Source organism: Pseudomonas flexibilis (assembly GCF_000802425.1).
GTDB lineage: Bacteria > Pseudomonadota > Gammaproteobacteria > Pseudomonadales > Pseudomonadaceae > Serpens > Serpens flexibilis.
The window spans coordinates 113,522-169,484 of record NZ_JRUD01000010.1; the positions used below are offsets into that span (position 1 = coordinate 113,522).

55 protein-coding genes and 1 pseudogene (2 of these 56 cut by a window edge) are annotated in these 55,963 nt (G+C 66.5%); 28 read left to right on the plus strand and 28 right to left on the minus strand.

The window, feature by feature from the left end:
* On the plus strand, positions 1-285 hold the end of the coding sequence (locus SF06_RS08355; protein WP_039560762.1) for a hypothetical protein. 666 nt of this gene lie to the left of the window's left edge; only the last 285 of its 951 coding nucleotides appear in the window; its start codon lies beyond the left edge, outside the window; the stop codon is at positions 283-285.
* 62 nt (positions 286-347) lie between these two features.
* Here the strand turns inward: SF06_RS08355 and cysN are convergent, their stop codons facing one another.
* The 3 genes from cysN to SF06_RS08370 all read right to left on the minus strand — a co-directional run bounded on the left by cysN (position 348) and on the right by SF06_RS08370 (position 4,050).
* A complete protein-coding gene (gene cysN, locus SF06_RS08360) occupies positions 348-2,243 on the minus strand; it encodes a sulfate adenylyltransferase subunit CysN (protein WP_027591439.1) in 1,896 nt (631 codons plus the stop codon).
* A 12-nt stretch (positions 2,244-2,255) separates the two neighbouring features.
* A complete protein-coding gene (gene cysD / locus SF06_RS08365) occupies positions 2,256-3,173 on the minus strand; it encodes a sulfate adenylyltransferase subunit CysD (protein WP_027591440.1) in 918 nt (305 codons plus the stop codon).
* Positions 3,174-3,291: 118 nt separating this feature from the next.
* A complete protein-coding gene (locus tag SF06_RS08370; RefSeq protein ID WP_039560764.1) occupies positions 3,292-4,050 on the minus strand; it encodes a Nif3-like dinuclear metal center hexameric protein in 759 nt (252 codons plus the stop codon).
* Positions 4,051-4,238: 188 nt separating this feature from the next.
* Between SF06_RS08370 and algW the strand changes: the two genes are divergently transcribed.
* Positions 4,239-5,426 (plus strand): Do family serine endopeptidase AlgW, encoded by a 1,188-nt coding sequence (gene algW, locus SF06_RS08375; RefSeq protein WP_407681084.1) that lies wholly within the window; start codon positions 4,239-4,241, stop codon positions 5,424-5,426.
* 139 nt (positions 5,427-5,565) lie between these two features.
* Here the strand turns inward: algW and hisC are convergent, their stop codons facing one another.
* The 12 genes from hisC to SF06_RS08435 all read right to left on the minus strand — a co-directional run bounded on the left by hisC (position 5,566) and on the right by SF06_RS08435 (position 15,796).
* Positions 5,566-6,624 (minus strand): histidinol-phosphate transaminase, encoded by a 1,059-nt coding sequence (gene hisC, locus SF06_RS08380; RefSeq protein WP_039560765.1) that lies wholly within the window; start codon positions 6,622-6,624, stop codon positions 5,566-5,568.
* Positions 6,625-6,736: 112 nt separating this feature from the next.
* Positions 6,737-8,044, minus strand: coding sequence for a histidinol dehydrogenase (gene hisD, locus SF06_RS08385; RefSeq protein WP_039560768.1), 1,308 nt, complete (start codon positions 8,042-8,044; stop codon positions 6,737-6,739).
* A gap of 95 nt (positions 8,045-8,139) precedes the next feature.
* The gene (gene hisG / locus SF06_RS08390; protein ID WP_039560769.1) at positions 8,140-8,772 is read right to left on the minus strand and encodes an ATP phosphoribosyltransferase; all 633 of its coding nucleotides are present in this window, start codon (positions 8,770-8,772) and stop codon (positions 8,140-8,142) included.
* 52 nt (positions 8,773-8,824) lie between these two features.
* A complete protein-coding gene (murA, locus tag SF06_RS08395; protein WP_027591446.1) occupies positions 8,825-10,090 on the minus strand; it encodes a UDP-N-acetylglucosamine 1-carboxyvinyltransferase in 1,266 nt (421 codons plus the stop codon).
* A 21-nt stretch (positions 10,091-10,111) separates the two neighbouring features.
* On the minus strand, positions 10,112-10,351 hold the full coding sequence (locus SF06_RS08400) for a BolA family protein (protein ID WP_027591447.1): 240 nt from the start codon (positions 10,349-10,351) through the stop codon (positions 10,112-10,114).
* An 86-nt stretch (positions 10,352-10,437) separates the two neighbouring features.
* Positions 10,438-10,749: an STAS domain-containing protein gene (locus SF06_RS08405; RefSeq protein ID WP_039560772.1), complete on the minus strand. Its 312-nt coding sequence runs from the start codon at positions 10,747-10,749 to the stop codon at positions 10,438-10,440.
* Positions 10,746-11,390, minus strand: coding sequence for an MlaC/ttg2D family ABC transporter substrate-binding protein (locus SF06_RS08410; protein ID WP_027591449.1), 645 nt, complete (start codon positions 11,388-11,390; stop codon positions 10,746-10,748). Before SF06_RS08410 ends, SF06_RS08405 begins: the two co-directional genes overlap by 4 nt.
* 8 nt (positions 11,391-11,398) lie before the next feature.
* Positions 11,399-11,866 (minus strand): outer membrane lipid asymmetry maintenance protein MlaD, encoded by a 468-nt coding sequence (gene mlaD / locus SF06_RS08415; RefSeq protein ID WP_027591450.1) that lies wholly within the window; start codon positions 11,864-11,866, stop codon positions 11,399-11,401.
* Positions 11,866-12,663: a lipid asymmetry maintenance ABC transporter permease subunit MlaE gene (mlaE, locus tag SF06_RS08420; RefSeq protein WP_027591451.1), complete on the minus strand. Its 798-nt coding sequence runs from the start codon at positions 12,661-12,663 to the stop codon at positions 11,866-11,868. The genes mlaD and mlaE overlap by 1 nt, the downstream gene beginning before the upstream one ends.
* The gene (locus tag SF06_RS08425) at positions 12,663-13,469 is read right to left on the minus strand and encodes an ATP-binding cassette domain-containing protein (protein ID WP_027591452.1); all 807 of its coding nucleotides are present in this window, start codon (positions 13,467-13,469) and stop codon (positions 12,663-12,665) included. Before SF06_RS08425 ends, mlaE begins: the two co-directional genes overlap by 1 nt.
* Before the next feature lie 173 nt (positions 13,470-13,642).
* Positions 13,643-14,944 (minus strand): SLC13 family permease, encoded by a 1,302-nt coding sequence (locus tag SF06_RS08430; RefSeq protein ID WP_039560775.1) that lies wholly within the window; start codon positions 14,942-14,944, stop codon positions 13,643-13,645.
* A 21-nt stretch (positions 14,945-14,965) separates the two neighbouring features.
* On the minus strand, positions 14,966-15,796 hold the full coding sequence (locus SF06_RS08435; protein ID WP_039560776.1) for an amidohydrolase family protein: 831 nt from the start codon (positions 15,794-15,796) through the stop codon (positions 14,966-14,968).
* A gap of 168 nt (positions 15,797-15,964) precedes the next feature.
* On the opposite strand from SF06_RS08435, the gene SF06_RS08440 reads away from it, so the two are divergent.
* Positions 15,965-16,687, plus strand: coding sequence for a GntR family transcriptional regulator (locus tag SF06_RS08440; protein WP_027591455.1), 723 nt, complete (start codon positions 15,965-15,967; stop codon positions 16,685-16,687).
* A 13-nt stretch (positions 16,688-16,700) separates the two neighbouring features.
* Here the strand turns inward: SF06_RS08440 and SF06_RS19020 are convergent, their stop codons facing one another.
* Both SF06_RS19020 and SF06_RS19025 read right to left on the minus strand, forming a co-directional pair.
* On the minus strand, positions 16,701-17,564 hold the full coding sequence (locus SF06_RS19020) for a methyl-accepting chemotaxis protein (RefSeq protein ID WP_407681085.1): 864 nt from the start codon (positions 17,562-17,564) through the stop codon (positions 16,701-16,703).
* Positions 17,556-18,632 (minus strand): annotated as a pseudogene (locus SF06_RS19025) (methyl-accepting chemotaxis protein); the annotation flags it as partial. The pseudogene SF06_RS19025 and the gene SF06_RS19020, both read right to left, overlap by 9 nt.
* A 176-nt stretch (positions 18,633-18,808) precedes the next feature.
* On the opposite strand from SF06_RS19025, the gene SF06_RS08450 reads away from it, so the two are divergent.
* From SF06_RS08450 to SF06_RS08495, 10 genes are all read left to right on the plus strand, one after another.
* The gene (locus tag SF06_RS08450; protein WP_027591457.1) at positions 18,809-19,783 is read left to right on the plus strand and encodes a KpsF/GutQ family sugar-phosphate isomerase; all 975 of its coding nucleotides are present in this window, start codon (positions 18,809-18,811) and stop codon (positions 19,781-19,783) included.
* Positions 19,783-20,304, plus strand: coding sequence for a KdsC family phosphatase (locus SF06_RS08455; RefSeq protein WP_027591458.1), 522 nt, complete (start codon positions 19,783-19,785; stop codon positions 20,302-20,304). The genes SF06_RS08450 and SF06_RS08455 overlap by 1 nt, the downstream gene beginning before the upstream one ends.
* A gap of 16 nt (positions 20,305-20,320) precedes the next feature.
* Positions 20,321-20,890, plus strand: a complete 570-nt coding sequence (lptC, locus tag SF06_RS08460) for an LPS export ABC transporter periplasmic protein LptC (RefSeq protein ID WP_039560780.1) — start codon at positions 20,321-20,323, stop codon at positions 20,888-20,890.
* Positions 20,877-21,407 carry a lipopolysaccharide transport periplasmic protein LptA gene (lptA, locus tag SF06_RS08465; RefSeq protein ID WP_027591460.1) on the plus strand — a complete coding sequence of 177 codons (531 nt, stop codon included), beginning with the start codon at positions 20,877-20,879 and terminating at the stop codon, positions 21,405-21,407. Before lptC ends, lptA begins: the two co-directional genes overlap by 14 nt.
* A complete protein-coding gene (gene lptB / locus SF06_RS08470; protein WP_027591461.1) occupies positions 21,407-22,132 on the plus strand; it encodes an LPS export ABC transporter ATP-binding protein in 726 nt (241 codons plus the stop codon). Before lptA ends, lptB begins: the two co-directional genes overlap by 1 nt.
* A 121-nt stretch (positions 22,133-22,253) precedes the next feature.
* Complete coding sequence (locus tag SF06_RS08475) at positions 22,254-23,747, plus strand: RNA polymerase factor sigma-54 (RefSeq protein WP_039560782.1); 1,494 nt, start codon at positions 22,254-22,256, stop codon at positions 23,745-23,747.
* A gap of 131 nt (positions 23,748-23,878) precedes the next feature.
* On the plus strand, positions 23,879-24,187 hold the full coding sequence (hpf, locus tag SF06_RS08480; protein WP_027591463.1) for a ribosome hibernation-promoting factor, HPF/YfiA family: 309 nt from the start codon (positions 23,879-23,881) through the stop codon (positions 24,185-24,187).
* 10 nt (positions 24,188-24,197) lie between these two features.
* The gene (gene ptsN, locus SF06_RS08485; protein WP_027591464.1) at positions 24,198-24,662 is read left to right on the plus strand and encodes a PTS IIA-like nitrogen regulatory protein PtsN; all 465 of its coding nucleotides are present in this window, start codon (positions 24,198-24,200) and stop codon (positions 24,660-24,662) included.
* 1 nt (position 24,663) lies between these two features.
* Positions 24,664-25,521: an RNase adapter RapZ gene (gene rapZ, locus SF06_RS08490; RefSeq protein WP_027591465.1), complete on the plus strand. Its 858-nt coding sequence runs from the start codon at positions 24,664-24,666 to the stop codon at positions 25,519-25,521.
* 24 nt (positions 25,522-25,545) lie between these two features.
* On the plus strand, positions 25,546-25,818 hold the full coding sequence (locus SF06_RS08495) for an HPr family phosphocarrier protein (protein WP_027591466.1): 273 nt from the start codon (positions 25,546-25,548) through the stop codon (positions 25,816-25,818).
* A 34-nt stretch (positions 25,819-25,852) separates the two neighbouring features.
* Here the strand turns inward: SF06_RS08495 and pmbA are convergent, their stop codons facing one another.
* The gene (gene pmbA / locus SF06_RS08500; protein WP_039560783.1) at positions 25,853-27,199 is read right to left on the minus strand and encodes a metalloprotease PmbA; all 1,347 of its coding nucleotides are present in this window, start codon (positions 27,197-27,199) and stop codon (positions 25,853-25,855) included.
* Positions 27,200-27,315: 116 nt separating this feature from the next.
* Between pmbA and yjgA the strand changes: the two genes are divergently transcribed.
* Positions 27,316-27,834 carry a ribosome biogenesis factor YjgA gene (yjgA, locus tag SF06_RS08505; RefSeq protein ID WP_027590578.1) on the plus strand — a complete coding sequence of 173 codons (519 nt, stop codon included), beginning with the start codon at positions 27,316-27,318 and terminating at the stop codon, positions 27,832-27,834.
* A 98-nt stretch (positions 27,835-27,932) separates the two neighbouring features.
* Here the strand turns inward: yjgA and tldD are convergent, their stop codons facing one another.
* From tldD to mreB, 8 genes are all read right to left on the minus strand, one after another.
* Positions 27,933-29,390, minus strand: a complete 1,458-nt coding sequence (tldD, locus tag SF06_RS08510; protein ID WP_027590577.1) for a metalloprotease TldD — start codon at positions 29,388-29,390, stop codon at positions 27,933-27,935.
* Between the two features lie 2 nt (positions 29,391-29,392).
* Positions 29,393-30,244, minus strand: a complete 852-nt coding sequence (locus SF06_RS08515) for a carbon-nitrogen hydrolase family protein (protein WP_039560785.1) — start codon at positions 30,242-30,244, stop codon at positions 29,393-29,395.
* Between the two features lie 4 nt (positions 30,245-30,248).
* Positions 30,249-34,064, minus strand: a complete 3,816-nt coding sequence (locus tag SF06_RS08520; RefSeq protein ID WP_039560787.1) for a YhdP family protein — start codon at positions 34,062-34,064, stop codon at positions 30,249-30,251.
* Position 34,065: 1 nt separating this feature from the next.
* The gene (gene rng / locus SF06_RS08525; protein ID WP_027590574.1) at positions 34,066-35,523 is read right to left on the minus strand and encodes a ribonuclease G; all 1,458 of its coding nucleotides are present in this window, start codon (positions 35,521-35,523) and stop codon (positions 34,066-34,068) included.
* Between the two features lie 63 nt (positions 35,524-35,586).
* On the minus strand, positions 35,587-36,177 hold the full coding sequence (locus tag SF06_RS08530; RefSeq protein WP_027590573.1) for a Maf family protein: 591 nt from the start codon (positions 36,175-36,177) through the stop codon (positions 35,587-35,589).
* A 76-nt stretch (positions 36,178-36,253) separates the two neighbouring features.
* Entirely contained in the window at positions 36,254-36,742 is a 489-nt protein-coding gene (gene mreD, locus SF06_RS08535) for a rod shape-determining protein MreD (RefSeq protein WP_027590572.1), read from the minus strand.
* Positions 36,739-37,638, minus strand: a complete 900-nt coding sequence (mreC, locus tag SF06_RS08540) for a rod shape-determining protein MreC (RefSeq protein ID WP_051587441.1) — start codon at positions 37,636-37,638, stop codon at positions 36,739-36,741. The genes mreD and mreC overlap by 4 nt, the downstream gene beginning before the upstream one ends.
* Before the next feature lie 117 nt (positions 37,639-37,755).
* Positions 37,756-38,793 (minus strand): rod shape-determining protein MreB, encoded by a 1,038-nt coding sequence (gene mreB, locus SF06_RS08545; protein WP_027590571.1) that lies wholly within the window; start codon positions 38,791-38,793, stop codon positions 37,756-37,758.
* A gap of 191 nt (positions 38,794-38,984) precedes the next feature.
* Here mreB and gatC point away from each other — a divergent pair, with 191 nt between their 5' ends.
* The 5 genes from gatC to SF06_RS08570 all read left to right on the plus strand — a co-directional run bounded on the left by gatC (position 38,985) and on the right by SF06_RS08570 (position 43,957).
* The gene (gatC, locus tag SF06_RS08550; protein ID WP_027590570.1) at positions 38,985-39,272 is read left to right on the plus strand and encodes an Asp-tRNA(Asn)/Glu-tRNA(Gln) amidotransferase subunit GatC; all 288 of its coding nucleotides are present in this window, start codon (positions 38,985-38,987) and stop codon (positions 39,270-39,272) included.
* 15 nt (positions 39,273-39,287) lie between these two features.
* Positions 39,288-40,739, plus strand: coding sequence for an Asp-tRNA(Asn)/Glu-tRNA(Gln) amidotransferase subunit GatA (gatA, locus tag SF06_RS08555; RefSeq protein WP_039560789.1), 1,452 nt, complete (start codon positions 39,288-39,290; stop codon positions 40,737-40,739).
* A 73-nt stretch (positions 40,740-40,812) separates the two neighbouring features.
* Positions 40,813-42,261 carry an Asp-tRNA(Asn)/Glu-tRNA(Gln) amidotransferase subunit GatB gene (gene gatB, locus SF06_RS08560; protein WP_039560791.1) on the plus strand — a complete coding sequence of 483 codons (1,449 nt, stop codon included), beginning with the start codon at positions 40,813-40,815 and terminating at the stop codon, positions 42,259-42,261.
* Between the two features lie 108 nt (positions 42,262-42,369).
* On the plus strand, positions 42,370-42,777 hold the full coding sequence (locus SF06_RS08565) for a septal ring lytic transglycosylase RlpA family protein (RefSeq protein WP_039560793.1): 408 nt from the start codon (positions 42,370-42,372) through the stop codon (positions 42,775-42,777).
* Positions 42,778-42,874: 97 nt separating this feature from the next.
* On the plus strand, positions 42,875-43,957 hold the full coding sequence (locus tag SF06_RS08570) for a calcium/sodium antiporter (RefSeq protein WP_039560794.1): 1,083 nt from the start codon (positions 42,875-42,877) through the stop codon (positions 43,955-43,957).
* 10 nt (positions 43,958-43,967) lie between these two features.
* Here SF06_RS08570 and lptG read toward each other — a convergent pair whose 3' ends face one another.
* Entirely contained in the window at positions 43,968-45,026 is a 1,059-nt protein-coding gene (gene lptG / locus SF06_RS08575; RefSeq protein WP_027590566.1) for an LPS export ABC transporter permease LptG, read from the minus strand.
* The gene (gene lptF, locus SF06_RS08580) at positions 45,023-46,129 is read right to left on the minus strand and encodes an LPS export ABC transporter permease LptF (protein ID WP_039560797.1); all 1,107 of its coding nucleotides are present in this window, start codon (positions 46,127-46,129) and stop codon (positions 45,023-45,025) included. Before lptF ends, lptG begins: the two co-directional genes overlap by 4 nt.
* A 143-nt stretch (positions 46,130-46,272) precedes the next feature.
* On the opposite strand from lptF, the gene SF06_RS08585 reads away from it, so the two are divergent.
* The 9 genes from SF06_RS08585 to SF06_RS08620 form a co-directional block, all read left to right on the plus strand.
* Positions 46,273-47,760 (plus strand): leucyl aminopeptidase, encoded by a 1,488-nt coding sequence (locus SF06_RS08585; protein ID WP_027590564.1) that lies wholly within the window; start codon positions 46,273-46,275, stop codon positions 47,758-47,760.
* Positions 47,761-47,815: 55 nt separating this feature from the next.
* Positions 47,816-48,235 carry a DNA polymerase III subunit chi gene (locus SF06_RS08590; protein WP_039560798.1) on the plus strand — a complete coding sequence of 140 codons (420 nt, stop codon included), beginning with the start codon at positions 47,816-47,818 and terminating at the stop codon, positions 48,233-48,235.
* A gap of 16 nt (positions 48,236-48,251) precedes the next feature.
* A complete protein-coding gene (locus SF06_RS08595) occupies positions 48,252-48,581 on the plus strand; it encodes a DNA polymerase III subunit chi (RefSeq protein ID WP_234703314.1) in 330 nt (109 codons plus the stop codon).
* Between the two features lie 110 nt (positions 48,582-48,691).
* The gene (locus SF06_RS08600) at positions 48,692-51,526 is read left to right on the plus strand and encodes a valine--tRNA ligase (RefSeq protein WP_039560799.1); all 2,835 of its coding nucleotides are present in this window, start codon (positions 48,692-48,694) and stop codon (positions 51,524-51,526) included.
* 199 nt (positions 51,527-51,725) lie between these two features.
* A complete protein-coding gene (gene nhaD, locus SF06_RS08605; protein ID WP_039560801.1) occupies positions 51,726-53,105 on the plus strand; it encodes a sodium:proton antiporter NhaD in 1,380 nt (459 codons plus the stop codon).
* Positions 53,106-53,157: 52 nt separating this feature from the next.
* Positions 53,158-53,454 (plus strand): winged helix-turn-helix domain-containing protein, encoded by a 297-nt coding sequence (locus tag SF06_RS08610; protein WP_039560802.1) that lies wholly within the window; start codon positions 53,158-53,160, stop codon positions 53,452-53,454.
* A gap of 77 nt (positions 53,455-53,531) precedes the next feature.
* Positions 53,532-54,788 (plus strand): TonB-dependent receptor plug domain-containing protein, encoded by a 1,257-nt coding sequence (locus SF06_RS18715; protein ID WP_234703315.1) that lies wholly within the window; start codon positions 53,532-53,534, stop codon positions 54,786-54,788.
* The gene (locus tag SF06_RS18720) at positions 54,757-55,569 is read left to right on the plus strand and encodes a TonB-dependent receptor plug domain-containing protein (protein WP_234703316.1); all 813 of its coding nucleotides are present in this window, start codon (positions 54,757-54,759) and stop codon (positions 55,567-55,569) included. Before SF06_RS18715 ends, SF06_RS18720 begins: the two co-directional genes overlap by 32 nt.
* Positions 55,569-55,963 carry the 5' portion of an ABC transporter substrate-binding protein gene (locus SF06_RS08620; RefSeq protein ID WP_039560803.1) on the plus strand. The gene runs 598 nt beyond the window's last position, so only the first 395 of its 993 coding nucleotides appear in the window; its start codon is at positions 55,569-55,571; its stop codon lies off the right edge, out of view. The genes SF06_RS18720 and SF06_RS08620 overlap by 1 nt, the downstream gene beginning before the upstream one ends.

Here is a 55,963-nt window from a genome sequence, read left to right on the forward strand (position 1 = left end):
GTGATCCGCAAGGTGGGCAAGCTGGTCGGCCGCATGACCTACGGCGTCAGCCCCGACAAGATGGAGCACTACTTCCAGCGCTCCTTCCAGCAGGCCGACAGCCTGCCCATCGGCCACTACGAGTACGCCAACGCGCTGAACTACGTGTACGGGAAGAAGGAACGGGCCAAGGCGTTGGAGCACCTGCAACGGGCCGTCAGCCTGCCGCCGGCGAGCGCCATGGAGGCCCTGGAAGTCGCCCATGCCCGCAAGCTGCTGAACGCCGAGCAGATCGCCGGCCAATAGCACCTGCGGCCAGAACGAACAGGCCCGCCAGATGGCGGGCCTGTTCGTTCATGCAGCCTGGACTAGATCAGCGCCCGGGCACGCAACAGCGCCAGCACTTCGCGCACGCACTCCTCGACGGAGTGCGACTGGGTATTGACCACCAGGTCGGCGTCCAGCGGCACATCGTAGGGGAAGGACTCGCCGGGAATGTTGTCCTCGCCGGCAGCGTACAGACCCTGCGGATCCCGCTCGCGGCAGACCATCGGCGACGCCTGCACGTACACGGTGATCAGGCGCTCGGCGCCGATGATCGCCCGCGCCTGCTCACGCCCTTCCGCGCTCGGCGCCACAAAAGCCGCCAGGGTCAGCAGGCCGGCTTCGTTGAACTGACGTGCCACCAGGGCGGCACGACGCCAGTTCTCGGCACGGCCGGCGCGATCCTGCGGCAGACCCTTGTTGATGTCATGACGCAGGTTCTGGCCGTCCAGCACGAACACCGCGCGCCCCATGTTGAACAGTGTGCGTTCCAGGGCATAGGCCAAGGTGCTCTTGCCAGCGCCGGACAGGCCGCTGAACAGCACGGTGGCCGGCTGCTGGCCGAAGCGTACGGCCCGCTCCTCACGGCTGACATGCCCGCCTACGGCCTGATGTCCATGGCCGGCTGCCGGTGCGATGATCATGCCGGCGCCCACGGTGACGTTGCTCAGCCGATCGATGACGATGAACGCGCCGGTGGTGCGGTTATCCGCATAGCCATCCAGGGCGATCGGCGCGTCCAGGCTGACATTGACCCGCGCGATGCCGTTCAACGGCAGGCTGCTGGCCGCGCATTCCTCGAGGCTGTTGACGTCCACCTGATGGATGATCGACGGGATCGTCCCCGGCACGTAGCTGGTAGCACGCTTGAAGTCGTACTTGCGCCCCGGCTGCATGGGCTCCTCGCCCAGCCAGACCAGCATGGCTTCGAAGCTGTCGCTGACCTGCGGACGGTTGTCGGCGTGCACCAGCATGTCGCCGCGCGACACATCGATCTCGTCCTCCAGGGTCAGGGTGATGGCCTGGCCGGGGCCGGCCTGCTCCAGCTCGCCCTCGAAGGTGACGATCGACTTGATGCGGCTCGCCTTGCCCGAGGGCAGCGCCACCACTGCATCACCCTTGCGAACCACGCCCGACGCGAGCGTACCGGCAAAGCCCCGGAAGTTCAGGTTCGGACGATTCACGTACTGCACCGGGAAACGCATGTCGTCGAGGTTTCGATCGGCAGCGATCTCCACCGTCTCGAGGATTTCCATCAGCGGCTGGCCCGTGTACCAGGGCGCACGCTCGGAGCGGTTGACCACGTTGTCGCCCTTGAGGGCGGACATGGGCACGAAGTGCAGCGAGCTGGCCTGGCGATCCAGGCCGATGCGCTCGGCGAAGTCCAGGTAGTCGGCGCGGATGCGCTCGAAAACGCCCTGGTCGAAATCCATCAGGTCCATCTTGTTGATGGCCACCACGATGTGGCGGATGCCCAGCAGCGAGGCGATATAGCTGTGCCGGCGGGTCTGGGTCTGCACGCCGTAGCGGGCGTCCACCAGGATGATGGCCAGGTCGCAGGTCGAGGCGCCGGTGGCCATGTTGCGGGTGTACTGCTCGTGGCCGGGGGTGTCGGCGATGATGAACTTGCGCTTGGCGGTGCTGAAGTAGCGATAGGCCACGTCGATGGTGATGCCCTGCTCGCGTTCGGCCTGCAGGCCATCCACCAGCAGCGCCAGGTCGACGTCATCGCCGGTGGTGCCGACTTTCTTCGAGTCGCGGGTAATGGCTTCCAGATGGTCCTCGTAGATCATCTTGGAGTCGTGCAGCAGACGGCCGATCAGCGTGCTCTTGCCGTCGTCCACGTTGCCGCAGGTAAGGAAGCGCAGCAGTTCCTTGCGTTCGTGCTGGGCCAGGTAGGCGAGGATGTCCTCGCTGATCAGTTCGGATTGATGCGACATGATGCGTGGTCCTCAGAAGTAGCCCTGGCGTTTCTTTTCTTCCATCGAGCCCGCCTGATCGTGGTCGATCACTCGGCCCTGGCGCTCGGAGGTACGCGTCAACAGCATTTCCTGGATGATTTCCGGCAGCGTGGTGGCGGTCGATTCCACCGCGCCGGTCAGCGGGTAGCAGCCCAGGGTGCGGAAACGCACCATCCTCTTCTGGATGCTCGCCTTCTGCTCGGCGGTCAGGTACTGGAGGATGCGCTCGTCGTCGATCATGATCAGCGCGCCATTCATCTCGATCACTTCGCGCTCCGCCGCGTAATACAGCGGCACGATCGGAATGCCTTCCAGGTAGATGTATTGCCAGATGTCCAGCTCGGTCCAGTTGGACAGCGGGAAGACGCGGATCGACTCGCCCTTCTTCACCTTGCCGTTGTAGATGTTCCACAGCTCGGGGCGCTGGTTCTTCGGGTCCCAGCGGTGCTTGCTGTCGCGGAAGGAATACACGCGCTCCTTGGCGCGGGACTTCTCCTCGTCGCGGCGCGCGCCACCGAAGGCGGCGTCGAAGCCGTACTTGTCGAGCGCCTGTTTCAGGCCCTCGGTCTTCATCACGTCGGTGTGCTTGGCGCTGCCGTGGGTGAAGGGGTTGATGCCCTGGGCGATGCCGTCCGGGTTGGTGTGGGTGATCAGCTCCAGCCCCATCTCCTCGACCATGCGGTCGCGGAAACGGTACATCTCCTGGAACTTCCACTGGGTATCCACATGCATGACCGGGAACGGCAGCTTGCCGGGATAGAAGGCCTTGCGGGCCAGGTGGAGCATGACGGCCGAGTCCTTGCCGATGGAATACAGCATCACGGGGTTGTCGAACTCGGCGGCCACTTCACGAATGATGTGGATGCTTTCCGCTTCCAGCTGCTTCAGGTGCGTCAGTTTCTCGACCATGACTACTCACACGTGCGGGGTTTCGGCCTACGGGCCGTGGGCGAGCGCGCACCATAGCACCCGGGGTTTCTTCTAAGAATCCCGACATCTAGAACAAAGTTTCATATTCATATAGCGATCAAATCGGGTTGTCGCAGTCGATGAAGCGGTGCTCGATGCCGAAGCGCTGCGCCAGATAGTCGCCCAGCGCCTGCACCCCGTAGCGCTCGGTGGCATGGTGACCGGCCGCGATGAAACCGATGCCGTTCTCCCGAGCGCTGTGGAAGGTCTGCTCGGACGCCTCGCCGGTCAGGTACAGGTCGACCCCGGCGGCGATCGCCTGGTCGATGTAACCCTGGCCACCCCCGGTGCACCAGCCCACCCGCTGGATGGGGCGCGCGCAATCCACCAGCAGCGGCTCCCGGTCGAGGGCCACGGCCACCTGCCGGGCGAAATCCGCGGCGCTCATCGGCTCGGGCAGATGGCCCACCAAGGCAACGGAGCGCGGATTGTCGGGCTCCAGCGGACCGTCCACCTGCAGGCCGAGGCGCCGCGCCAGCTGCACGTTGTTGCCAACCTCATGGTGCACGTCCAACGGCAGGTGATAGGCCAGCAGGCTGATGTCGTGGGTCAGCAGGGTCTTCAGCCGTCGCTGCTTCATGCCGACGACACAGGGGTTCTCGTTCTTCCAGAAATAGCCATGGTGTACCAGCACCAGATCGGCACCCTCCGCCACCGCGGCATCCAGCAGGACCTGGCTGGCGGTCACCCCGCTGACGATCCGACGCACCCGGGAGCGGCCTTCGACCTGCAGCCCGTTGGGGCAGTAATCGGCGATCTTCGCCGCAGCAAGATAACGATCGGCTTCGAAAACCAGAGTAGACAGGTCGATACCCATGGGCAGTTCCTTTTAACAGCCGGACGGCTGCTTCTTTGCGATGCGCGTCCGTATAATGTCGCGACTTCATCGAGGGGTCGCTCGTGTCGAGAAAGCGAATCTTACCGTTGCTGCGGGCCTTGAACACTCACCCGCTACTGCGGGCCCGTGCCGAGGGCAAAACCTTCCGCAGCCGCATGAGCCGCGCCATGCCGCGCTGGCTCGGCGAACGCACCCTCGATCCTCAACAGCTGCGCAGGACACTGCGCTATTTTGGCTGGCCGCTGCTGACCGGCCTGCTGCTGGCGCTGCTGCTGATCGAGCGGCATCCCGAATGGGTTGGCCTGTCCGGTGCCCCGACCCCGGCGGTGTTTCCCCTGCCCGCCCTGGAAGGTCCGGTCTCCTACTCCCGCGCCGTGGATCGCGCCGCGCCGGCGGTGGCCAACCTGTACACCACCAAGGTGGTCAGCAAGCCGGACCATCCGCTCTACCAGGACCCGCTGTTTCGCCACTTCTTCGGCGAGAGCCTGCCGCGGCAGCGCCGCCTGGAGTCGAGCCTCGGCTCGGCGGTGATCATGACCCATGACGGCTACCTGCTGACCAACAACCACGTGACCAGCGGCGCCGACCAGATCGTGGTGGCACTCAAGGACGGCCGCGAGACCCTGGCCCGGGTGATCGGCAGCGACCCGGAGACCGACCTGGCGGTGCTCAAGATCGACCTGCCCAACCTGCCGTCGATCCCGCTCGGGCGCTCCGACGGCATCCGCATCGGCGACGTGACCCTGGCCATCGGCAACCCGTTCGGCGTCGGTCAGACGGTGACCATGGGCATCATCAGTGCCACCGGCCGCAACCAGCTGGGCCTGAACACCTACGAGGACTTCATCCAGACCGACGCGGCCATCAACCCGGGCAATTCCGGCGGTGCGCTGGTGGATGCCCACGGCAACCTGATCGGCATCAACACGGCAATCTTCTCCAAGTCCGGCGGCTCGCAGGGCATCGGCTTCGCCATCCCGGTCAAGCTGGCCCTGGAGGTGATGCAGTCGATCACCGAGCACGGCCAGGTGATTCGCGGCTGGCTGGGCATCGAAGTGCAGGCGCTGACGCCCGAACTGGCGGAATCCTTCGGCCTGGGCGCGCGCAGCGGCGTAATCGTCGCCGGCGTGTATCGGGACGGGCCGGCACAGCGCGCCGGTTTGCAGCCGGGCGACCTGATCCTGCGCATGGACGACCAGGCGATCGTCGACGGTCGCGGCGCCATGAACCAGGTGGCCCGCGCCCGGCCGGGACAGCAGATCAGCATCGAGATCCTGCGTAACGGCAAGCCGCTGACGCTCGACGCGGAAGTCGGCCTGCGCCCGCCGGTCCCTTCCAGCACCGAACGCCCCTGACGCCCGCGCCCACGAACCGCAGCGGGCGGTGAGTGCGACTTCAGTCGCGAGCTTTTGAGCGGGATTGCACTAAAAGCATCGCAACAGAAGGCGCACCCACAAAAAGCGGCCGCCTCGCGGCTTCAGCCGAATCTCTACCTCAACCGCACATTCCGCGCAGCGCCTCGACCAGCGCCTGGTTCTGCTCTGGCGTGCCCACGGTGATGCGCAGGAACTGGGCGATGCGTGGCTGCTTGAAGTGGCGCACGATCACGCCCTGCTCGCGCAGGCCGGCGGCCAGGGTGGCGGCGTCCTGTCCCGGGTGGCGGGCGAAGATGAAGTTGGCGGCCGACGGCAGCACCTCGAAGCCCAGCCCGGCCAGTTCGCCGACCAGTCGCTCGCGGCTGTCGATCACCTTGCGGCAGCAGTCCTCGAAATAGTGGCGGTCCTCGAACGCCGCCGCCGCACCGGCAATCGCCAGGCGATCCAGCGGGTAGGAGTTGAAGCTGTTCTTGATGCGCTCCAGCGCCTCGATCAGCTCGGGATGACCGACCGCCAGGCCGACACGCAGGCCGGCCAGCGAGCGCGACTTGGACAGCGTCTGGGTGACCAGCAGGTTCGGGTAGCGGTCGACCAGCGCGATGGCGCTCTCGCCGCCGAAATCCACATAAGCCTCGTCGATCACCACCACGCTGTCCGGGCTGGCCTGCAGCAGTCGCTCGATCTCGGCCAGGCCCAGCAGGCGGCCGGTCGGCGCGTTCGGGTTGGGGAAGATGATGCCGCCGTTGGGCCGCGCGTAATCGTCGACGCGGATCTGGAATGCCTCGTCCAGCGCCACGGTTTCGAAATCGATGCCGTACAGGCCGCAATACACCGGGTAGAAGCTGTAAGTGACGTCCGGGAACAGCACTGGGCGATCATGCTGAAACAGCCCGTGGAAGATGTGCGCCAGCACTTCGTCGGAACCGTTGCCGACAAACACCTGCTCGGGGCGCACCCGGTAATGGGTGGCCACGGCCTGCTTGAGGCGCTCGCCGTTGGGGTCCGGGTACAGGCGCAGGCTGTCGTTCAGCTCCGCCTGCATGGCGGCGATGGCCTTCGGCGACGGCCCGTAGGGGTTCTCGTTGGTGTTGAGCTTGACCAGCCGGGCCAGTTTGGGTTGCTCACCCGGCACGTACGGCACCAGGTCCTTGACGAAAGGGCTCCAGAATCGGCTCATCGCCCTTCTCTCCTCGAATGGATGCGGTTTGGCGTAGGGTGGAAAGCGCCGCAGCGTTTTCCACCGGCTGACATCGGGCGGAAAAGGCCGGCGGCCTTTTCCGCCCGGCGGCTTACTTGATGCGGTACTCGGCGCTGCGTGCGTGGGCGGTCAGCGACTCGCCGCGCGCCAGCACCGAGGCCACCTTGCCCAGCGCCGAGGCGCCCTCGGCCGAGCAGTGGATGATCGACGAGCGCTTCTGGAAGTCGTAGACGCCCAGCGGCGAGGAGAAGCGCGCGGTGCCGGAAGTGGGCAGCACGTGGTTGGGGCCGGCGCAGTAGTCGCCCAGCGCCTCGGCGGTGTAGCGGCCCATGAAGATCGCGCCGGCGTGGCGGATCTGCGGCAGATACTGCTCGGGATTTTCCACCGACAGCTCCAGGTGCTCGGGGGCGATGCGGTTGGCCACTTCGATGGCCTGGGCCATGTCGGCCACCTGGATCAGCGCGCCGCGACCCTGCAGCGAGGTGCGGGCGATGGCTTCGCGCTCCAGGGTCGGCAGCAGCTTGTCGATGCTGGCGGCCACGCGGTCGAGGAAGGCGGCGTCCGGGCTGACCAGGATGGCCTGGGCGTCCTCGTCGTGCTCGGCCTGGGAGAACAGGTCCATGGCGATCCAGTCCGGATCGGTCTGGCCGTCGCAGACCACGAGGATTTCCGACGGGCCGGCGATCATGTCGATGCCGACCTTGCCGAACACGTGACGCTTGGCGGTGGCCACGTAGATGTTGCCGGGGCCGACGATCTTGTCCACCGGCGGCACGCTCTCGGTGCCATAGGCCAGCGCGGCCACGGCCTGGGCGCCGCCGATGCAGAACACCCGGTCGACGCCGGCGATGGCGGCGGCGGCCAGCACGATCTCGTTGAGCTCGCCGCGCGGCGTCGGCACCACCATGACCACCTCGGGCACACCGGCGACCTTGGCGGGAATGGCATTCATCAGCACCGACGACGGATAGGCGGCCTTGCCGCCCGGCACGTACAGGCCGGCGCGGTCCAGCGGGGTGACCTTCTGGCCCAGCACGGTGCCGTCGGCCTCGGTGTAGCTCCAGGAATCCTGGCGCTGCTTCTCGTGGTAGCTGCGCACCCGCGCCGCAGCGGTTTCCAGCGCCTGGCGCTGCTCGGGGGTGATGCGCTGCAGCGCCAGCTCCAGGCGCTCGCGCGGCAAGATCAGATCGGCCATCGAGGTCGCTTCGACCTGGTCGAAACGCTGGCTGTATTCCACCAGCGCGGCATCGCCGCGACTGCGCACGTTGGCGATGATCTCCAGCACGCGCTGGTTGACCGCATCGTCGGACACGCTTTCCCAGCTCAGCAGATGATCCAGGTGTCGGGCGAACTCCGGATCAGCGGCATTGAGTCGACGCAGGGAAAGATCAGCAGTCATGGCAGGCCTCGTAATGGCAGTGGCTCGGGCGTCGCTAGACTATCAAGCCCGCCGCGTGGACGCCCGAGAAAAAGGCTATGACGCGGATAGGCCGATCAACCGTGGTGTCGCTCGACCGCCTCGCGCAGAGTCTCGATCAGCGCCTGGATGCGGGCGTGCTTCATCTTCATGGACGCCTTGTTGACGATCAGCCGCGAGCTGATGGTGGCGATCAGCTCCTGGGGCTCCAGGCCGTTGGCGCGCAGGGTATTGCCGGTGTCGACCACGTCGATGATCTTGTCGGCCAGGCCGACCAGCGGCGCCAGCTCCATGGAGCCGTACAGCTTGATGATGTCCACCTGGCGGCCCTGTTCGGCGTAGTAGCGCTTGGCGACATTGACGAACTTGGTGGCCACCTTGAGGCGCCCCTTGGGCTCGGGCGCGCCGACCTTGCCGGCGGTCATCAGCTTGCAGTTGGCAATCTTCAGGTCCAGCGGCTCGTAAAGACCCTGGCCACCGAACTCCATCAGCACGTCCTTGCCGGCCACGCCGAGATCGGCGGCGCCCTGCTCCACATAGGTGGGCACGTCGGTGGCACGCACGATCAGCAGGCGCACATCCTCCAGGCTGGTGGGGATGATCAGCTTGCGGCTCTTGTCCGGATTCTCGGTGGGAACGATGCCGGCTTCGGCCAGCAGCGGCAGGGTGTCATCGAGAATGCGGCCCTTGGACAGCGCAATGGTGAGCATGGTGAATCCTTGAGAAACGGACGACGGGAGCGCCAGGCTCCCGTCAAAGGCCTTAGTTGGGCACGCGACGAATCTTGGCGCCCAGCAGCTGGAGCTTTTCCTCGATGCACTCGTAGCCACGGTCGATGTGGTAGATGCGGTCGATCAGCGTCTCGCCCTCGGCCACCAGCGCGGCGATCACCAGGCTGGCGGAGGCGCGCAGGTCGGTGGCCATCACGGGGGCGGCCTTCAACTGCGGCACGCCGGTGACGATGGCGGTGTTGCCCTCGACCAGGATCTGCGCACCCATGCGGTTCATTTCGTAGACGTGCATGAAGCGGTTCTCGAACACCGTTTCCACCACGGTGCCGACGCCTTCGGCCACGGCGTTCATGGCGATGAACTGCGCCTGCATGTCGGTGGGGAACGCCGGATAGGGCGCGGTACGCACGTTAACCGCGCGCGGACGATTGCCCTTCATGTCCAGTTCGATCCAGTCACTGCCGGTGGAAATGTGCGCGCCAGCTTCCTCAAGCTTGGCCAGCACGGCCTCCAGGATGGTCGGATCGGTGTCCTTGAGCTTCACGCGGCCCCGGGTCGCGGCGGCCGCCACCAGGTAGGTGCCGGTCTCGATGCGGTCGGGCATCACGCTGTAGCGACCGCCACCCAGGCGCTTCACGCCCTCGATGGTGATGGTGTCGGTACCGGCGCCGCTGACCTGCGCGCCCATGGCGTTGAGGAAGTTGGCCAGGTCAACCACTTCCGGCTCGCGCGCGGCGTTTTCCAGCACGGTGCGACCGTTGGCCAGCGCCGCGGCCATCATGATGTTCTCGGTGCCGGTCACGCTGACCACGTCGAAGAAGAAGCGTCCGCCACGCAAGCCACCAGCCGGCGCCTTGGCCTTGATGTAGCCGCCCTCCACCTCGATCTCGGCGCCCAGGGCTTCCAGGCCGCGGATGTGCAGGTCCACCGGGCGCGAGCCGATGGCGCAGCCGCCAGGCAGGGCCACCTCGGCCTGACCGAAGCGGGCAACCATCGGGCCGAGCACCAGGATCGACGCGCGCATGGTCTTGACCAGCTCGTAGGGCGCCACCAGGGTCTGGATGCTGCTGGCATCCACCTCGACGCTGAGCTTCTCGTCGATGATCGGCTGCACGCCCATGCGACCGAACAGCTCGATCATGGTGGTGATGTCATGCAGGTGCGGCAGGTTGCACACGGTGACCGGCGTATCAGCCAGCAGGGTGGCAGCCAGGATCGGCAGGGCGGAGTTCTTCGCCCCGGAAATGCGGATTTCGCCGTCGAGGCGATTGCCACCGGTGATGATCAGTTTGTCCATAGGTCTCTCGGCGTCGACGCCTCAGGAGCGCTCGGCCCACTGGGCGCGGCTGTAGAATTTCATAGTGACGGCATGGATGCTGCCGTCGGCGATCCAGGGATTGAGGTGCGCGTAGATCTGCTGCTGGCGCTTGACCGGGCTGAGCGCGGCCAGCGCGTCGTCGATCAGGTTCAGCTGGAAGCTGCAGCCCGCGCCTTCCACTTCGACCTGCACGCCCGGCAGTTGCTCTTCAAGAAAGTTCTTAACGTCCAGTGCCTGCATCTCAACCTCGCTCGGCGCGTTCGGATAGTACGGAGCCCTGGGCTCGCGAGCCGGGCATCATACAAAAAAAGCCCGAACGTCGCGACTCACGCACTGGCGTCCGCGGGCAGGATTTCCAGCAGCTGGCAGACCTCGGCGATCTGCCGCATGTCGGCGGGCAGCGCCTGTACCCGCAGTGTCTTCCCGGCCGCCTCGGCGTCACGCAGGAAAGCCAGCAGCAGCGCCAGACCGACGCTGCTGGATTTCTCCACCGCCGACAGATCCAGGCACAGCGCACCACTCTGGTTGTTGCGGATCAGCGCGCGACCCTGCTCGCGCAGGCCGGGGCCGGTGCGAAAATCCAGCACACCGGCCAGTTGTAGCCGTCCGTCGGACTCGGCACGGATACTTGCGCTCATCGGCCGCTCGCCTGCTGGGCCTCGGCGCTATCCTTGGCCTGCTCGACCACCTGCACCCAGCCGTCGATGGTCTTGTCCAGGTCGTTGCCATTGCGCTGCATAGCCTCGGCGAACTGGTCGCGGAACAGCTTGCCGACGTTGATGCCGTTGATGATCACGTTGCGCAGCAGCCAGGTATCACCCTGCTTGACCATGGTGTAGGAGAGCGGATAGACCACGCCGTTCTGGCCGATCACCTCCATGCCGACGCTGGCGCGATCCGGCTCGGTCTGGCGACCAGGCAGGATGCGAATACCCTGGTTGTCGTACTCGAGCAGCGCGTTGCCGTAGAACTGCATCAGGCTGCGCTTGAAGTTGTCCTCGAAACGCAGCATCTGCGCCTCGCTGGCCTGGCGCGAGTACTTGACGGTCATGATGCTGCGCGAAATCCCGCGCACATCCACCACCGGACCGAGGATCTCGTTCAGGGCCTGGTAGAACGCCTCGCGGTCGGTGCGATAGCGCTCCTTGTTGGCCTTCAGGTCGCCGAGCATGCGCTCGACGCTCTGTTCCACCACCTGCTGGGCGGTGGGCGCGGCACTGGCCAGCAGCGGCAAGCCGAGCAGCAGGGTCAGGAGGGTGTGCCGAACGGCATTGATCAGAACAGTCATCATTGGCCCTCTTTGTTCACGGTATTGAGCAGGAACTTGCCAATCAGGTCCTCGAGTACCAGTGCCGACTGGGTGTCGCGGATCTCGCCACCCTCGCGCAGCACCTCTTCCTCGCCACCGACGCTGATACCGATGTACTTCTCGCCCAGCAGGCCGGCGGTGAGGATCGAGGCGGTGGAGTCGGTCGGCAGGTTGTCCACCGCACGGTCGACCTCGAGGGTGACCCGACCGGTGTAGCGTTCCTTGTCCAGGTCGACGGCGACCACCTTGCCGATGGTCACACCGGCCATGGTCACCTTGGCGCGCGGCGTCAGCCCGGCGACGTTGTCGAAATAGGCGTAGAGCCGGTAGGTATCACCGGAGCCGACCGCCGACAGGCCGCTGACGCGCAGGGCGAGCAGCAGCAGGGCAAGCAGGCCGGCGAGCAGGAACAGGCCCACGCCGATTTCCAGAGTGCGGCTTTGCATCAGAAGTCTCCAAACATCAGGGCAGTCAGAATGAAGTCGAGGCCGAGCACGGCCAGCGAGGCGTAGACGACGGTACGGGTGGTGGCGCGGCTGATGCCTTCGGAGGTCGGCTCGCAGTCATAGCCCTGGAACACGGCGATCCAGGTAACCACGAAGGCGAACACCACGCTCTTGATGACGCCATTCACGACGTCTTCCATGAAGCGCACGCTGTTCTGCATGTTGCCCCAGTAGGAACCCTCGTAGACGCCCAGCCAGTCCACCGCGACCATGGCGCCGCCCCAGATGCCGACCACGCTGAAGATGGCGGCCAGCAGGGGCATGGAAATGAAACCGGCCCACAGGCGCGGCAGGACCACGTACTTGAGCGGATCGACGCCGATCATCTCGAAGCTGGACAACTGCTCGGTGGACTTCATGTTGCCGATCTCGGCGGTCAGCGCCGAGCCGGCGCGGCCAGCGAACAGCAGTGCGGTGACCACCGGGCCCAGCTCGCGCAGCAGGGTCAGCGCGACCATCTGGCCGACGGCCTGCTCGGAGCCGAAATCACTGAGGATGTTGAAGCCCTGCAGCGCCAGCACCATGCCGATGAAGATGCCGGACACCACGATGATCGGCAGCGACAGCACGCCGACGAAATACAGCTGCTTGATCAGCAACTGCAGGCCGTTGCCCAGTCCGCTGCGGCCCGCCAGCACATGGAACAGGAATAGGGTCGAGCGACCCAGGGCCTGGCAGACATCCAGGCCGGCCTTGCCGAGCAGGCGGATACGTTCAAGGGGAGACTTCGTGCGCATCAGCGGCTTCCCAGCAGGTCGGCGCGGTAATCCACAGCCGGATAATGGAAGGGCACCGGACCGTCCGGGGTGCCCTGCATGAACTGGCGTACCCGTGGATCATCGGAATTCATCAGCTCGTCGGGCGTGCCCTGGCCCAGCACCTTGCCATCGCCGACCACATACAGGTAATCGGCGATGCTGGCGGTTTCCGCCAGGTCGTGGGAGACGACGATGCTGGTGATGCCCAGCGCGTCGTTGAGCAGGCGGATCAGGCGCACCAGCACGCCCATGGCGATCGGATCCTGGCCGACGAAGGGCTCGTCATACAGAAGGATCTGCGGATCGAGGGCTATGGCTCGCGCCAGCGCCACGCGGCGCTTCATGCCGCCGGACAGCTCGTCGGGCATCAACTCGATGGCGCCGCGCAGGCCGACGGCCTGCAGCTTCATCAGCACGATGTCGCGAATCATCTCTTCGGGCAACTCGGTGTGCACGCGCAGCGGGAAGGCGACGTTCTCGAACACGTTCAGATCGGTGAACAGCGCACCGCTCTGGAACAGCACGCCGAACTGCTTGCGCATGTCGAACAGCGCGCCGCGACCGAGGGTCGGCAGATTGACGCCGTTGACCCAGACCTCGCCCTTCTCGGGGCGCAGCTGGGCGGCGATCAGCCGCAACAAGGTGGTCTTGCCGCAACCGGAGGGCCCCATGATTCCGGTGACTTTCCCGCGCGGAAACACCAGGTCCACGTTGTCGAAGATGGCCCGCTCGCCGCGCCGGAAGGTCAACCCCTTCAGCTCGACCGCATGCTCGTGGTCAGTCACATCAACCTCCTGTAGCGCCTCTCGGCAGCCACCTGGGTGGCGGCGAAAACGGCGCGCACTATACCACCTTCATCAAACATTCATCACTGAACGTATGATCCGAAAGCGGCGACAGCACAGGAGCGAAGGATGCCGCCCGCCCGACAACAGTCAGGCGGGCGGAAGACGCCTCATCAGAAGGCGAAGGTCAACACCACGTTGAACAGCATGGCGGCGACAAAGCCGATCGGCGCCGCGCGCAACAGCAGCTGCGGGAACAGCTCCGCACGCCCCTGCTCGGTGCGACAGGAGCCCAGGATCAGGCTGCCACCGGAAGAGAACGGCGAGATGGCGGTGGCCTGGGAACCCACCACGATGCTGACAAACAGCACCATCGGGTCCAGCCCCATCTGCACGGCGATCGGCAGCACCATGGGGAACAGCGCCGGCGTGACCACCCCCAGCGTGCTGGCGAACAGCGACATGAACGCCGCCACCACACCGAACACCACCGGCACCAGCAGCGGCGGGATGGTGGCCCCGATCCAGGAGGCCAGCGCATCAATGGTGCCGGCCTTGATCGCCACGGCGATCAGCATGCCAACCCCGCAGATCATCACCAGCGTCCCCCAGGGCACTGCGGCCATGGCCTTGCGCTCGTCACCGACCTTGAGCAGCAACGCCAGCACCGAGAACAGGCTGGCAATCAGGCCGATATCCATCTTGGCGTTGATCAGCTTAAAGGTCGGACTGTCCGGGAAAGCCATGTGCAACACCGGCGCGGCCAACACAATAGCCATCATGGCCAGGGTCAGCCACAGGGTGGTCTTCTGCTCACGGTTCAGCGGGCTCGGCACGCTGGCTGCGAAGCTGGCGTCCTTGAGCGCTCGGCCGCTGCGCGAGAAGAACACGAAGGCGGAAATCACCACCAGGGGCACGACCATGGTGCTGACGAAGATCGCGAAGCTGTTGATGAAGGCCTCGCTTTCCGGCACGCCAGCGGTAGTCATCAGGCCGCGGAAGATGATGCCGCTCTGGCTGGATACAAAGTTGGCCCCACCCAGCGCGCCATAGTTAACCGCCAGCGCGCCAAGGATCATGCTCATGCCGGTGCGCTCGCACAGCAGCAGCGTGATCGGCGCCATGAACGCCAGCACCGTATAGAAACCGGCGCCCATGCCGGCGATCAGGCTGGAGGCGACGAAAACCGCATAGGGCAGCAGGTGCGGCAAGCGGCGACAGCCATAGATGAGGTGTTCGGCAAGCTTTTCCAGCGTACCGTTGACAATGGCGAAGCTGTAGAACAGGCACACCGAAAAGATCACGAAGAAGATCTTCAGTGGCCACATGCCGATCACCTCGGCGGGCTTGAGGCCCATGCCGAAGCAGCCGATCAGGTAAGCGAAGGCGATGGCGAACAGGCCGATATTGATCTTGGTGCGGTACCCGAGCACCACCGCGATGACGATCGCGGCAACCACTAACATGCTGATCATGAAATTCTCTCTGTGCGGCGGTTATCGGGCCAGGAAGCCGAAAAGCTCGGCGGGATTTTCCACCAGCACGCGGGCACGCTCGGCGGGATCGGGCAACAGCCGCTCAAGGAAAGCGAACTGCGCCGCATGGTCGGTACGCTCCTCGAACTGGGTATGCGGCCAGTCGCTACCCCACAGGAAACGCCCCACTCCGCCGCAGGCCTGGCGCAACTGCGCCAGCACGACAGCCGCTTGCGCAAGATCGCTCTCGCTGCGGTAGGCCGCCGACAACTTGACCCACACCGGCGCCTGTCCCAGCAGAGCCAGGGCTGCCCGGTGAGCGGCGTTGTTCATGTCGATTCCACCGCGCGGCAGGCCAAAATGGTCCACCACCACGTTCACACCGGCATCGATCATCGGCCGGATGACGTACGTCAGATCATCGAACCCCCGCTGCACTTCGACATGCCAGCTTCGCTGTGCCAGACGCTTGAAGAATTCCTGCCAGCGCGGCACCTGGTAATCCTCCAGCGGCTGGCCGATCAGGTTCAGGCGAACCCCCACCACACCGGCCGCGCCCAGCTCATCCAGTTCGGCGTCGTCGATATCCGGCGAGACCACGGCCACTCCGCGCAGCCGTTCGGGGTAGCGACGCAGCGCCTCGAGCATGAAGCGGTTGTCGGTGCCCAGGAAGCTGGGCTGGATCAGCACCCCATGGGAAAGCCCGCAGCGATCCAGCTGGGCGAGAAACTGCTCAACGCTGGCATCGTAGTCGGGACTGTAGCGACGGCCGCTCACCAGTGGCAGGTCGCGGCGGAAGATGTGCGCATGGGTATCGATTCCGGAAATCCCGGAACAAGCGGATGAAGGCATCACGGCTTACCTTTGATGATCATTGTTCAAGCCGAAGCCCCACTACGGAGGGCGCTTAATTCATCTATATGATTAGATGATCGGTTGACCATATCTCTAGCGGTAAAACCTTGTCAACCGCGCGCCGGGTGGTAGAGTTGCGCGATTTTCCTGCCGGGGAGGACGGCCATGGCCCACGCGAGCCTGGGGCATGACGAGCGGCTGCCGCTCTATCAGCGCCTGAAAGACGAAATGCTGGACAAGATCGCCGACGGCACCTGGCTGCCCGACCAGGCCATTCCCACCGAGGCGGAGCTGACGCGCCACTACGGAGTGGCGGTCGGCACGGTGCGCAAGGCGGTGGACATGCTGGTGGCGGAAGGCCTGTTGCAACGCATTCAGGGTCGCGGCACCTTCCTGCGCCGACCGAATTTCGACGGCTCGCTGCTGCGCTTCTTCCGAGGCGGCGAACAGGTACCGGAAGGGCGCATCCTCTCGCGCAGCCTGGAAACCCCGCCGGCCTCGGTGGCACAGGCCCTCGGGCTGGCCAGCGGCGAGCAAACCCTCCGCTTGCTGCGGCTGCGCCTGATTGATGGCCTGCCGCTGTTCCATGAGGTGATCTGGCTACCGGCGACCCGCTTTGCCGCCCTGCTTGATATCCAGCCGGAAGCCTTCGGCAATCTGCTGTACCCCTTCTACGAGCAAACCTGCGGCCAGCGTGTGGCTTCGGCCAAGGAAACCCTCACCGTCGAGCCGGCCGGCGCGGATATCGCCGCCACCCTGGGCCTGGAAGCCGGCAATCCGGTGGTGGTGATCGAACGCCTGGCCCTGGGCTACGATCGCCAGCCCATCGAGTACCGCGTCTCCCGCGCCGCCGCCGACACCTTCCGCTACCAGATCGAGATTTCCTGACGGGGCCGGCGGCTCACAACCGAAAGCGACTGACCAGCCCCTGCAGCTGATTACCGAGTCGCGCCAGCTCGACGCTCGACACGGCCGTCTGGCCGCTGGCCGTTGCGCTCTGCTCGGTGACGTCGCGCACACTGACGATGCGCCGACTGACCTCCTCGGCCACCGCGCTCTGCTGTTCGGCCGCCGCGGCGATCTGCTGGTTCATCGTCTCGATGCTCGACACCGCCCGGGTGATGCCCTGAAGCGCGTCACCGGCTTCGCCGCTCAAACCCACGCTGCTGGACGCCAGCGCCTGGCTGTTCTCCAACTGACCGGCAACCCTGTGGGCGCTGGCCTGCAGGGCGACGATCAGTTGTTCGATCTCCGCCGTGGACTCGGCGGTGCGCTGCGCCAGCGTGCGGACCTCGTCGGCTACCACCGCGAAGCCGCGCCCCGCCTCTCCGGCCCGGGCCGCCTCGATGGCCGCGTTCAGCGCCAGCAGGTTGGTCTGCTCGGCCACCGCGCGGATCACATCCAGCACCCGACCGATCTTGTCGCTCTCCTGCTCCAGGTCGGCCATCGCGCCGCTGGAGCGGTGCACCTCGGCGGCCAACCGCTCGATCTGCTGCAGCACCTCAACCACCACCTGGCTACCCTGGCGCGCCTCGGCATCGGCGCGGGTAGCGGCCTGGGAAGCCTGCCCGGCGTTGCGCGCCACGTCCTGCGCGGTGGCGGACATTTCCTGCATGGCGGTAGCCACCTGGTCCGTTTCGTCCTTTTGCCGGCCGATACCGGCCCGGGCCTGCTCGGTGACCGCCGACAGCTCCTCCGCCGCGCTGGCCACCTGACCGGCGCCATCGCGGATGCCGCCGATCAGCTCGCGCAGGGTCCGGCCCATGCGCTGCACGCCCTGCTGCAACACGCCGATCTCGTCGCGACGCACTGACAGCGACAGCTCGCTGAGATCGCCGGACGCTATGCGCTCGACGACCTTCAGCGTCTCGCCCAGGCGCCCGGTGATCTGTCGCGTGATCAGCCAGGCGGACAGCACGCCCAGCAGCAGCGCCAGCAGCGCGCCGACCATCAGCACCTGGCGTGCCGAGGCGGTTTCCTGGTCGCGACGCTGAAACTGATCGGCACTCAGCGCCTTGCTGAGACGGGCGATTTCGTTGCCGTGCCCGAGCTGCTGCTCCTGGGCAGCCAGGATCTCGGCGTGTGCCACCCGAAACGCCTCCACCGCGCCTTGATAGGCCTCCAGGCGCGCCCGCACGCTGGTCATGGCCTGGCGATGGTCGGCGCCCAACGTCGTCGCCGCCGCCCCGATGGCATCGAACGCCCGGACGAACTGGGCGCGCGCCGCCTGCTCGGTTCTGGTAGTCGGGTTGGCGGTGTAGCCGCGCACCTCGTAGCGCACCAATTGCAGCTGCTCATTGACGTCACGGATGGCCTGATAGCGCGCAAAGCGTGATGCGGCCCCGCTGGGCAACGACAGCACATCGGCCAGCACCTGCTGGATGTCGACGAAGGAGGCCCGCGCCAGCTCGCCCATGCGATTGCGCGCCGACCAGGCCGCGCGATAGGCCTCGCGCATACGCGCCAGGGACTCCTGATAGAGAGCGAGCTGCCCTGCCTGCTCGCGCAGCAGCTCGCCACCCTCACCGGCAGGGAAACGCCGCAGCACTTCCTGATGTCGCCGGCTGTAGTCTTCAAGCGCCTGCTGTACCCGCTCGGCCTGCTGCTCGTCGCCCACGCTGAGCTGATAGCCCAGCCGCTCGGCGCGCAACCGCCCCAGCAGCTCGCCCAGCTCGTTGATCTGGGCTACCCAGCCGCCGCGCTCGATCACCCGGTCCAGGCCGTTCCAGCTGACCACCGCCAGCGTCGCGGTGAATACCAGGACCAGACCGAAGCCCAGGGCCAGCTTCAAGGTCACACTGAGATTCGCCAACCATTCGCTCATCAGACTCATCCACTCGGAGCGCAAGCCTTGCCCGCCAGCGCCATTAATTTGATATCAGAATAATGACACATCTCGACATCTATTCATATATATGACTAGACATCAAAGCATTCCGCGCGGCCTGATGAGCGCCACCGCCTTTGTCGTTATAATCCCGCCTTTTCCTTCCAGCGGTTCCCTGTGCCATGAACCAGACCAGCACGCCGATCCAATCCGCCCAGCGCACCATTCGCCTGGAGCTCGAAGCCATCGAAGCCCTGTTGCAGCGCATCAATGGCGACTTCACCCGCGCCTGTGAACTGATCCTTCAGTGCAAGGGTCGTGTGGTCGTGGTCGGCATGGGCAAGTCCGGGCACGTCGGTCGCAAGATCGCCGCCACCTTGGCCAGCACCGGCACCGCCGCCTTCTTTGTGCATCCCGGCGAGGCCAGCCATGGCGACATGGGCATGATCACCCGCGACGACGTGGTGCTGGCCCTGTCCAACTCCGGCTCCACCAGCGAGATCGTCACCCTGCTGCCGCTGATCAAGCGCCTGGGGATCACCCTGATCAGCATGACCGGCAATCCCGCCTCGCCGCTGGCCCAGGCCGCCGCGGTGAACCTGGACGCCGGCGTTAGCCAGGAGGCCTGCCCGCTCAACCTGGCGCCCACCTCCTCCACCACCGTGTCGCTGGTGCTGGGCGATGCCTTGGCCATCGCCCTGCTGGAGGCGCGCGGCTTCACTGCCGAAGACTTCGCCTTCTCCCACCCGGGCGGCGCGCTGGGCCGACGCCTGCTGCTGAAGGTCGAGAACGTCATGCACCAGGGCGCCGAGCTGCCGCTGGTCCGACGGGGGACCCCTCTGCGCGAGGCGTTGCTGGAAATGACCCGCAAGGGCCTGGGCATGACCCTGGTGGCCGAAGCCGATGGCCGTCTGGCCGGCGTGTTCACCGACGGCGACCTGCGCCGCGCGCTGGATCGCGGCGTGGACGTGCGCGACGCCGGCATCGACGCGCTGATGACCATCCCCGGCAAGACCATCCGCGCCGACGCGCTGGCCGCCGAGGCCCTGAAACTGATGGAAGACCACAAGATCAGCGCGCTGGTGGTGGTCGACGACAACCATATGCCGGTCGGCGCACTCAACATGCATGACCTGCTGCGCGCCGGAGTGATGTGATGAACAGCCTGTTGCAACGTGCTCGCCAGATCCGCCTGGCCATCTTCGACGTCGATGGCGTGCTGACCGATGGCCGTCTGTACTTCCTTGCCGACGGCAGCGAGTTCAAGACCTTCAACACCCTCGACGGCCAGGGCATCAAGATGCTGATGCGTTCCGGCGTGCGCACGGGGATCATCTCCGGCCGCAAGACCCCGGTGGTGGAGAAGCGCGCCCGCGACCTGGGTATCCAGCACCTCTACCAGGGGCGCGAGGACAAGCTGGTGGTGCTCGATGAACTGCTCGCCGAGCTGGGACTCCATTATGAGCAGGTCGCCTATCTGGGTGACGACCTGCCCGACCTACCGGTGATTCGCCGCGTCGGCCTGGGCATGGCCGTCGCCAGCGCCGATCCGTTCGTGCGCCAGCACGCCCATGGCGTGACCCAGGCGTGCGGTGGCGCGGGCGCGGCGCGGGAATTCTGCGAACTGATCCTGCGCGCCCAGGGCAACCTCGAAGAAGCCCAGTCCGCCTATCTCTGAAGAGACGATCACCGCCATGCTCGGCAAATTGCGTACGTTTCTGCCGCTGATCATCATCGCCCTGGTGTTCGCCGCCATCGGCTACTGGAACATCTCGCCGGAGCGTTTTCTTGATCAACCGCAGGCCGAGCAGCCACCGCCCTCGGTGGACTTCTTCGTGCAGAACGCCTATTCGCGGCAGTACCAGGCCGATGGCAGCCTGCGTTACGAGCTGACCTCCGAGCGCCTGGAGCACCTCAGGGACAGCGACACGAACCTGTTGTACCAGCCCGACCTGCTGATCCATCGCGCCGGCGAACAGCCCTGGCGCGTGCGCAGCCTGCGCGGCGAGGTCGCCACCCAGGGCACCCAGGTGGAACTGATCGATGACGTGCGCATCGAGCAGACCATTCCCCCGAACCGCTTCACCCGGCTGACCACCAGCCGCCTGACCGTATTCCCCGAGCGAGAATATGCCGAGACAGCCCAGCCGGTGCGCATCGAGAACCCCGATGGCGTGACCACCGCCACCGGCATGCAAGCCTACGTCAAGGAAGGCAGGGTGCTGTTGCTGTCCAACGTAAGAGGCCAACATGACGTTCGCTAAACCGCTTCTGCTGCTCGGCTGCCTGGCCGCCGCCTGCAGCGCCTGGGCGCTGCCCACCGACCGTGACCAGCCGATCCACGTGCAGGCCGACAGCGCCGAGCTGGACGACCGCCAGGGCAAGGCCATCTACCGTGGCGACGTGGTGATCACCCAGGGCACTCTGAAGATCACCGGCAACACCGTGACCGTCACCCGCAACGCCCGCGGCGAGATCGACACCTTCACCGCCCAGGGGCGCCCCGCCTACTACGAGCAGCAGCCGGAAGTCGGCGAATCGCTGGTGCATGCCTACGGACGCACCATCGAGTACTTCGCCAGCAACGAGCGCATCGTGCTCACCGACCAGGCCAAGGTGGTGCGCGACGGCAATACCTTCGAAGGCGAACGCATCGTCTATGACACCCGCACCCAGGTGGTCAACGCCGGCCGTGCCCAGGACGGCAACGTCACCACGCCCCGGCCACGCATCGACATGGTGATCCAGCCACGCAAGAAGCCCGCGGAGTCCAGCGAATAATGGCCACCCTCATTGCCCGTCACCTGGCCAAGAGCTACAAGAAGCGCCAGGTGGTCCGCGACGTCAGTCTGCGCATCGACAGCGGCCAGATCGTCGGCCTGCTCGGCCCCAACGGCGCCGGCAAGACCACCACCTTCTACATGGTCGTCGGCCTGGTGCGCGCCGATCACGGCCAGGTGCTGATTGACGACCTGGACGTCAGTCACCAGCCCATGCACGGTCGCGCGCGCGCCGGCATCGGCTACCTGCCCCAGGAAGCCTCGATCTTCCGCAAGCTCACCGTCACCAACAACATCATGGCGATCCTGGAAACCCGCAAGGACCTCGACGCCGAAGGCCGTCGGGCAACCCTGGAAGGGCTGCTCGAGGAATTCCACATCACCCATATCCGCGACAGCCTCGGCATGAGCCTGTCCGGTGGCGAACGGCGCCGGGTGGAGATCGCCCGCGCGCTGGCCAGCGCACCCAAGTTCATCCTGCTCGACGAACCCTTCGCCGGCGTCGACCCCATCTCGGTGGGCGACATCAAACAGATCATCCAGCACCTGAAATCCAAAGGCATCGGTGTACTGATCACCGACCACAACGTGCGCGAGACCCTGGACATCTGCGAGACCGCCTACATCGTCAGCGAAGGCCGCCTGATCGCCGAGGGCAACGCCGAGGCCATCCTGGCCAACCAGCTGGTCAAGGAAGTCTACCTGGGGCACGAATTCCGCCTGTAGAGCGACTGGCGGACACACCAACGGGATATACAATTCGTCGCCGGGCATATAAATTGCTTGCGGTCGGCGCCCCGGCGCGCCGCAGGGACAGGCGAACACCCGCCGGAACACAAGGTCTGCCATGAAACCATCGCTCGTTCTCAAGATGGGCCAGCAGCTGACGATGACCCCGCAGCTGCAACAGGCCATTCGCTTACTGCAACTTTCCACCCTGGACCTGCAGCAGGAAATCCAGGAAGCCCTCGAATCCAATCCCATGCTGGAACGGCAGGAGGAAGGCGAGGACTTCGACAACAGCGATCCGCTCGCCGACGGTGACGACGCCGCCGGCAGCCCCCCTCCGGAAAACACCTACCAGGAGACCCAGAGCAGCGTCGAGAACCTCGAGGAGGTCAACGACTGGAGCGAACGCATCCCCAGCGAGCTGCCGGTGGACACCGCCTGGGAAGATGTCTACCAGACCAGCGCCAGCAGCCTGCCCAGCAACGACGATGACGAATGGGACTTCACCGCCCGTACCAGCGGTGGCGAGAGCCTGCAGAGCCATCTGCTCTGGCAGCTCAACCTGGCGCCCATGTCGGACACCGACCGATTGATCGCGGCGACCCTGATCGACTGCATCAATGACCAGGGCTACCTAGAAGAATCCCTCGAGGAGATCCTCGAATCCTTCGATCCGGAACTGGACATCGAGCTGGACGAGATCGAAGCCGTGCTGCGCCGCGTGCAGCATTTCGAACCCGTGGGCATCGGCGCCCGCGACCTGCGCGAGTGCCTGCTGCTGCAGCTGTGCCAGCTGCCGGAAGACACCCCCTGGCGCAGCGAGGCGCAGCGCCTGGTCGGTGATTACCTCGACCTGCTCGGCGGCCGCGACTACAGCCAGCTGATGCGCCGCCTCAAGCTCAAGGAAGACGAGCTGCGCCAGGTGGTGGAACTGATCCAGCGCCTCAACCCCCGCCCCGGCTCGCAGATCGAGTCCAGCGAACCCGAATACATCGTGCCCGACGTCATCGTGCGCAAGCACAACGGCCGCTGGCTGGTGGAGCTCAACCAGGAGGCGGTGCCGCGCCTGCGCGTGAACCCCCAGTACGCCGGCTTCGTGCGCCGCGCCGATTCCAGCGCCGACAACACCTTCATGCGCAACCAGCTGCAGGAGGCGCGCTGGTTCATCAAGAGCCTGCAGAGTCGCAACGAGACGCTGATGAAGGTGGCCAGCCAGATCGTCGAGCACCAGCGCGGCTTCCTCGAGTACGGCGAGGAAGCCATGAAGCCGCTGGTGCTGCACGACATCGCCGAGGCGGTGGGCATGCATGAATCGACCATCTCGCGGGTGACCACCCAGAAGTACATGCACACCCCGCGCGGCATCTTCGAACTGAAGTATTTCTTTTCCAGCCATGTCAGCACGTCCGAAGGCGGCGAGTGCTCGTCCACCGCCATCCGGGCGATCATCAAGAAACTGGTGGCGGCGGAAAACGCCAAGAAACCGCTGAGCGATAGCAAGATCGCCAGCCTGCTGGAGGAACAGGGCATCCAGGTGGCACGCCGCACCGTGGCCAAGTACCGGGAATCCCTGGGCATCGCGCCGTCGAGCGAGCGTAAGCGCCTGATGTAAAACGTTCAGTGGGCTTGTTTAACGGCGCCGGAATGATTAGGGTCAATGCCCAGAACCCCTTGGCGCGTCAAAGTGATTCGGAGGGTCGACCAGAGGTCGGTCCTCTCCCAACGGCAAGAAGGAGAACAGGTATGCAAGTCAACATCAGTGGTGACCAGCTGGATGTGACTGAGGCCATGCGCGGCTATGTCGAGGAGAAGTTCTCCCGGCTGGAGCGCCACTTCGACCGCATCACCAATGTTCAGGTGATCATGCAGGTGGAAAAACTGCAGCAGAAGATCGAAGCCACCCTGCATATCGCCGGTGGCGAAGTCGTTGCCAACGCGGAGCACACCGACATGTATGCGGCCATCGACCTGCTGGTCGACAAGCTCGACCGCCAACTGATCAAGGCCAAGGAAAAGCGCCTCGACCGGGAGCAGGGCGCCACCGTCCGCTGACTCCGACTCCATGATCCGACTCGAAAGCATCCTGACCCCCGGGCGTTCCCAGGTGAACGCACCGGGCGGCAGCAAGAAACGTGTCCTCGAATTCATCGCCAACCTGATCGCGCGCGAGCAGCCCGGGCTGGATGCCGGCGAGCTGTTCGAAGCGCTGATCGCGCGCGAGCGCCTGGGCTCCACGGGGTTCGGCAACGGCATCGCCATTCCGCACTGCCGCCTGCCGAACTGCAACGCGCCGATCAGCGCCGTCCTGCGCCTGGACGCCCCGGTCGACTTCGACTCCATCGACGGTGTCCCGGTCGATCTGCTATTCGTGCTGGTGGTGCCGCCCGCCGCCACCGACGAGCACCTTGAGCTGCTGCGCCAGATTGCCGGCCTGCTGGAACGTGCCGACATCCGTGAACGCCTGCGTGGCGCCGCCAGCAACGAGGCGCTTTACCAGACCGTGGTGGACGAACTGGGCGGGCACTGACATGCGCCTGATCATCGTCAGTGGCCGCTCCGGCTCGGGCAAGAGCACCGCGCTGGATGTCCTCGAGGACAGCGGCTTCTACTGCATCGACAACCTGCCCGCCGGCCTGCTGCCCGAGCTGGCCGAGCGCGCGCTGATCCATACCGAACTGCTGCATCCACTGGTTGCCGTGTCCATCGACGCGCGCAACCTGCCCAGCCATCTGCAGCGCTTCCCCGAACTGCTCGAAGAAGTACGTGGCCGGCACATCCACTGCGATGTGCTGTATCTGGACGCCGACGAGGAGACGCTGCTCAAGCGCTTCTCGGAAACCCGCCGCCGCCATCCGCTGACCAATGACACCCGGTCGCTGGCCGAGGCGATCCAGGACGAGAGCCTGCTGCTCGGGCCGATCAGCGACCTGGCCGACCTGAAGATCGACACCACCCACCTGAACCTCTACCAGCTGCGCGACACCCTCAAGCTGCGCCTGCTCAACAAGCCCGAGCCGGGCACCGCCTTCCTGGTGGAGTCCTTCGGCTTCAAGCGCGGCATGCCGGTGGATGCCGACCTGGTGTTCGATGTGCGCTGCCTGCCCAACCCCTACTGGAAGCCGGAGCTGCGCGATTTCACCGGCCTCGACCAACCGGTTATCGACTACCTGGCCGCCCAGCCGGAGGTCGAGGAGATGTATCAGGACCTCGCGGTCTATCTGCACAAGTGGCTGCCGCGCTTCGCCGCCAGCAACCGATCGTATGTCACCATCGCGGTCGGCTGCACCGGCGGCCAGCACCGCTCGGTGTACCTGGCCGAGCGCCTGGGAGCGGCCCTGAAGGCCCAACTGAAGAATGTCCAGGTCCGTCATCGCGACCTGCGCTAGAAGCCCTAGGAATCCGAAAGCCCCATGCCTGCCTGCGAAGTCCTGATCGTCAACAAGCTTGGCCTGCATGCCCGCGCGGCAGCCAAGTTCGTCGCCACTGCCGGGCGTTTTCCCTGCCGAGTACGCGTCGGCCACACGGCGGACGCCCTGGTGGATGGCAAGAGCATCATGTCGGTGATGATGCTGGCCGCCGGCCAGGGCACTCCGCTGCATTTGCACGCCGAAGGCGAACAGGATCAGCAGGCGCTCGACGCCCTGGTGGAACTGATCAACGACCGCTTCGGCGAAGGCGAATAAGACAGAAGGGCCGGCGCTGGCCGGCCCCGACGACTCAACGTCCTGCCACCGTCATCCTTTCGATCAGCACCGAGCCGGTGCGAATGGTGCCGCGCGTTTCCAGGTCGCTGCCAATGGCCAGGATCTGCCGGAACATATCCCGCAGGTTGCCGGCGATGGTCACTTCCTGCACCGGAAACTGGATTTCGCCGTTCTCCACCCAGTAGCCGCCGGCGCCCCTTGAGTAATCGCCGGTCACCAGGTTCAGGCCCTGCCCCATCAGCTCGGTGACCAGCAGGCCGCGGCCCATGCGCCGCAGCAGCGCCGCCTGGTCCTCATTCCCGTGAGTGACGAACAGGTTGTGCACCCCACCGGCATTCGCCGTGCTCGGCAGGCCCAGCTTGCGGCCCGAATAGGTGCCAAGCACGTAGGAAACCAGCTCGCCGTCCTTGATGAAGGGCTTGGCATAGGTGGCCAGCCCATCCCCATCGAAGGCGGAACTGCCCAGCGCGCGCGGGATATGCGGGCGCTCGTCCAGGGTCAGCCAGTCAGGGAACAGCCGCTGGCCCAAAGCGCCCTCCAGGAACGACGCCTTGCGGTACAGGTTGCCGCCGGCGATCGCCGCCAGGAAATGATTGAACAGCCCGGTGGCCAGCTCCGGCGAGAACAGCACCGGCACCTCGCAGGTCGGCACGGCGCGCGCGCCGAGGCGGTTGACCGCGCGTTCGGCGGCGCGCCGGCCGATGACGGCGCCGTCGGTCAGCGCGCTGCCGATGCGGCTGGCGTCGTACCAGTAGTCGCGCTGCATCTGGCCGCCGTCCTCGGCGATCATCACGCAACTCAGACTGTGCCGGCTGCTGGCATAGCCGCCGACGAAGCCATGGCTGTTGCCGTAGACGCGGCAGCCCAGGTAGCTGCTCAGGCTGGTGCCGTCGGCATTGCGGATGCGCGGGTCATGGTCGAATGCCGCTGCCTCGCAGCGCAGCGCCAGCTCGATGGCCGCTTCCGGCTCGATGTCCCAGGGGTGGTAGAGGTCCAGGTCGGGCAGCTCACGGGCCATCAGCTCGGGGGCGGCCAGGCCGGCGCACTCGTCTTCCGAGGCATGCCGGGCGATGGCCAGAGCTGCCGCCACGGTTTCCCGAATGGCGTCCTCCTCGACGGCGGAGGTACTGGCCGAGCCCTTGCGCTGGCCGACAAACACGGTGATGCCGAAGCCCTGATCGCGGTTGAACTCGACAGTTTCCACCTCGCGCTGGCGCACCGTGGTGCTCAGGCCCTGGCCGGCACTGACCGACACCTCACAGTCGCTGGCGCCCTGACGGCGCGCCTCGGCGATGATCCGTTCGACCTTTTCCTGCAGGGACGGCAGCGTCTGCGGCCCCACCTTTTCACTAGCATTCATGGCGACTCCCCGGTCGTGACCGCTGGCCACGCCCCTCATCCGTCCCGCGCCCGGCTGGCGAGCTGCGCAAACGGGCTGCTGTTATCATGGCGCGCATTATCCACTGGATGCGCCCCATGTCTGAATTCCACGACGACTTCCCCGAAGAGAAGAGCAAATCCCAGGTCAAGCGCGAGCTGCATGCACTGCAGGAGCTGGGCCAGCGCCTGACCACCCTCAAGCCCGAGCTGCTGGACCGGCTGCCGATCACCGAGGCCTTGCGTCGCGCCCTGGCCGATGCACCCAAGCACACCGCCAATGTGGCCAAGAAGCGCCACGTCCAGTACATCGGCAAGCTGATGCGCGAGCAGGACATCCCGGCCGTTCTCGCCCTGGTTGACCAGATGGACGCCTCGACCCGCGAATACAACGAGCGCTTCCACGCCCTGGAGCGCTGGCGCGACCGCCTGCTGGGCGGCGGCGATGCGGACCTGGACGCCTTCGTGACGGCCTATCCGGACACCGACCGCCAGCACCTGCGCGGCCTGCTGCGCCAGGCCCAGCACGAGGCGGCCCACAACAAACCGCCGGCCGCCGCGCGCAAGGTGTTCAAGTACCTGCGCGAGCTGGACGAGCTGCAGCGCGGGCTGCGCTAATCCAACTCGAACGTTCGTAGGGTGGGCAACTCGCGCAGCGATTGCCCACCGCCTGCGCGCCGGTAGACAAGGCTGCGCCGTTGTCTACCCTACGGCATTCAATTCCCGGTTCCGCCCACGGTGATCGCATCGATCTTCAGCGTCGGCTGGCCGACGCCCACCGGCACCGACTGACCGTCCTTGCCGCAGGTGCCCACGCCACTGTCCAGCGCCAGGTCGTTGCCGACCATCGACACCTGGTTCATCACCTCCGGACCATTGCCGATCAGGGTCGCACCCTTGACCGGCGCGGTGATGCGCCCGTCCTCGATCAGGTAGGCCTCGCTGGTGGAGAACACGAACTTGCCGCTGGTGATGTCCACCTGGCCGCCGCCGAGGCTGGCGCAGAACAGCCCGCGCTTCACCGAACGAATGATCTCCTCCGGCTCGCTCTGCCCGGCCAGCATGTAGGTGTTGGTCATGCGCGGCAGGGTCAGGTGCGCGTAGGACTCGCGCCGCCCGTTGCCGGTGGAGGCCACGCCCATCAGCCGGGCGTTCAGCTTGTCCTGCATGTAGCCCTTGAGCACGCCGTTCTCGATCAGCGTGGTGCACTGGGTCGGGGTGCCCTCGTCGTCCAGGCTCAGCGAGCCCCGGCGCTTGGCCAGCGTACCGTCATCAACAATGGTGCACAGCGGCGAGGCCACCTGTTCACCGATCCGGCCGCTGTAGGCCGAGCTGCCCTTGCGGTTGAAGTCGCCCTCCAGGCCATGGCCGACCGCCTCGTGCAGCAGCACGCCGGACCAGCCGGGGCCGAGCACCACCGGCAGCGTGCCGGCCGGGGCGGCGATCGCCTCCAGGTTGACCAGCGCCTGGCGCAGGGCCTCGCGCGCGTAGCCCATCGCCCGGTCCTCATGCTCGTTCAGCTGTTCGAGGAAGAAGCGATAGTCGGTGCGCCCGCCGCCGCCATGGCTGCCCCGTTCGCGGCGGCCGTTCTGCTCGACGATCACGCTCACGTTGAAACGCACCAGCGGACGGATGTCGGCACCCAGGCTGCCATCGCTGGCGGCGATCAGCACCTGGTCCCAGACGCCGGCCAGACTGACCGTCACCTGCTGGATGCGCGGGTCCAGCGCGCGCGTCGCCCGGTCGATGCGCTTGAGCAGCTCCACCTTGGCCGAGCGCTCCAGCACGTCGAGCGGATTGGCATGGGCATACAGGTGGCGCACCTGCGGCGCGGAGAACGCCTGTACCCGGCCCTGCTGGCCGGACCGCGCGATCGAGCGGGCGGCGCGGCAGGCAGCGGCCAGGGCCGTTTCGTCGATGGCGTTGCTGTAGGCGAAGCCGGTCTTCTCGCCGGACTGGGCGCGCACGCCGACCCCCTGATCGAGGTGGAAACTGCCTTCCTTGACGATGCCGTCCTCCAGGATCCAGGACTCCGACACCAGCGACTGGAAGTACAGGTCGGCGGCGTCTATGCCCGGACCCGCCAGCTCGCCCAGCAGACGCGGCAATTGCTCGATGCTCAGGCCACCTGGGGCCAGCAGCCGCTCGCTGACAGGCAATAACAGATCGTTCATGGTCACTCCGAATACTTCGCCCGCGACGCCGCGAGCGACACTGAAAAGCGCCGGTGACGGTGCACCGGCATGTTCTGGCGAACCCCGGCCTGCGCCTGCGCATCGCGCCGCACCAGACACAGACCCTCGCCACGTGGCGGGGCGGCATGCAACACGCCCCAGGGGTCGACGATCGCCGAATGGCCGTGGGTTTCCCGCGGTCCCGGGTGCTCGCCGCCCTGCCCGGCCGCCAGCAGGTAGCACTGGGTCTCGATGGCTCGGGCGCGAATCAGTACCTCCCAGTGCGCCGCGCCAGTCACCGCCGTAAAGGCCGCTGGCGCGCTGATCAATTCGGCACCGCGCTCACGCAGCGCCGCATACAGCTCCGCGAAGCGCAGGTCGTAGCAAACGGTCAGCCCCAGACGGCCGACCGGTGTCTGCGCCACCACCAGATGCTCGCCGGGATCGAAGTCCGCCGACTCACGATAGCTGCCCCGGGCATCACCGACATCGACATCGAACAGGTGGAGCTTGTCATAGCGCGCCACCCGCTCGCCGTGGGCGTCGATCAGCAGCGAGCAGGCACGCGGCTTGGCAGTGGGCCTGTCATCCGGTGGCAGCGGCAAGGTACCGGCAACGATCCACAGGCCCAGCTCGCGCGCCGTTCGGCGCAACCAGGGCAGGACCGGGCCGTCGCCCTGCGCTTCCAGCCGCCCCAGCGCGGCCAGGTCGGCATGCCCCATGGCGGCGAAGTTCTCGGGCAGCACCGCCAGTCGCGCACCCTCGGCGGCGGCCTGCTCCAGCAGACCGCGCGCACTGCGCAGGTTGGTCGGCACATCGGCGCCGCTGACCATCTGGATAACGGCAAGGTTCATGGCTTCAGTCCCTCGGCTTCCCGGGTACGATGCGGGGCGCATTGAGCGGGCCGCTGATGGAATACTCCACGGCGGCGAAACGCGACATCTGGTTGCCCAGCAGGCGATCCACCAGGAACAGCGCCCCGCCCAGTACCGGCGCACCGGCGATCAGTGCGGCCAGCGGCAGGTTGTTGGTCAGTGGCAGGGTTACCAGCATGCGCACATCCACCTGCTCGCTGACCATGTTCAGGCTGCCGGTCATTTCCAGGTTGGCCGAAGGGCCGGTCAGGGTCGTCGGTGCCAGGTTGGTGTACAGACCATTGCGGGCCAGCAGCTTGCCCCGGACCCGATCATAGCTGAGGCCACGCCCGAACAGATCGGAAAAGTCCAGCCGCAGGCGACGGCCGATGGCATCGAAGTTCAACAGGCCGAATACCCGCAGCGCCGAGGCGGAGCCCTGCAGTTCGGAGAACTGGCCGTTGCGCAGATCGGCATCTAAGGTGCCGGAAAAGTTGGCCAGGCGCAGCGCGCTCGGCGCACCCGGCCAGTTGCCATCAACCTGCAGGCTGAAGCGCTCGCTGCTGGCCGTCGGGGCGAAGCCCCAGGCCTTGAGGATCTTGCTCAGGTCGCCCCCGTGCAGGCGGCCGCGGAACCAGCTGGCATCCGCGCCGTTGAGGCGCGACCAGCCGGCCTCGCCATTGATCTTCAGGCCCTTTAAGTCGAGGGCCAGCTCGCGCAGCGCCCAGCCACTGCCACTCGGACGCGCAAGAAACGACCAGGCGCCCAGTGGCTCGTCGCCCAGCAGCACCTGGTCGATGCGCAGATCGACGGCTGGCAGCGTGCGCGGATCGATGCCCGCCAGCGCATCTCCCCTCTTGCTGTCGGCGGTCGGCGCCGGCAGACGCAGCTGTTCCAGCTGTACGCGCAGCGGCCGCGCGGCATCGTCGGGCACCAGGATGTCACCGGCAATCACCCGGCTGTCCAGGTCCAGCGCCCAGGCCTGTGATACACGACGTACGCGCACCAGCAGATCCTGCGGGTCGATTCCCACGCCGGTCAGGCGCCCGATATGCAGCTGCCCCTCGCGCAGCAGCGGCGTGCCGCCCGGCTCACCCGCGCTGCTGCCGTAGCGCTGCCAGAAGGTACGCCAGGCGGGGACGTCAACGCTGTCAAGCCGGCCGCGCAGCCGCACACCCTCGGCGCTCGGCGGCGGTGCCAGGCCCAGCCCCAGGCGCACCTCACCGCGCAGCTGCTGCCAGTCCTGCCCCGGCATGCTCAGCGCCAGGCTGAGGAAATCGTTGTAGTCGAGCCAGTAGCGCTGCTGTGGGCCGCCCAGACTCATGCGCCAGTCGGCATACCGCGCTTCGGCCGCGCGCTTGCCGAACGGGGCCGGCAGGTCGAGAGCGACACCCTGCAGGCTGGAGTCCACGCGCAACAGACTGTCATTGCCGTCCAGGCGCAGGCGCAGGCGATACGGCAGCAGGCCACTGGCCGGCAGCGGCCGGCCCTGCCCCAGCCACTGGGCCAGGCGATCAACCGGCATGCGCCCCTGGACATCCACCAAGGTGCGCTGGCGGCCGCCGACGGTATCGCTGTCGATCCGCCCCTGCAGGCCTTGTTCCAGGAAGCGCGCGCGCAGCCCTCGAGCGCTGAGGCCGCTCCGGGTCTGGTAACGAAATTCGCCGTAGAGGCTGTCGAGCTCCAGGCCGGGCAGGTACGGCAACCTGAGCCGCGCGCCCTTGGGCGTGAACTGCACGTCGGCCTGGGGGGCATGGCCGGCATCCAGGGGAATGTCCAGGCGCAGCGCCGCTTCCACGTCGCCCTCCCCCTCCCATCCGGCAAACGCCTCGGCAGTAGGCATAGTCCTGTTCCGCAGGATCTGCAGAGCATCGGTTACCGAGCTGAGCAACCGCGCATTCACAAGCAGACGGCTGGGCTGGCCGGGTTCGGCATGCGGGACCGCGAAGCTGGCCTCGCGGATGCGGCTGTTCAGCAGGCGGCCATCGCTGAGCGCGACACGCACGCCGCTATCCTCGACGAACAGTTCGCCACGCCCCTCGCGCAACATCGGCCAGCCTGGCTGGTAGTCCAGCTCTGCATCGCGCACTTTGAAGTACAGCGCCAGGCTGCGCGCCTCGGGTGGCACGCCCGCATTGAGCGCACCCTGATACTGGAAGAAACCCTGCTCCAGCTCGCCACCTCGGATGGCCCGCTGCAGCCAGTCGGCCAGCGCCGGACTAAGGGCTGCGCTGGCGGTGGGCAGGTACTTGCCGGCGAAGCGCGCGTCCCCCTCGCGCAGGCTGACACGCAAATCCATGTAATCTTCGGCGGCCGGATCATGGGCAAACCGCAGCATGAAATCCCCGGCCAGGCGGCCTTCCTCGCCATCCAGCGAAAGATAGGGGGCCCAGAGGCTGAAGCCCTCCTCGCCCAGACGCCAGCCCAGCCGTCCCTGGGCACGACGGTACCGCCAGGGCGCGGGAAACAGCTGCGGCAGATGCAGCATCAGGTCACGGCTGTCGATCTGCAGTTCGCCGCCCGCCAGATTGCCGTCCAGACGCCCCCTCACCCCCGCCGCGGCCGGTACGCCGCGATGCGCGGCGAACCCAACGCCTTCCAGGTTCAGCGTATAGCGCAGCCGCTCGGCCGGCTCGGCATCCGGCTGATAGCTCAACTGGATGTTGCGCAGCTGACCTTCCGGGCGCAGCGCCTGCAGCCACTCGCGCGCCGGCTCCGGCAGCGGCGCCAGTTGCTGGACCAGCGGCACCAGCGGCGCCAGGCTCAGGCGATCGCTGGCCAGGTCCCAACGGTCGGTATCCCGCTGTTCCTCCAGGCGCAGGCGCGCCTCGCCCCAGCGCGTGCCGTCGAGCGTCACCGCCAGCGAGTCCACAAGCAGGCGCCGGCCGTTCGGACCGGGTTCGAAATAGGTACTGAGGCTGAGTTCTTCCAGGCGCACCGGCGCCTGATCGGCATAACTCACCTGCGCCAGCGGCAGGTGCAGCCGCATCACCGCACGCTGCAGGGTGCGCTCTGACCAGCGCGCCCAGACTTCACCGCCACCCACTAGCCGTTGCAGGTGCCAGTCGCCCAGCAAGCCCTCGGGCAACCAGCGCGCCCAGTCGCTCTGCGGCAAGCGCAGGTAGAGATCGGCGCTGGCCTCCTGCCAGCGGCTGGGACGTAGCCGGAGATCCAGATGCAGGGCCAGCGGCTTGCCGTCCGGCAGCAGCAGGCGGCCATCCAATCGGTGCAGGTCACCCCCCTCGCTGAGGTCGAGGTTGAGATTCAGGTAGGAGAGATTCAGCGGCACGCCCTGGCGTGGCTGCACGATCAGTTGGCTGTCCACCACAGAAACATGCTTGAAGCGGCGCAACTGCCGCAGCCAGTGGGCGGGGTCCACGCCACTCTGCGCCTCGCTCTGCACCTGCCCCTGCGGCACGCCGGCCAGAGACCAGCGTCCGTCCTGATCCTGACGCAACAGCAGCTGTACACCTCCCAACTCCAGCCCCTGCAGACGCGGTTGCCAGTGCAGCAGGCTGCCCAGCAGATCGGGACGCAGGCGCAGCTGGTCGATGCGCAGCCCGGCTTCCTCACCCAGGCTGATGTCGCGTGCCACCAGCTCCGGCAGGAAGCCGTTCATGCGCGCGCTCAGGCGGCCGATGCGCAACGGCGTGCGCAGCGCCTCGCTGGCCCGCTGCTCCAGCGTCTCGCGATAGTCGGCGAACAGGGGCGCCAGCTCGCGGCCCAGGCTGACGTACAGGGCGGCCAGCACCAGCCCAGCCGCCAGCAGACCCAGGCACAGGCGCAACAGACTGTTGAGCAGGCGAAGCGGCGAAATCACGTCAGAGCAGCACCACGTCGTACTGTTCCTGCGAGTATTCACGCTCGACCTGGAACTTGATGGTGCGCCCGATGAACGCCTCGAGGTCCGCCACGTTGCCGGACTCCTCGTCCAGCAGGCGGTCGACCACCTTCTGGTTGGCCAGCACCAGGTAGGCTTCGGCCTGGAAGGCGCGCGCCTCGCGCAGGATCTCGCGGAAGATCTCGTAGCAGATGGTTTCCGCCGTCTTCAGCTTGCCGCGCCCCTGGCAGGCGCTGCAGGGCTCGCAGAGCACCTGTTCGAGGCTTTCCCGGGTGCGCTTGCGGGTCATCTGTACCAGGCCCAGCTCGGTGATGCCGATGATGTTGGTCTTGGCGTGATCGCGCTCCACCTGCTTCTCCAGGGTGCGCAGGACCTGGCGGCGGTGTTCCTCGTCCTCCATGTCGATGAAGTCGATGATGATGATGCCACCCAGGTTGCGCAGCCGTAGCTGGCGGGCGATGGCCATGGCCGCTTCGAGGTTGGTCTTGAAGATGGTCTCTTCGAGGGTGCGATGGCCGACGAACGCGCCGGTGTTGACGTCGATGGTGGTCATCGCCTCCGCGGGGTCGATGATCAGGTAGCCGCCGGACTTGAGCAGCACCTTGCGCTCCAGGGCCTTCTGGATCTCGTCCTCCACACCGTAGAGGTCGAAGATCGGCCGCTCGCCGGGGTAGTGCTCCAGGCGATCAGCAATTTCCGGCATCAGCTCGGCGACGAACTGGCCGACCTTCTGGAAGGTTTCCCGCGAGTCGATACGGATCTTCTCGATGCCCGGATGCACCAGGTCACGCAGGGTGCGCAGCGCCAGGGGCAGGTCCTCGTAGATCACCGAGGGGGCCTCGGCGGTCTGCATCTGCGCGGCGATCTGCCCCCACAGGCGGTGCAGGTAACGGATGTCGGCGAGAATTTCGTCGGCGCCGGCACCTTCGGCGGCGGTGCGCAGGATGAAGCCGCCGGCCTGCTCGATGCCCTCCTTCGCCACGCACTCGGCCACCACCTGCTTGAGGCGCTCGCGCTCGGCCTCGCCCTCGATCTTCAGGGAGATGCCCACATGGCGCGTGCGCGGCATGTAGACCAGGTAGCGGGAAGGAATCGACAGGTGCGTGGTCAGCCGCGCGCCCTTGGTGCCGATGGGGTCCTTGGTGACCTGCACCACCAGGCTCTGGCCGTCGTGCACCAGGGCGCTGATCGGCTCGATGGCGCTGCCTTCGCGCTGGGAGATCTCCGAGGCATGGATGAAGGCGGCCCGCTCCAGGCCGATGTCGACGAAGGCCGCCTGCATGCCGGGCAGCACGCGGACGACCTTGCCCTTGTAGATGTTGCCAACGATGCCGCGACGCTGGGTGCGCTCGACATGCACCTCCTGCAGTACACCGTTCTCGACCACGGCCACGCGCGATTCCATCGGCGTGATGTTGATCAGAATTTCTTCGCTCATGGCTGATTCCTGAAAAATGACCGAAGCCGGATGACGGCTTCGCGTGAACATCCTGTTCCCAGCCTATAACGTTCCCGACCAACAGGGCACGCCGAACGCGGCCAGCAGTTCGGCGGTTTCGCACAGCGGCAGGCCGACCACCCCGGAATAGCTGCCCTGCAGTTCGCGCACGAACACCGCGCCCAGCCCCTGAATCGCATAGCCACCGGCTTTGTCGGCGGGCTCGCCGCTGTCCCAGTAGCGGGCGGCTTCCTCGTCCGCAATGGCGCGGAAGGTGACGCGGCTTTCCACCAGGCGCACTTCGCAGCGCCGGGCATCGGCGAGGGCCACGGCGGTCAGCACCTGGTGAGTCTGGCCGGACAGGGCCGCGAGCATCGCCAGCCCGTCGGCGCGATCGGCCGGCTTGCCAAGGATCCGGCCGGCCAGCACCACGGTGGTGTCGGCCCCCAGCACGCACAGCGGCTGCGCGGGGTCCAGGCGCGCCAGCGCGGCCTGAGCCTTCTCCTGCGCCAGGCGCTGCACGTATGCGGCGGGAGCTTCGTTAGGTCGGGGAGTCTCGTCGATGTCCACCGGCAGCAGGTCGTGCACGACGCCGATCTGGGTCAGCAATTCGCGGCGTCGCGGCGAGGCCGAGGCGAGGTATAGCGCGGGCATGTCAGATCCTTCCAAATATCCGAAGCCCGGCTACGCGTACAGCGGTTACGCAGCCGGCAAGATTCCTAGCGGGCGGCTAATAGACGTCGAAGCGACGGCGCAGCCAGTGCAGGGCCAGGTACAGCCAGAACCAGAGAATCGAGCTGGTCAGGACCGGCACCAGGAACAGCAGCGTCGGCGGCCGGTTGCCCGCCAGGGTGTTGAGCCACAGCAGCACCAGCTGCGCGATACCTAGAATCACCATCAGCACCATGGCCTGCTGCCAGAGCGGAAACATGCGCAGGCGCTGCTGCAGGTTCAGCACCAGAAAGACGATCAGCGCGAGCGGGATGCCATTGAGCCCCAGCAAGGTGCCGGACAGCACATCCAGCAGCAGCCCGAAGCCCCAGGCCAGCGCCATGCCGCCGCGATGCGGCAGGGCCAGCGCCCAGTAGGCAGCCACCAGGCCCAGCCACAGCGGGCGGATGAGATCCAGGTTCCCGGGCAGCGGCGCGACACTGAGCAGCAGGGCGACCAGCAGGGTGGCCCAGATAACCCAGCCGTTGTTGGGACGTTCGCTGCTCACGGCTCCAGCTCCTGATCCTGCGCCTCGACCGGCTCGCTCGGCGGCTCCACCTCGTGATCGGCGTCGACCCGATCCTGCGCGAGGCCGGCGGCGCTGGCGCGTTCCTCGGGCGTGCGTGCATCGCTGAACACCAGCAGCAGGTGTCGGCTGCGGTTGAGCATCGCGGTCGGCAGTGCCTGGACCTGCAGGAAAGCCTGGCCGGCGTCATGCACCACGGACTTGACCCGTGCCACCGGATAGCCCGCCGGGAAGCGCTGGCCCAGACCGGAGCTGACCAGCAGGTCGCCTTCCTTGATGTCCGAGGTTTCCGGCACGTGGCGCAGCTCCAGATAGTCGGAACCGCTGCCGCTGGCGATGGCACGCAGCCCGTTGCGGTTCACCTGTACCGGCACGCTGTGCACGCTGTCGGTAATCAGCAGGACCCGCGCGGTATAGGGCATCACCTCGACCACCTGGCCCATCAGCCCGCTGGCGTCGAGCACCGGCTGGCCGACGAACACGCCGTCACGCGAGCCCTTGTCGATGATGATGCGCTGGGTGAAGGGGCTGGGATCGAGACCGATCAGCTCGCTGATGATGACCTTGTCATCGACCAGCGCGGCGGAGTTGAGCAGTTCGCGCAGACGCACGTTCTGTTCGGTGAGGGTGGCGAGTTTCTGCAGGCGGCGCTGCAACAGCAGCGCCTCGGTCTTCAGTTGCTGGTTCTCGGCAATCAGTTCGCTGCGGCTGGCCACCTGCTCGCTCATGCCTTCCCAGACCCGCAGCGGCAGGTCGGTCAGCCAATAGACCGGGGTGAGCAACAGACCAAGCTGGCTGCGCAGCGGCTTGAGGGTTTCGAAGCGGGCATCCACCACCATCAGCACGACCGAAAGCACGGTAAGCACCAGCAGGCGCACACTCAGCGCAGGGCCTTTGACGAATAAGGGTTTGATGGGCGGATCCTCGCTGGGTGCCTGGTCAGTGCGTCCGGCCGCAAAGCCGCGTTGCCCGAGGGCCGGACGCCGCTACAAGGCTCACTCGGTGGACAGCAGGTCCATGGAGTGGCGATCCATCATCTCCAGTGCGCGACCGCCGCCACGAGCCACGCAGGTCAGCGGGTCCTCGGCGATGATCACCGGCAGGCCGGTTTCCTGGGACAGCAGCTTGTCCAGGTCGCGCAGCAGCGCGCCGCCGCCGGTCAGCACCAGGCCGCGCTCGGCGATGTCCGAGGCCAGTTCCGGCGGCGACTGTTCGAGGGCGCTCTTGACCGCCTGGACGATGGTCGCTAGGGATTCCTGCAGGGCTTCCAGCACTTCGTTGGAGTTGAGGGTGAAGCTGCGCGGCACCCCTTCGGCCAGGTTGCGGCCACGCACGTTCATCTCGCGGACTTCGCCGCCCGGGAACGCGGTACCGATTTCCTGCTTGATGCGCTCGGCAGAGGATTCGCCGATCAGCGAGCCGTAGTTGCGGCGCACGTAGGTGACGATGGCTTCGTCGAAACGGTCGCCACCGACACGCACGGATTCGGCATACACCACACCGTTCAGGGAGATCAGGGCGATCTCGGTGGTGCCGCCACCGATGTCGACGACCATGGAGCCGCGGGCCTCCTCGACCGGCAGGCCGGCGCCGATGGCGGCAGCCATGGGCTCTTCGATCAGGAACACTTCGCGGGCGCCGGCGCCGAGCGCGGACTCACGAATGGCGCGGCGCTCCACCTGGGTGGATTTGCAGGGCACACAGATCAGCACGCGCGGCGACGGCTGCAGGAAGCTGTTCTCGTGCACCTTGTTGATGAAGTACTGCAGCATCTTCTCGCAGACGCTGAAGTCGGCGATCACGCCGTCCTTCATCGGACGGATGGCTGCGATGTTGCCCGGGGTACGACCCAGCATGCGCTTGGCTTCGCTACCAACAGCGACGACGGTTTTCTGGTTTCCGGTGCTACGGATGGCGACGACAGAGGGTTCGTCGAGCACGATGCCGCGTTCGCGCACATAAATCAGGGTATTGGCTGTGCCCAGGTCGATCGACAGATCGCTGGAAAACATGCCACGCAGTTTTTTGAACATTAGTCGGGGACCCTAAAGGCAACGCGTGGAAAAAAGGCAGCTGACTCTAGCAAAGTGGGGGAATTTTGGGCAAGGCTGGCTCTGTGTTAGATTGCCACGCTCACGACCGGGCCAGAGGCCCGATGCATCGGCATTTCGCGGGGCAGCGCCATCGCGGCCCCGCCTTCCGCGCGTTTCCTGGAGACTCCCCGATGGCGCTTGAACGCTCCGACGTGGAAAAGATCGCCCACCTGGCCCGCCTGGGGCTCGGCGAAAGCGAGATTCCGCAAACCACCGAGACCCTGAACAACATCCTCGGCCTGATCGACGCCATGCAGGCTGTGGACACCGACGGTGTCGAGCCGCTGGCCCACCCGCTGGAAGCCACCCAGCGCCTGCGCGCCGACGTGGTCACCGAGCAGAATCATCGCGATGACTACCAGGCCATCGCCCCGGCCGTGGAAAACGGCCTGTACCTCGTGCCGAAAGTCATCGAATAAAGGAAAGGGTTTCCCATGCACCAACTGACCCTGGCCGAGATCGCCCGCGCGCTGGCCGCCAAGCAGTTTTCCGCCGAAGAGCTGAGCCGCGCGCTACTGGGCCGCATCCACCAGCTCGACCCGCAATTGAACAGCTTCATCACCGTCACCGAGGACCTGGCCCTCGAACAGGCCCGCGCCGCCGACGCTCGTCGCGCCGCCGGCGAGAGCGGCGCCCTGCTCGGCGCGCCGATTGCCCACAAGGACCTGTTCTGCACCCAGGGCGTGCTGACCAGCTGCGCCTCGAAGATCCTCACCGGCTTCAAGGCGCCGTACGACGCCACCGTGGTCGAGAAGCTCGCCGCCGCCGGCGCCGTCAGCCTCGGCAAGCTGAACATGGATGAGTTCGCCATGGGCTCGGCCAACGAGTCCAGCCATTACGGCCCGGTGAAAAACCCCTGGGATACCAGCTGCGTACCGGGCGGCTCCTCCGGCGGCTCGGCCGCCGCCGTGGCCGCGCGACTGATCCCGGCCGCCACCGGCACCGACACCGGCGGCTCGATCCGCCAGCCGGCGGCACTGACCAACCTCACCGGCCTCAAGCCCACCTACGGGCGTGTGTCGCGCTGGGGCATGATCGCCTACGCCTCCAGCCTCGACCAGGGTGGCCCGATCGCCCGCACCGCCGAGGATTGCGCGCTGCTGCTCGGCGCCATGGCCGGCTTCGACCCGAAGGATTCCACCTGCGTCGACCAGCCGGTGGACAACTACCTGGCCGCGCTGAACCAGCCGCTGGCCGGCCTGCGCATCGGCCTGCCGAAGGAGTACTTTGGCAACGGACTGGACAGCCGCATCGCCGAGCGCGTGCTGGCCGTGGTCGAGGAGCTGAAGAAGCTCGGCGCCACCGTCAAGGACATCAGCCTGCCGAACATGCGGCACGCCATCCCGGCGTACTACGTGATCGCCCCGGCCGAGGCCAGCTCCAACCTGTCGCGCTTCGACGGCGTGCGCTTCGGCTACCGCTGCGAGAACCCGGTCAACCTCGAAGACCTGTACAAGCGTTCGCGCGGCGAAGGCTTCGGCGCCGAGGTGAAGCGCCGCATCATGGTCGGCACCTACGCGCTGTCGGCGGGCTACTACGACGCCTACTACCTGAAGGCGCAGAAGATCCGCCGGCTGATCAAGAACGACTTCGTCGCCGCCTTCAGCGAGGTGGACCTGATCCTCGGCCCGACCACACCAAACCCGGCCTGGAAGCTCGGCGAAAAGGCCAACGACCCGGTCGCCGCCTACCTGGAAGACATCTACACCATCACCGCCAACCTGGCCGGCATTCCGGGCCTGTCCATGCCGGCCGGCTTCGTCGACGGCCTGCCGGTGGGTGTGCAGCTGCTGGCACCGTACTTCCAGGAAGGCCGCCTGCTCAACGTGGCGCACCAGTACCAGCAGGTCAGCGACTGGCATACCCGCGCGCCGGAAGGGTTTTAAAAGGCTTGCCCCCTCTCCCCAGCCCCTCTCCCGCGAGGGGAGAGGGGCTTACAGAATTCGAGGAACGCCCCACATGCAATGGGAAACCGTGATCGGCCTGGAAATCCACGCCCAGCTCTCCACCCAATCGAAGATCTTCTCGGCCAGCGCCACCACCTTCGGCGCCGAGCCCAACACCCAGGCCAGCCTGGTCGACCTGGGCATGCCGGGCACCCTGCCGGTGCTGAATGAGCAGGCCGTGCGCATGGCGGTGAAGTTCGGCCTGGCCATTGACGCCGAACTGGGCCGCACCAATGTGTTCGCGCGCAAGAACTACTTCTACCCGGACCTGCCCAAGGGCTATCAGACCAGCCAGATGGACCACCCCATCGTCGGCAAGGGCCACCTGGACATCACCCTGGAAGACGGCACGGTCAAGCGCATCGGCATCACCCGCGCGCACCTGGAAGAAGACGCCGGCAAGAGCCTGCACGAGGACTTCCATGGCATGTCCGGGATCGACCTGAACCGCGCCGGCACGCCGCTACTGGAAATCGTCTCCGAACCGGACATCCGTTCGGCCAAGGAAGCGGTGGCCTACGTCAAGGCCATCCACGCCCTGGTGCGCTACTTGGGGATCTGCGACGGCAACATGGCCGAAGGCTCGCTGCGCTGCGACTGCAACGTGTCGGTGCGCCCCAAGGGCCAGGAAACGTTCGGCACCCGCGCCGAGATCAAGAACGTCAACTCGTTCCGCTTCATCGAGAAGGCGATCAACCACGAGATCCAGCGGCAGATCGAGCTGATCGAGGACGGCGGCAAGGTCATTCAGGAAACCCGCCTGTATGACCCGAACAAGGACGAGACCCGCTCCATGCGCGGCAAGGAAGAAGCCAACGACTACCGCTACTTCCCCTGCCCCGACCTGCTGCCGGTGGTGCTGGAGGACAGCTTCATCGAGCAGGTGCGCGGCGAGCTGCCGGAGCTGCCGACCGAGAAGCGCGCACGCTTCGAAAGCCAGTTCGGCCTGTCGACCTACGACGCCAGCGTGCTGAGCGCCAGCCGCGAAATGGCCGACTACTTCGAGGCCGTGCAGCAGGTCTGCGGCGACGCCAAGCTGGCCGCCAACTGGGTGATGGGCGAGCTGTCCAGCCTGCTCAACAAGGAAGGCCTGGACATCGAGCAGTCGCCGGTCTCTGCCGCCCAGCTCGGCGGGCTGATCCAGCGCATCCAGGACAACACCATCAGCGGCAAGATCGCCAAGATGGTCTTCGAAGCCCTGGCCGCCGGCGAAGGCGCGACGGCCGATGCGATCATCGAAAGCAAGGGCCTCAAGCAGGTCACCGACAGCGGCGCCATCGAAGCCATGCTGGATGAGGTGCTGGCGGCCAACGCCGAGCAGGTCGAGCAGTACCGCGCCAGCGACGAGGCCAAGCGCGCCAAGATGTTCGGCTTCTTCGTCGGCCAGGCCATGAAGGCCTCCAAGGGCAAGGCCAACCCCGGCCAGGTGAACCAATTGCTCAAGAAGAAACTCGAAGGTTGATTACCCGTCGGCCATGGAAGGCCGGCACCGGGGCATGCCGTATCCGGGCGGATCACCGGCATGCCGTTATCCTGCCCATCGTGGGCGCCTAACCCATCCGGTCCTCGCATGCGTTATCTCTTTATCCTGCTCAGCGCCGTTCTGTTATTCGCCTGCAGCAACCCCGGCAACCAGCACACCGCGCTGCTTCCCGCCCCGGTCGAAGCCAGCCCGCACAAGACCCTGGAAGGCAAGGCCTCCTGGTATGGCCCCCGCTTTCACGGTCGCAAGACCGCCAGCGGCGAGCCCTTCGACCAGTATGACCTCACCGCCGCCCATCGCAGCCTGCCCTTCGGCACGCGTGTGAAAGTCACCAACCTGAAGAACGGCAAGTCGGTGGTGGTGCGCATCAACGACCGCGGCCCCTATGCCAAGGGACGGGTGATCGATCTGTCGCGCGCCGCCGCCAAACGTCTGGACATGCTGCGCAGCGGTGTCGCCCAGGTGCGCGTGGAGCGATTGACCAGCCGCAATTGAATACCTTTTTCTCGCCCTGATGGCGTGGCCGGCACAAGCGCGGCCCCGCTGAACGAAACCCTTCGGGCCCGCCGGCCCGCTTCCAGGATGCACATTCATGAGTCTGATGACGTTCGTCTATCTGATCGCGGGGCTGATCCTGCTGGTGATCGGCGCCGAGCTGCTGGTACGGGGCGCCGCGCGCCTGGCCGCGCGCTTCGGCATCTCACCCCTCGTGATCGGCCTGACCGTGGTGGCCTTCGGCACCAGCGCGCCGGAAACCGCCGTCAGCGTGCAGTCGGCACTGGCCGGCAGCGGCGACCTGGCGATCGGCAACGTGGTGGGCAGCAATATCGCCAACGTGCTGCTGATCCTCGGCCTCACCGCGCTGATCGCGCCGCTCACGGTGTCGCGCCAGCTGATCCGCCTGGACGTGCCGATCATGATCGGCGCCAGCCTGGTGGTGTTTGCCCTGGCCTGGGATGGCGAGCTGAGCCGCCTCGACGGCGCCCTGCTGTTTGCCGCCGTGGTGACCTACACGCTGTTCCTGATCGTGCAGAGCCGCAAGGATCCGGGCAGTGCCAGCGATGAGTTCGGCACCGAATACGGCCTGCACGAGACGCCCAGGCCCTACGCCTGGGCCCGCGATCTGCTGTTGCTGGTCGCCGGTCTGGCGCTGTTGGTGGGTGGCGCCAACCTGCTGGTGGAAGGTGCCGTGTCGCTGGCGCGGGCGCTGGGCTTTTCCGAGCTGGTCATCGGCCTGACGGTGATCGCGGTCGGCACCTCGTTGCCAGAGCTGGCCACCTCGCTGATTGCCGCCGTCAAGGGCGAGCGCGATATCGCGGTAGGCAACATCGTCGGCAGCAACATTTTCAACCTGCTCGCCGTACTCGGCCTGGCCTCGCTGGTATCGCCTGCGGCGATCTCGGTCTCCCCCAACGCCCTGGCCTTCGATTTCCCGGTGATGATCGCCGTGGCCGTGGCCTGCCTACCGGTGTTCTTCGTCGGCTACCGGATCAACCGCTGGGAAGGCCTTCTGTTCCTGGCTTACTACGTCGCCTACACCAGCTATCTGGTGCTGTTCAGCGTCGGCTTGCCGCAAGCCAGCATTCTCGGTCATGCCCTGGTCGGCTACGCCCTGCCGCTGACCGCCGTCACCCTGCTGGTGATCGCTGGCAACGCCTGGCGCCGCCAGCGCTGAATCCCTCAGGTCAGCCTGCGCGCTGCAACAGCCGCAGGCCGATCAGGGCACAGACCGCGCCCGGCAGCACCACCGCCAGCAGGGGCGAGAAGCCGAATACCAGACTGGCCGGGCCGAGCAGGTCCTGGATGATGCGGAACACGAAGCCCACCAGCACGCCGGTGAAGATGCGCTGGCCGAGGGTCACCGAGCGCAGCGGGCCGAAGATGAAGGAGATGGCCAGGATCACCAGCGAGGCGGTGATCAGCGGCTGCAGCACCTTGCCCCAGAACGCCAGCCAGTAGGGGCCGTTGTCCAGCCCCTGGCCGCCGAGGAAGCGCGCGTACTGCCACAGGCCACTGATGGACAGGGCGTCCGGTTCGGTGATCAGGGTGCCTACCAGCTGCGGCGTCAGTTCCACCCGCCAGATCTCGGTGGGCTGTCGGATAACCTCGGTGCTCTGCTCGGCGAAACGCGTGCCGACCACTTCGTGCAAGACCCAGTGATCGCCGACGAACTCGGCGCGGGCGGCAAAGCTCGACTCCCGCAGCACCCGCGCGTCATCGAAGGTAAAGCGCGTGATACCCAGCATCACGCCATCGCTGCGCGCGGCGTTGATGTGCACGTACTGGTTGCCTTCCCGATGCCACAACCCCTTGGAGCTCAGCGCCTGACCACCGTTGCGCGCCATTTCGCGCTTGAAATCGGCGAGTACCTCGGTTTTCGGCATCACGAATTCGGACAACGCCAGGCCCAGCACCATCAGCAGCAGCATCGGCGCCATTACCGCCCCGACGATACGCACCAGCGGCACACCGGAAGCGCGCATCACCGTCAGTTCGCTGCTGCTCGCCAGCGTGCCCAGGCCGATCAGGCAGCCGATCAGCGCGCCCATCGGCAGCAATTCATACAGACGGCGTGGCGAAGTCAGCAGCACATACTCGATCACCTCGGGCACGCCGTACTGGCCGCGCATGAAAGCCAGCTCATCGATCAGCGCGAACAGCAGCGACAATCCCCACAGGACCCCGAGGACCGCCAGAATGGACATCAGCACCTGGCGACCGATGTAACGATCCAGCCGGTTCATGGGCGACCCTCCTGCCGGGCGGCGCGCAGCGCGGCCCACTTCAACGACAGCGGCTCCCAGAAGAAGATCAGCGCGCCAATGATCAGGAACAGCAGGTGCACCCACCAGAGGCCGATCTGCGGGGGGATGCCGCCCTTTTCCACCTGGCTGCGCATGGCGATCAGCAGGCCGAGATAACTCATGTACAGAAACAGCGCCGGCAGCAGCTTGAGGTAACGGCCCTGGCGCGGGTTGGCCTTGGCCATCGGCACGGCGAACAGGGTCATCACCAGCACGATGAGCGGCAGCGACAGACGCCACTGCAGCTCCGCCTGCTGGGCCCGGCCGGCGTGTCCCCACAGGCTGGCGGTGGGATCATCATCCAGGCTGCGATTAGGGGTCAGGCCGCCCTCCGGGCTGGGCAGCAGCACGCCGTAGCGGTCGTACCGCAGCACCCGGTAATCCGCCTGGCCCGGGACGCCGTCGTACCGGTAGCCGTTCTCCAGAACCAGATAGCGTCGGCCATCCTCCTGGATCAGCTGCCGACCGGTTTCGGCCACCAGGTTGGTGATCTGCCCATTCTTGTCACGCTCAGTGATGAACACGCCGTTCAGCACCGTTCGCTCGGCATTCAGGGACTCGGTGTAGGTCACCCGGCTGCCGGAGCTCAGCTCCTGGAAGCGCCCCGCGGACAGCGTCTCCAGTTCGCTCAGGTTCTTCTGCGACGCCAGCAGTTCCCACGAGGACTGGGCGCTGGTCGGCGCCAGCGCCAGCGACAGCCAGCCCACCACCAGCGCCAGCAGCGCGGCCGGTCCCAGGGTGTAGAGCAGCAGGCGCTGCTGGCTCATGCCGGACGCCGACAGCGCGGCCATTTCGCTTTCCAGGTACAGGCGGCCGTAACTGAGCATGATCGCCAGGAAGAAGCCCAGCGGCAGGATCAACTGCAGGAAACCCGGCATGCGATAGAGCATCACCCACATCAGCACGCTGGGGTCGAGCATGCCCTGCGCCGCCTGTGCCAGGTACTTGATGAAGCGCCCGCTCATGATGATCACCAGCAGCACGGCGCTGACCGCGGTGGCGGTGACCAACAGCTCGCGGGACAGGTAGCGGAAGATGATCACACGGGGCACTCCAGGGTTGTCAGCCGCGGGCGGCAACGCTCACACTAGCCGCATTCTCGGGCCGGCCCACCGTCCGGCGAGCCACTGAAATCAGCCGGCGATTATCCTGCAAAGCCGACCCTTTGTCTTGGGGACACACAGCAATGGAATTCCTTGTCAAAAATACCCGCCCGGAAACCCTGAAGACCGCCACGCTGGTGCTGGCGGTCGGCGAAGACCAGCAGCTGGGCGAGCAGGCCCGTGCGGTGGACACCGCCAGCGAGGGCGCGCTGGGCGCGCTGCTCAAGCGTGGCGACCTGGCCGGCAAGCCGGGCCAGACTCTGCTGCTGCAGGGCCTGCCGAACATCAAGGCCGAGCGCATCCTGCTGGTCGGCCGCGGCAAGGAAGACTCCCTGTCCGCCAAGCAGTTCCGCAAGGTGCTCGGCGCCACCTTCGGCGTGCTCAAGGAACTGGCCGGCGGCGATGCCGCGCTGGCCTTCGACGACGTGCAGGTCAAGGACCGCGACGCCTACGGCCGCGCCCGCCTGATCGCCGAGTGCCTGGCCGACGGCAACTACGTATTCGACCGCTTCAAGAGCGAAAAGGCCAAGCCGCGCAAGCTGAAGAAGATCACCCTGCTGACCGCCGCCACCGATGACGCCGAGCGCGCCACCCGCCAGGCCAGCGCCATCGCCGCCGGCATGGCACTGGCCCGCGATCTGGGCAACCTGCCGCCGAACCTGTGCCACCCGAGTTTCCTGGCAGAACAGGCCGAGGCGCTGGCCGTCGAGCACAAGCACCTGAAGGTCGAAATTCTCACCGAGAAAAAGCTGCGCGAGCTGGGCATGGGCGCCTTCCTCGCCGTGGCCCAGGGCAGTGAGCAGCCGCCGCGACTGATCGTCCTGCAGTACCAGGGCGCGAAGAAGAAAAGCGAGCAGCCCTACGTGCTGGTCGGCAAGGGCATCACCTTCGACACCGGCGGCATCAGCCTCAAGCCCGGCCCGGGCATGGACGAGATGAAGTACGACATGTGCGGCGCCGCCAGCGTGCTCGGCACCTTCAAGACCGTGCTGGAACTCGGCCTGCCGATCAACCTGGTCGGCCTGCTGGCCTGCGCGGAGAACATGCCGAGCGGCCGCGCCACCCGCCCGGGCGACATCGTCACCACCATGAGCGGGCAGACCGTGGAGATCCTCAACACCGACGCCGAAGGCCGCCTGGTGCTGTGCGACACCCTGACCTACGCCGAGCGCTTCAAGCCCAAGGCCGTAGTGGATATCGCCACCCTGACCGGCGCCTGCATCGTCGCGCTGGGCAGCCAGACCTCCGGCCTGATGGGCAACGACGACGCCCTGGTGCAGCAGCTGCTGGGCGCCGGCGTCGCCGCCGACGACCGCGCCTGGCAGCTGCCGCTGTTCGACGACTACCAGGAACAGCTGGACAGTCCGTTCGCCGACATCGCCAACATCGGCGGCCCGAAGGCCGGCACCATCACCGCCGCCTGCTTCCTGTCGCGCTTCACCAAGGCGTATCCCTGGGCGCACCTGGATGTCGCCGGCACCGCCTGGATCAGCGGCGGCAAGGAAAAGGGCGCCACCGGCCGCCCGGTTCCGCTGCTTACCCAGTACCTGCTGGACCGCAGCGAGGGCTGATCCTCCCGCGCGGGCGTCGAGATCCGGCGCCCGCCTCACCTGACCCGGAAGCCGCATGCCACGCGTCGAGTTCTACGTCCTGCCCGATACCGATACGCGCCAGCGCCTCAAGGTCGCCTGCCAGCTGGCCGGCAAGGCCTGGCGAGCCGGCCTGACCGTGTTCATCCGCGGCGCGGACGAGGCCGACTGCGAAGCGCTGGACAACCTGCTGTGGAGCTACCGCAGCGCCAGCTTCATCCCCCACAACCGCCACGAGGATGGCGCGGATGCTCCGGTGGTGATCGGCGTCGACCAGCAACCGGCCCATGCGCAGGGTCTGCTGATCAACCTGCACCCCGATCTGCCCGCCGACCCCGAGCGCTACAGCCGGGTGATCGAGATCGTCAACCAGGCGCCCGAGCTGCTGACCATCTGCCGGGAACATTTCCGCCAGTACCGCCAACGCGGCTATGCTCCACAGCGTGTCGAACTCTGAGCGTCCACCAGCCGTCATGGAACGCAAACCGCCGCCCCGCCCCACTTCCCCGCTGCAAAGTCCGGGCGCGCAACGCCCTCGGGTCGCCCCCGAGCCGCCGTTGCTCACCGATGCCCTGGATGCCGATGGCATTCCCGTGCTCAGCGATGTGCTCGAGCCGGGCGTTCTCCCGCCAAAGCCGGCCGCCGCGCCGAGTACCGAGCGGCGCAGCAACGACGAGTTGCGCAATGCGGCCGAGCTGGTCTTCCAGGAAGTGCTGGATGAGTACCTGCCGCGCATCGAGGACGAAATCCGCAAGCGGCTGCGCCAGCGCATGAGCACTCTGATCCGCGCCGGGAAGTCGTAACGGGAACGCGCCGCAGGGAAATTCGTGCGGCAAAAGCCGCTCCCACAGGCATCGCGGCTTTGCCTTATACTCACCGGCTTTTTCCGATCAGCCGTTAAGGGTCCCGCCGCATGGACAAGACCTACCAGCCGCACGCCATTGAATCCCGTTGGTACGCCGAATGGGAGGCGAACAACTATTTCGCCCCGCAAGGGTCCGGCGAGTCCTACACCATCGCCCTGCCGCCGCCGAACGTGACCGGCAGCCTGCACATGGGCCATGGTTTCAACAACGCGATCATGGATGCGCTGATCCGCTTCCGCCGCATGCAGGGTCGCAACACCCTGTGGCAGCCGGGCACCGACCACGCCGGCATCGCCACCCAGATGGTGGTGGAGCGCCAGCTGGCCGCGCAGAACCTGTCGCGCCATGATCTGGGCCGCGAGAAGTTCCTGGAGAAGGTCTGGGAATGGAAGGAGCAGTCCGGCGGCACCATCACCCGGCAGATCCGTCGCCTGGGCAGCTCGGTGGACTGGTCGCGCGAGCGCTTCACCATGGACGAAGGCCTGTCCGAGGCAGTCAAGGAAGCCTTTGTGCGCCTGCACGAGGACGGCCTGATCTACCGCGGCAAGCGCCTGGTCAACTGGGACACCAAGCTGCACACCGCCATTTCCGACCTGGAAGTGGAGAACCACGACGAGAAGGGCCATCTCTGGCACCTGCGCTATCCGCTGGCCGAGGGCGCGAAGACCGCCGAAGGGCTGAGCTACCTGGTGGTGGCCACCACCCGCCCGGAAACCATGCTCGGCGACGCCGCCGTGGCCGTGCACCCTGAGGACGAGCGCTACAAGGACCTGATCGGTCGCCACGTGCTGCTGCCGCTGGTCAACCGCCTGATTCCCATCGTCGCCGACGAGTACGTCGACCGCGAGTTCGGCACCGGCTGCGTGAAGATCACCCCGGCCCACGACTTCAACGACTATGAAGTCGGCAAGCGCCACAACCTGCCGCTGATCAACATCTTCGACAAGAACGCCGCCGTGCTGGCGCGCGCCCAGGTGTTCAACCTGGACGGCAGCGTCAACGAGCACGTCGATGCCGAACTGCCGGCCGCCTATGCCGGCATGGACCGCTTCGATGCCCGCAAGGCCATCGTTGCCGAGTTCGAGGCCATGGGCCTGCTGGAGAAGATCGACGATCACGCCCTGAAGGTACCCAAGGGTGACCGTTCCGGCACGGTCATCGAGCCCTGGCTGACCGACCAGTGGTACGTGTCCACCAAGCCGCTGGCCGAGAAGGCCATCGCCGTGGTGGAGAGCGGCGAGATCCAGTTCGTGCCCAAGCAGTACGAGAACATGTACTTCAGCTGGATGCGCGACATCCAGGACTGGTGCATCAGCCGCCAGCTGTGGTGGGGTCACCGTATCCCGGCCTGGTATGACGAAGCGGGCAACGTCTACGTCGGCCGCGACGAGGCGGAGGTGCGCAAGAAGCACGGCATCCGCAACGACGAGGCGCTGCGCCAGGATGACGACGTGCTGGACACCTGGTTCAGCTCCGGCCTGTGGACCTTCTCGACCCTCGGCTGGCCGCAGCAGACCGACTTCCTGAAGACCTTCCACCCCACCGACGTGCTGGTCACCGGCTTCGACATCATCTTCTTCTGGGTCGCCCGGATGATCATGCTGTCCACCCACCTGATGGGCGAGATCCCGTTCAAGACCGTCTATGTCCATGGCCTGGTGCGCGACAGCCAGGGCCACAAGATGTCCAAGTCCAAGGGCAACGTGCTCGACCCGCTGGACATCGTCGACGGCATCGACCTGGAAACCCTGGTGGCCAAGCGCACCAGCGGCATGATGCAGCCCAAGCTGGCCGAGAAGATCGCCAAGCAGACCCGCGCCGAGTTCCCCGACGGCATCGCCAGCTACGGCACCGACGCCCTGCGCTTCACCTTCTGCTCGCTGGCCTCCACCGGTCGCGACATCAAGTTCGACATGGGCCGCGTCGAGGGCTACCGCAACTTCTGCAACAAGCTGTGGAACGCCACCAACTTCGTGCTGGAGAACACCGACGGCAAGGACTGCGGCGTCAACGATGAGCCCGTCGAGCTGTCCGCCGTGGACCGCTGGATCATCTCCGCGCTGCAGCGCTGCGAGGACGATGTCACCCGCCACCTGGACGCCTTCCGCTTCGACCTGGCCGCCCAGGCCCTCTACGAGTTCATCTGGGACGAGTACTGCGCCTGGTACCTGGAGCTGGTCAAGCCGGTGCTGTGGGACGAGAACGCTCCCGCCGAGCGCCTGCGCGGTACCCGCCGCACCCTGGTGCGCGTGCTGGAGGTGATCCTGCGCCTGGCCCATCCGATCATGCCGTTCATCACCGAAGAGATCTGGCAGCGCATCAAGGGCCTGGCCGGCAAGGAAGGCCCGACCCTGATGCTGCAACCCTGGCCGGTGGCGAACGAGGCCAGGCTGGACGCCGATGCCGAGGCCGACATCGCCTGGGTGAAGACCTTCATGCTCGGCGTGCGGCAGATTCGCGGCGAGATGAACATCTCCATGGCCAAACGCATCAACGTGGTGCTGGCCAACGCCAGCGAGCAGGATCGCCGCCGCCTGCGCGACTTCGAGCCACTGCTGGCCAAGCTGGCCAAGCTGGAATCGGTGCGCGTACTGGGCGCCGAGGAGCGCGAGCCGCTGGCCGCCATCGCCCTGGTCGGCGAGATGCGCGTGCTGGTGCCGATGGCCGGGCTGATCGACAAGGATGCCGAGCTGGCGCGCCTGGACAAGGAAATCGCCCGCCTGCAGGGCGAGGTGCAGCGCGTCGGCGGCAAGCTGTCCAACGCCAGCTTCGTCGACAAGGCCCCGCCGGCGGTGATCGACAAGGAACGCGCCAAGCTGGCCGAAGCCGAACAGGCCCTGGCCAAGCTGGTCGAACAGCACAAGCGCATCGCCACGCTGTAATCCCCGAAGCCCGGAAGCAGATCCCTTCGCGATCTGTTTCCGGGTTTTACTGCGCGCTTGACCTGCGACAATTTCGCTCACCCGTCCAAACAGGCATAATGCCCAGCCATGACGGATGATGGCGCCTGGCTATTACCTCATTAGCTCCACGCCAGCCGAGCCTCCCGCGCACGAATCCCCTCACTTTGGAGTCATGTCCATGTATCTCCTGATGGCAGCCATCTTTATCGTTGGCTATTTGTGCATCGCGCTCGAACATCCGCTCAAGCTCGACAAGGCCGCCTCGGCCATCCTCACCGCCGCCCTCACCTGGGCGGTGCTCGTTCTGGGCGCCGACCAGATCCTGCCGCTCCTAGAGCTCGGCACCCACAACCCGGCGGACTCCTCCGCCTTCGTCGTGGGCGAACTGCGCCACCACCTGGGCGAGATCGCCGAGATCCTGTTCTTCCTGCTCGGCGCCATGACCATCGTCGAACTGATCGACGCCCACGGCGGCTTCAAGGTGATTACCGACCGCATCCACACCCGCAAGCGTGTGTCGCTGCTGTGGATCATCGGCCTGCTGACCTTCTTCCTGTCCGCAGTACTGGACAACCTGACCACCACCATCGTGATGATCTCGCTGCTGCGCAAGCTAGTACGCGGCCGGCCGGAACGCTGGTTGTACGTGGGCGTCGTGGTGATCGCCGCCAACGCCGGCGGCGCCTGGTCACCGATCGGTGACGTGACCACCACCATGCTGTGGATCGGCGGCCAGATCACCGCCCAGGGCGTGATCACCCAGCTGTTCATCCCCAGCCTGATCTGTCTGCTGGTGCCGCTGATCGTGCTGAGCTTCCGCCTGCACGGCGAGGCGCCGCGTCCGCGCAGCCAGAAGCACCTGGGTGAGAAACACCCGCCCGTCACCACCGACTTCGAGCGCAACCTGGTACTGGCCCTAGGCCTGGGCGCCCTACTGTTCGTACCGGTGTTCAAGACCGTCACCGGCCTGCCGCCCTACATGGGCATCCTGTTCGGCCTCGGCGTGCTGTGGGTCGCCACCGAGATGCTGCACCGCAACAAGCTCGCCGAGCACAAGCACCCACTGTCGGTGATCGGTGTGCTGCACCGCGTCGACACCCCGAGCATCCTGTTCTTCCTCGGCATCCTGCTGGCGGTATCCTCGCTGGCCACCGCCGGTCACCTGACCCAGGTTGCAACTCTGCTGCGCGACAGCCTGGGCAACATCTTCGCCATCAACTACGCCATCGGCCTGCTCTCCGCCGTGGTCGACAACGTGCCGCTGGTGGCCGGCGCCATGAAGATGTACCCGCTGGTCAGCGACGGCATGCTGGCCTCCGCCGCCGCCGAGGACTCTGGCTGGCTTTCCCAGTTCATCACCGACGGTCGCTTCTGGGAATTGCTGGCCTTCTGCGCCGGCACCGGCGGCAGCTCGCTGATCATCGGCTCGGCCGCCGGCGTGGCCGCAATGGGCATGGAGCGCATCGGCTTCTTCTGGTACATCAAGCGGGTCAGCCTGCTGGCCTTCCTCGGGTACACCGCCGGCGCGGCCGCCTACTTCGCGATCAACATGCTCTGATGTTCCTCCTCCGGGGCGCTACGGCGCCCCGCCTGACAAGGAAGTCACCTCCATGCCACCGAGCAAGACCAAGACCAGCTTCTACCGCCGCCTGTACGTGGCCTGGCTGATCCACAGCGACACCGCCAGCAGCGTGCCGGCCATCATGGCCGCCACCGGCATGCCGCGCCGCACCGCCCAGGACACCCTGGAGGCACTGGCCGAGCTGGACATCGACTGCACCTTCGAGCAAGGCGACGGCGAACGCCACAACGCCGGCCGCTACCGCATTCGCGACTGGGGCCCGATCGATCCGCGCTGGATCGAAAACCATCTGCCGCAACTGAAGGCCATCCTCGGCTACCCCTGACTTGATTTTCGTCAAGCGAGAATACTTCTCGTTCGTATTAGCATTGCTCCCAAACCGCATTCCGCTGGGAGTTCCACATGCACCTGCGCCCCACCCCGCTCGCCCTGGCCCTCACCCTGGCCAGTCTGCCCGCGTTCGCCGACACCCTCACCCTGGACAGCACCGTGGTTACCGCCCGTGGCTACGCCAGTGACAGCCAGAACACCCCGCAGGCCATCGAAGTGCTGCGCCCGCAACCGGCCAGCAGCGAACCGTTGGGCAGCCTGCTGCGCGGCGAGCCCGGCCTGGCCGTGCACAGCGACGGCGCCTGGGGGCAGAACCCGGTGCTGCGCGGCCTGAAGAAGGAAAGCGTGGTGCTGCTGGTCGATGGCGTGCGAGTCAACTCCGCGCAGCCGCAGGGCGCGCTGGCCTCGTTCAGCGACCTGGGCCTGGTGGACCGCGTGGAAGTGGTCAAGGGCCCGGGCTCGGTACTCTACGGCAGCGGCGCACTGGGTGGCGCGGTCAACCTACTCACTCCGCCGGCGCGTTTCAGCGACCGGCACCGGCAGGGGGGTCGGTTCGGCCTCAGCGCCGGCACGGTCGACGATGCCCTGAGCGGCGCGCTGCTGCTGGAGGATTCCGGGCCCGATCACGGTCTGGTGGCGGGCGTGGCCGGCAGCGATGTCGGCGACTACGACAGCCCGGACGGTACGCAGGCGAACACCGGCTACCGCTCCAACAGCCTGCTGCTCAAGTACCAGCAGAAGCTCGCCGACGACTACGTGCTGCGTTTCAACGCCCAACGCCACGACGACCGCGACGTCTGGTATCCGGCCTCGCGCAAGTCCGCGCCGCCCGCCCAGGCCGCGCTGCTCGGCGAGATCACCATGCATTCGCCGGAGCAGACCCGCGAGCTCTATGCCCTCGGCCTGGATGCGCCGCTCGGCGTCGGCAGCTTGTCCACCGAGCTGTACCGCCAGGAGGTGTTCCGCCAGATCCGCGCCTGGTCCTCGCGGCAGCAGCGCAACTACGTGGAGAACGACGTCAGCTTCATCACCCACGGCCTGCGCAGCACCTGGCTGGCCTCGCTGGGCGACAGCCACCAGCTGAGCATCGGCGTCGACGGCTGGAAGATGACCGGCGATCCGGAGCGCTACCTGTCGCCGACCGGCACGCGTGTGCTCAACAACCCCTTCGAGGACGGCGAGGTCACCTCCGCCGGCCTGTTCGTGCAGGATGAATACAGCCTCGGCCAGACGCAGTTCACGGCCGGCCTGCGCTACGACCGGGTCGAGGGCGATGCCGCAGAAGGGCAGCGGCCCCATGGCGCAGACCCAGGGTCTGAAAAGCAGTGACAACAACCTTTCCTGGTCGCTCGGCGTGGTGCAGCCGCTGACCGACACCCTCAATGCCTACGCCAACCTCGGCCAAGCCTACCGCTCGCCGGACCTGCGCGAGCGCTTCGAGGACGCGGCGCGCGGCGACGGCTACTACCACATCGGCAACCCACAGCTGGACCCGGAACGCTCCACCAGCGTGGAGATCGGCCTCAAGGGTCGCGACGGCGCGCTCGGCTACCAGTTGGCGGCCTTCCACACGCGCATCGACGACTACATCGCCGGCCGCGTGGTCGCCGGACAACTGCAGGCCGGCCTGCCGGTCAAGCGCACCGAGAACATCGACGAAGTGGAGATCTACGGCCTGGAGGGCAACCTCGACCTGCCGCTGGGCGCCTTCCTGCTGGATGCCGGCTTCACCTGGCTGCGCGGCGAGAACCAGCAGTACGACGAGCCGCTGTACCAGATGCCGGCCCATGAGCTGCGTCTGGGCATCGGCCAGCCGGCCGAGCGCGGCCTGTCCTGGCGCGCAGGGGTGCGCGCGGTGGCCGAGCAGGAGCGCATCGCTACCCGCTTCGCCAACGGCACCGAGGACGCCACGCCCGGCTACGCGGTGGTCGACGCCCGGGTCGGCTGGGGCTTCGGCAGCCTCGGCGTGCTGGATACCGCGCGCCTCGACCTGCGCCTGAACAACCTGCTGGACAAGCGCTACCACGAACACCTGGCCGACGGCGTCAGCGGCCAGGAACTGGCCATGCCGGGGCGCGGCGCCGTGCTGGCGGTAAGCGGAGCATTCTGATGATCACTCGTCTGCTGTACCTGATGTGCGCCGCCCTGCTGTGGGTCGGCGCGGCGCAGGCCGAGCCGCGCCAGCGGCTGCTGCTGGCCGGGCCGCTGTCGGCGGTGTCCAACCCGCTGATCCACATGGTCGAGTCCGGCGCGCTCGCCGACCTGGCCGAGCGCGTGGAGTTCGTCAGCTGGCGCGACCCGGACCAGCTGCGGCTGATGGCGCTGAACGGCCAGGCTGACGTGCTGGCCATGCCGGTCAACGTCGCCGCCAACCTCTACAACCGTGGCGCCCCGGTGGCGCTGCTCAACGTCTCCACCTGGGGGCTGCTGTGGATGGTGTCCCGCGAACCGGGACTGACGCGCATCGAGGACTTTCGCGGCAAGGAAATCGCCATGCCGTTTCG

What these genes read in the sequence shown, in the direction of transcription:
- cysN (WP_027591439.1), bottom strand. Translation starts at nt 2,243, where the DNA reads ATGTCGCATCAATCCGAACTGATCAGCGAGGACATCCTCGCCTACCTG.
- cysD (WP_027591440.1), bottom strand. Translation starts at nt 3,173, where the DNA reads ATGGTCGAGAAACTGACGCACCTGAAGCAGCTGGAAGCGGAAAGCATC.
- SF06_RS08370 (WP_039560764.1), bottom strand. Translation starts at nt 4,050, where the DNA reads ATGGGTATCGACCTGTCTACTCTGGTTTTCGAAGCCGATCGTTATCTT.
- algW (WP_407681084.1), top strand. Translation starts at nt 4,239, where the DNA reads ATGCCGCGCTGGCTCGGCGAACGCACCCTCGATCCTCAACAGCTGCGC.
- hisC (WP_039560765.1), bottom strand. Translation starts at nt 6,624, where the DNA reads ATGAGCCGATTCTGGAGCCCTTTCGTCAAGGACCTGGTGCCGTACGTG.
- hisD (WP_039560768.1), bottom strand. Translation starts at nt 8,044, where the DNA reads ATGACTGCTGATCTTTCCCTGCGTCGACTCAATGCCGCTGATCCGGAG.
- hisG (WP_039560769.1), bottom strand. Translation starts at nt 8,772, where the DNA reads ATGCTCACCATTGCGCTGTCCAAGGGCCGCATTCTCGATGACACCCTG.
- murA (WP_027591446.1), bottom strand. Translation starts at nt 10,090, where the DNA reads ATGGACAAACTGATCATCACCGGTGGCAATCGCCTCGACGGCGAAATC.
- SF06_RS08400 (WP_027591447.1), bottom strand. Translation starts at nt 10,351, where the DNA reads ATGCAGGCACTGGACGTTAAGAACTTTCTTGAAGAGCAACTGCCGGGC.
- SF06_RS08405 (WP_039560772.1), bottom strand. Translation starts at nt 10,749, where the DNA reads ATGAGCGCAAGTATCCGTGCCGAGTCCGACGGACGGCTACAACTGGCC.
- mlaD (WP_027591450.1), bottom strand. Translation starts at nt 11,866, where the DNA reads ATGCAAAGCCGCACTCTGGAAATCGGCGTGGGCCTGTTCCTGCTCGCC.
- mlaE (WP_027591451.1), bottom strand. Translation starts at nt 12,663, where the DNA reads ATGCGCACGAAGTCTCCCCTTGAACGTATCCGCCTGCTCGGCAAGGCC.
- SF06_RS08430 (WP_039560775.1), bottom strand. Translation starts at nt 14,944, where the DNA reads ATGATCAGCATGTTAGTGGTTGCCGCGATCGTCATCGCGGTGGTGCTC.
- SF06_RS08435 (WP_039560776.1), bottom strand. Translation starts at nt 15,796, where the DNA reads ATGCCTTCATCCGCTTGTTCCGGGATTTCCGGAATCGATACCCATGCG.
- SF06_RS08440 (WP_027591455.1), top strand. Translation starts at nt 15,965, where the DNA reads ATGGCCCACGCGAGCCTGGGGCATGACGAGCGGCTGCCGCTCTATCAG.
- SF06_RS19020 (WP_407681085.1), bottom strand. Translation starts at nt 17,564, where the DNA reads ATGGGCCGGACCCTGCGCGAGCTGATCGGCGGCATCCGCGATGGCGCC.
- SF06_RS08450 (WP_027591457.1), top strand. Translation starts at nt 18,809, where the DNA reads ATGAACCAGACCAGCACGCCGATCCAATCCGCCCAGCGCACCATTCGC.
- SF06_RS08455 (WP_027591458.1), top strand. Translation starts at nt 19,783, where the DNA reads ATGAACAGCCTGTTGCAACGTGCTCGCCAGATCCGCCTGGCCATCTTC.
- lptC (WP_039560780.1), top strand. Translation starts at nt 20,321, where the DNA reads ATGCTCGGCAAATTGCGTACGTTTCTGCCGCTGATCATCATCGCCCTG.
- lptA (WP_027591460.1), top strand. Translation starts at nt 20,877, where the DNA reads ATGACGTTCGCTAAACCGCTTCTGCTGCTCGGCTGCCTGGCCGCCGCC.
- lptB (WP_027591461.1), top strand. Translation starts at nt 21,407, where the DNA reads ATGGCCACCCTCATTGCCCGTCACCTGGCCAAGAGCTACAAGAAGCGC.
- SF06_RS08475 (WP_039560782.1), top strand. Translation starts at nt 22,254, where the DNA reads ATGAAACCATCGCTCGTTCTCAAGATGGGCCAGCAGCTGACGATGACC.
- hpf (WP_027591463.1), top strand. Translation starts at nt 23,879, where the DNA reads ATGCAAGTCAACATCAGTGGTGACCAGCTGGATGTGACTGAGGCCATG.
- ptsN (WP_027591464.1), top strand. Translation starts at nt 24,198, where the DNA reads ATGATCCGACTCGAAAGCATCCTGACCCCCGGGCGTTCCCAGGTGAAC.
- rapZ (WP_027591465.1), top strand. Translation starts at nt 24,664, where the DNA reads ATGCGCCTGATCATCGTCAGTGGCCGCTCCGGCTCGGGCAAGAGCACC.
- SF06_RS08495 (WP_027591466.1), top strand. Translation starts at nt 25,546, where the DNA reads ATGCCTGCCTGCGAAGTCCTGATCGTCAACAAGCTTGGCCTGCATGCC.
- pmbA (WP_039560783.1), bottom strand. Translation starts at nt 27,199, where the DNA reads ATGAATGCTAGTGAAAAGGTGGGGCCGCAGACGCTGCCGTCCCTGCAG.
- yjgA (WP_027590578.1), top strand. Translation starts at nt 27,316, where the DNA reads ATGTCTGAATTCCACGACGACTTCCCCGAAGAGAAGAGCAAATCCCAG.
- tldD (WP_027590577.1), bottom strand. Translation starts at nt 29,390, where the DNA reads ATGAACGATCTGTTATTGCCTGTCAGCGAGCGGCTGCTGGCCCCAGGT.
- SF06_RS08515 (WP_039560785.1), bottom strand. Translation starts at nt 30,244, where the DNA reads ATGAACCTTGCCGTTATCCAGATGGTCAGCGGCGCCGATGTGCCGACC.
- rng (WP_027590574.1), bottom strand. Translation starts at nt 35,523, where the DNA reads ATGAGCGAAGAAATTCTGATCAACATCACGCCGATGGAATCGCGCGTG.
- SF06_RS08530 (WP_027590573.1), bottom strand. Translation starts at nt 36,177, where the DNA reads ATGCCCGCGCTATACCTCGCCTCGGCCTCGCCGCGACGCCGCGAATTG.
- mreB (WP_027590571.1), bottom strand. Translation starts at nt 38,793, where the DNA reads ATGTTCAAAAAACTGCGTGGCATGTTTTCCAGCGATCTGTCGATCGAC.
- gatC (WP_027590570.1), top strand. Translation starts at nt 38,985, where the DNA reads ATGGCGCTTGAACGCTCCGACGTGGAAAAGATCGCCCACCTGGCCCGC.
- gatA (WP_039560789.1), top strand. Translation starts at nt 39,288, where the DNA reads ATGCACCAACTGACCCTGGCCGAGATCGCCCGCGCGCTGGCCGCCAAG.
- gatB (WP_039560791.1), top strand. Translation starts at nt 40,813, where the DNA reads ATGCAATGGGAAACCGTGATCGGCCTGGAAATCCACGCCCAGCTCTCC.
- SF06_RS08565 (WP_039560793.1), top strand. Translation starts at nt 42,370, where the DNA reads ATGCGTTATCTCTTTATCCTGCTCAGCGCCGTTCTGTTATTCGCCTGC.
- SF06_RS08570 (WP_039560794.1), top strand. Translation starts at nt 42,875, where the DNA reads ATGAGTCTGATGACGTTCGTCTATCTGATCGCGGGGCTGATCCTGCTG.
- lptG (WP_027590566.1), bottom strand. Translation starts at nt 45,026, where the DNA reads ATGAACCGGCTGGATCGTTACATCGGTCGCCAGGTGCTGATGTCCATT.
- SF06_RS08585 (WP_027590564.1), top strand. Translation starts at nt 46,273, where the DNA reads ATGGAATTCCTTGTCAAAAATACCCGCCCGGAAACCCTGAAGACCGCC.
- SF06_RS08590 (WP_039560798.1), top strand. Translation starts at nt 47,816, where the DNA reads ATGCCACGCGTCGAGTTCTACGTCCTGCCCGATACCGATACGCGCCAG.
- SF06_RS08595 (WP_234703314.1), top strand. Translation starts at nt 48,252, where the DNA reads ATGGAACGCAAACCGCCGCCCCGCCCCACTTCCCCGCTGCAAAGTCCG.
- SF06_RS08600 (WP_039560799.1), top strand. Translation starts at nt 48,692, where the DNA reads ATGGACAAGACCTACCAGCCGCACGCCATTGAATCCCGTTGGTACGCC.
- nhaD (WP_039560801.1), top strand. Translation starts at nt 51,726, where the DNA reads ATGTATCTCCTGATGGCAGCCATCTTTATCGTTGGCTATTTGTGCATC.
- SF06_RS08610 (WP_039560802.1), top strand. Translation starts at nt 53,158, where the DNA reads ATGCCACCGAGCAAGACCAAGACCAGCTTCTACCGCCGCCTGTACGTG.
- SF06_RS18715 (WP_234703315.1), top strand. Translation starts at nt 53,532, where the DNA reads ATGCACCTGCGCCCCACCCCGCTCGCCCTGGCCCTCACCCTGGCCAGT.
- SF06_RS18720 (WP_234703316.1), top strand. Translation starts at nt 54,757, where the DNA reads ATGGCGCAGACCCAGGGTCTGAAAAGCAGTGACAACAACCTTTCCTGG.